The sequence below is a fragment of the Umezawaea endophytica genome, assembly GCF_025061645.1.
Taxonomy (GTDB): Bacteria; Actinomycetota; Actinomycetes; order Mycobacteriales; family Pseudonocardiaceae; genus Umezawaea; species Umezawaea endophytica.
Window position 1 is genome coordinate 54,643 of sequence record NZ_JANYMP010000014.1, and the last position, 57,671, is coordinate 112,313.

General features: G+C 70.8%; 47 protein-coding genes (2 of these 47 only partly in view). 17 read left to right on the plus strand and 30 right to left on the minus strand.

Annotation, left to right across the window (positions count from 1 at the left end; all coding sequences use genetic code 11):
* On the plus strand, positions 1–871 hold the 3' portion of the coding sequence (locus NZH93_RS27045) for a S66 peptidase family protein (protein WP_259626026.1). Its footprint begins 32 nt before the window's first position; the window shows 871 of its 903 coding nt (coding positions 33–903); its start codon lies off the left edge, out of view; its stop codon occupies positions 869–871.
* Entirely contained in the window at positions 868–1,341 is a 474-nt protein-coding gene (locus NZH93_RS27050; protein WP_259626027.1) for a YdeI/OmpD-associated family protein, read from the plus strand. Before NZH93_RS27045 ends, NZH93_RS27050 begins: the two co-directional genes overlap by 4 nt.
* A 115-nt stretch (positions 1,342–1,456) precedes the next feature.
* Here NZH93_RS27050 and proA read toward each other — a convergent pair whose 3' ends face one another.
* The gene (gene proA, locus NZH93_RS27060) at positions 1,457–7,159 is read right to left on the minus strand and encodes an anti-phage protein ProA (protein ID WP_276024221.1); all 5,703 of its coding nucleotides are present in this window, start codon (positions 7,157–7,159) and stop codon (positions 1,457–1,459) included.
* An 848-nt stretch (positions 7,160–8,007) separates the two neighbouring features.
* Between proA and NZH93_RS27065 the strand changes: the two genes are divergently transcribed.
* The 3 genes from NZH93_RS27065 (at position 8,008) to NZH93_RS27075 (ending at position 10,821) form a co-directional block, all read left to right on the plus strand.
* Positions 8,008–9,477 (plus strand): serine/threonine-protein kinase, encoded by a 1,470-nt coding sequence (locus NZH93_RS27065; protein WP_259626028.1) that lies wholly within the window; start codon positions 8,008–8,010, stop codon positions 9,475–9,477.
* A 6-nt stretch (positions 9,478–9,483) separates the two neighbouring features.
* The gene (locus NZH93_RS27070) at positions 9,484–10,236 is read left to right on the plus strand and encodes a thymidine kinase (protein WP_259626029.1); all 753 of its coding nucleotides are present in this window, start codon (positions 9,484–9,486) and stop codon (positions 10,234–10,236) included.
* A gap of 240 nt (positions 10,237–10,476) precedes the next feature.
* The gene (locus tag NZH93_RS27075) at positions 10,477–10,821 is read left to right on the plus strand and encodes an RNA polymerase-binding protein RbpA (protein ID WP_106194336.1); all 345 of its coding nucleotides are present in this window, start codon (positions 10,477–10,479) and stop codon (positions 10,819–10,821) included.
* A 136-nt stretch (positions 10,822–10,957) separates the two neighbouring features.
* On the opposite strand, the gene NZH93_RS27080 is transcribed toward NZH93_RS27075, so the two are convergent.
* Together NZH93_RS27080 and lnt are read right to left on the minus strand one after the other, a co-directional pair.
* Positions 10,958–11,749 (minus strand): polyprenol monophosphomannose synthase, encoded by a 792-nt coding sequence (locus NZH93_RS27080; RefSeq protein WP_259626030.1) that lies wholly within the window; start codon positions 11,747–11,749, stop codon positions 10,958–10,960.
* Positions 11,724–13,343 carry an apolipoprotein N-acyltransferase gene (lnt, locus tag NZH93_RS27085; RefSeq protein WP_259626031.1) on the minus strand — a complete coding sequence of 540 codons (1,620 nt, stop codon included), beginning with the start codon at positions 13,341–13,343 and terminating at the stop codon, positions 11,724–11,726. The genes NZH93_RS27080 and lnt overlap by 26 nt, the downstream gene beginning before the upstream one ends.
* Positions 13,344–13,476: 133 nt before the next feature.
* Here lnt and NZH93_RS27090 point away from each other — a divergent pair, with 133 nt between their 5' ends.
* Complete coding sequence (locus tag NZH93_RS27090; RefSeq protein ID WP_259626032.1) at positions 13,477–13,665, plus strand: PspC domain-containing protein; 189 nt, start codon at positions 13,477–13,479, stop codon at positions 13,663–13,665.
* A gap of 4 nt (positions 13,666–13,669) precedes the next feature.
* On the opposite strand, the gene NZH93_RS27095 is transcribed toward NZH93_RS27090, so the two are convergent.
* Genes NZH93_RS27095 through NZH93_RS27115 form a run of 5 tightly spaced genes read right to left on the minus strand, consistent with a single transcriptional unit; the run spans position 13,670 to position 20,277 of the window.
* Positions 13,670–14,953, minus strand: coding sequence for a transporter (locus NZH93_RS27095; protein ID WP_259626033.1), 1,284 nt, complete (start codon positions 14,951–14,953; stop codon positions 13,670–13,672).
* Positions 14,954–14,956: 3 nt separating this feature from the next.
* On the minus strand, positions 14,957–15,487 hold the full coding sequence (locus NZH93_RS27100) for a hypothetical protein (RefSeq protein WP_259626034.1): 531 nt from the start codon (positions 15,485–15,487) through the stop codon (positions 14,957–14,959).
* A complete protein-coding gene (locus NZH93_RS27105; protein ID WP_259626035.1) occupies positions 15,484–17,631 on the minus strand; it encodes a hydantoinase/oxoprolinase family protein in 2,148 nt (715 codons plus the stop codon). Before NZH93_RS27105 ends, NZH93_RS27100 begins: the two co-directional genes overlap by 4 nt.
* 31 nt (positions 17,632–17,662) lie before the next feature.
* Complete coding sequence (locus NZH93_RS27110) at positions 17,663–19,285, minus strand: FAD-dependent oxidoreductase (RefSeq protein ID WP_259626036.1); 1,623 nt, start codon at positions 19,283–19,285, stop codon at positions 17,663–17,665.
* The gene (locus NZH93_RS27115) at positions 19,282–20,277 is read right to left on the minus strand and encodes a LacI family DNA-binding transcriptional regulator (protein ID WP_259626037.1); all 996 of its coding nucleotides are present in this window, start codon (positions 20,275–20,277) and stop codon (positions 19,282–19,284) included. The genes NZH93_RS27110 and NZH93_RS27115 overlap by 4 nt, the downstream gene beginning before the upstream one ends.
* 174 nt (positions 20,278–20,451) lie before the next feature.
* Between NZH93_RS27115 and NZH93_RS27120 the strand changes: the two genes are divergently transcribed.
* The gene (locus NZH93_RS27120; RefSeq protein WP_259626038.1) at positions 20,452–21,441 is read left to right on the plus strand and encodes a glycoside hydrolase family protein; all 990 of its coding nucleotides are present in this window, start codon (positions 20,452–20,454) and stop codon (positions 21,439–21,441) included.
* Here the strand turns inward: NZH93_RS27120 and NZH93_RS27125 are convergent.
* From NZH93_RS27125 to NZH93_RS27180, 12 genes are all read right to left on the minus strand, one after another.
* Positions 21,438–22,259 carry a hypothetical protein gene (locus NZH93_RS27125; RefSeq protein WP_259626039.1) on the minus strand — a complete coding sequence of 274 codons (822 nt, stop codon included), beginning with the start codon at positions 22,257–22,259 and terminating at the stop codon, positions 21,438–21,440. The genes NZH93_RS27120 and NZH93_RS27125 overlap by 4 nt on opposite strands.
* Before the next feature lie 4 nt (positions 22,260–22,263).
* The gene (locus NZH93_RS27130) at positions 22,264–22,731 is read right to left on the minus strand and encodes a GNAT family N-acetyltransferase (protein WP_259626040.1); all 468 of its coding nucleotides are present in this window, start codon (positions 22,729–22,731) and stop codon (positions 22,264–22,266) included.
* Positions 22,728–23,102 (minus strand): GntR family transcriptional regulator, encoded by a 375-nt coding sequence (locus NZH93_RS27135; RefSeq protein WP_259626041.1) that lies wholly within the window; start codon positions 23,100–23,102, stop codon positions 22,728–22,730. Before NZH93_RS27135 ends, NZH93_RS27130 begins: the two co-directional genes overlap by 4 nt.
* 16 nt (positions 23,103–23,118) lie before the next feature.
* Positions 23,119–23,442: a hypothetical protein gene (locus NZH93_RS27140; RefSeq protein ID WP_259626042.1), complete on the minus strand. Its 324-nt coding sequence runs from the start codon at positions 23,440–23,442 to the stop codon at positions 23,119–23,121.
* 13 nt (positions 23,443–23,455) lie between these two features.
* Positions 23,456–24,856, minus strand: a complete 1,401-nt coding sequence (locus NZH93_RS27145) for a nickel/cobalt transporter (RefSeq protein ID WP_259626043.1) — start codon at positions 24,854–24,856, stop codon at positions 23,456–23,458.
* Positions 24,853–26,145 (minus strand): tetratricopeptide repeat protein, encoded by a 1,293-nt coding sequence (locus tag NZH93_RS27150; RefSeq protein WP_259626044.1) that lies wholly within the window; start codon positions 26,143–26,145, stop codon positions 24,853–24,855. Before NZH93_RS27150 ends, NZH93_RS27145 begins: the two co-directional genes overlap by 4 nt.
* A 57-nt stretch (positions 26,146–26,202) precedes the next feature.
* The gene (locus NZH93_RS27155; protein WP_259626045.1) at positions 26,203–27,642 is read right to left on the minus strand and encodes a DUF4331 domain-containing protein; all 1,440 of its coding nucleotides are present in this window, start codon (positions 27,640–27,642) and stop codon (positions 26,203–26,205) included.
* Between the two features lie 140 nt (positions 27,643–27,782).
* Positions 27,783–29,297, minus strand: a complete 1,515-nt coding sequence (locus tag NZH93_RS27160) for an amidohydrolase (RefSeq protein WP_259626197.1) — start codon at positions 29,295–29,297, stop codon at positions 27,783–27,785.
* A 102-nt stretch (positions 29,298–29,399) separates the two neighbouring features.
* Positions 29,400–31,160 (minus strand): NACHT domain-containing protein, encoded by a 1,761-nt coding sequence (locus NZH93_RS27165; protein ID WP_259626046.1) that lies wholly within the window; start codon positions 31,158–31,160, stop codon positions 29,400–29,402.
* A 7-nt stretch (positions 31,161–31,167) separates the two neighbouring features.
* Positions 31,168–32,664, minus strand: coding sequence for a tripartite tricarboxylate transporter permease (locus NZH93_RS27170; RefSeq protein ID WP_259626047.1), 1,497 nt, complete (start codon positions 32,662–32,664; stop codon positions 31,168–31,170).
* A complete protein-coding gene (locus tag NZH93_RS27175) occupies positions 32,657–33,193 on the minus strand; it encodes a tripartite tricarboxylate transporter TctB family protein (RefSeq protein ID WP_259626048.1) in 537 nt (178 codons plus the stop codon). The genes NZH93_RS27170 and NZH93_RS27175 overlap by 8 nt, the downstream gene beginning before the upstream one ends.
* Entirely contained in the window at positions 33,190–34,140 is a 951-nt protein-coding gene (locus NZH93_RS27180) for a Bug family tripartite tricarboxylate transporter substrate binding protein (protein ID WP_259626049.1), read from the minus strand. The genes NZH93_RS27175 and NZH93_RS27180 overlap by 4 nt, the downstream gene beginning before the upstream one ends.
* Positions 34,141–34,330: 190 nt before the next feature.
* Between NZH93_RS27180 and NZH93_RS27185 the strand changes: the two genes are divergently transcribed.
* On the plus strand, positions 34,331–35,908 hold the full coding sequence (locus NZH93_RS27185; RefSeq protein ID WP_259626050.1) for an ATP-binding protein: 1,578 nt from the start codon (positions 34,331–34,333) through the stop codon (positions 35,906–35,908).
* Positions 35,905–36,594 (plus strand): response regulator, encoded by a 690-nt coding sequence (locus tag NZH93_RS27190; protein WP_372506856.1) that lies wholly within the window; start codon positions 35,905–35,907, stop codon positions 36,592–36,594. Before NZH93_RS27185 ends, NZH93_RS27190 begins: the two co-directional genes overlap by 4 nt.
* On the opposite strand, the gene NZH93_RS27195 is transcribed toward NZH93_RS27190, so the two are convergent.
* The 5 genes from NZH93_RS27195 to NZH93_RS27215 form a co-directional block, all read right to left on the minus strand.
* Positions 36,521–40,420, minus strand: coding sequence for a wHTH domain-containing protein (locus NZH93_RS27195; RefSeq protein WP_259626051.1), 3,900 nt, complete (start codon positions 40,418–40,420; stop codon positions 36,521–36,523). The genes NZH93_RS27190 and NZH93_RS27195 overlap by 74 nt on opposite strands.
* A gap of 103 nt (positions 40,421–40,523) precedes the next feature.
* Complete coding sequence (locus tag NZH93_RS27200) at positions 40,524–42,167, minus strand: alpha-amylase family protein (RefSeq protein ID WP_259626052.1); 1,644 nt, start codon at positions 42,165–42,167, stop codon at positions 40,524–40,526.
* Entirely contained in the window at positions 42,164–43,123 is a 960-nt protein-coding gene (locus NZH93_RS27205; protein ID WP_259626053.1) for a TIGR03885 family FMN-dependent LLM class oxidoreductase, read from the minus strand. Before NZH93_RS27205 ends, NZH93_RS27200 begins: the two co-directional genes overlap by 4 nt.
* Before the next feature lie 91 nt (positions 43,124–43,214).
* Positions 43,215–44,429: a family 8 glycosyl hydrolase gene (locus tag NZH93_RS27210; RefSeq protein WP_259626054.1), complete on the minus strand. Its 1,215-nt coding sequence runs from the start codon at positions 44,427–44,429 to the stop codon at positions 43,215–43,217.
* Between the two features lie 93 nt (positions 44,430–44,522).
* Positions 44,523–45,458 (minus strand): NADP-dependent oxidoreductase, encoded by a 936-nt coding sequence (locus tag NZH93_RS27215; protein WP_259626199.1) that lies wholly within the window; start codon positions 45,456–45,458, stop codon positions 44,523–44,525.
* 117 nt (positions 45,459–45,575) lie between these two features.
* On the opposite strand from NZH93_RS27215, the gene NZH93_RS27220 reads away from it, so the two are divergent.
* Complete coding sequence (locus tag NZH93_RS27220; RefSeq protein ID WP_259626055.1) at positions 45,576–46,547, plus strand: GlxA family transcriptional regulator; 972 nt, start codon at positions 45,576–45,578, stop codon at positions 46,545–46,547.
* On the opposite strand, the gene NZH93_RS27225 is transcribed toward NZH93_RS27220, so the two are convergent.
* Positions 46,544–47,041, minus strand: coding sequence for an FxsA family protein (locus NZH93_RS27225; protein ID WP_259626056.1), 498 nt, complete (start codon positions 47,039–47,041; stop codon positions 46,544–46,546). The two genes, NZH93_RS27220 and NZH93_RS27225, sit on opposite strands and share 4 nt — an antisense overlap.
* 185 nt (positions 47,042–47,226) lie before the next feature.
* Here NZH93_RS27225 and NZH93_RS27230 point away from each other — a divergent pair, with 185 nt between their 5' ends.
* The 7 genes from NZH93_RS27230 (at position 47,227) to NZH93_RS27260 (ending at position 53,448) form a co-directional block, all read left to right on the plus strand.
* Positions 47,227–48,609 carry a KamA family radical SAM protein gene (locus tag NZH93_RS27230; protein ID WP_259626057.1) on the plus strand — a complete coding sequence of 461 codons (1,383 nt, stop codon included), beginning with the start codon at positions 47,227–47,229 and terminating at the stop codon, positions 48,607–48,609.
* A gap of 188 nt (positions 48,610–48,797) precedes the next feature.
* A complete protein-coding gene (locus tag NZH93_RS27235; RefSeq protein WP_259626058.1) occupies positions 48,798–49,358 on the plus strand; it encodes a hypothetical protein in 561 nt (186 codons plus the stop codon).
* A gap of 170 nt (positions 49,359–49,528) precedes the next feature.
* The gene (locus NZH93_RS27240; protein WP_259626059.1) at positions 49,529–50,578 is read left to right on the plus strand and encodes a Rieske 2Fe-2S domain-containing protein; all 1,050 of its coding nucleotides are present in this window, start codon (positions 49,529–49,531) and stop codon (positions 50,576–50,578) included.
* Positions 50,575–50,784: a hypothetical protein gene (locus NZH93_RS27245; RefSeq protein WP_259626060.1), complete on the plus strand. Its 210-nt coding sequence runs from the start codon at positions 50,575–50,577 to the stop codon at positions 50,782–50,784. Before NZH93_RS27240 ends, NZH93_RS27245 begins: the two co-directional genes overlap by 4 nt.
* Complete coding sequence (locus NZH93_RS27250; protein ID WP_259626061.1) at positions 50,781–51,737, plus strand: PDR/VanB family oxidoreductase; 957 nt, start codon at positions 50,781–50,783, stop codon at positions 51,735–51,737. The genes NZH93_RS27245 and NZH93_RS27250 overlap by 4 nt, the downstream gene beginning before the upstream one ends.
* A gap of 14 nt (positions 51,738–51,751) precedes the next feature.
* Entirely contained in the window at positions 51,752–52,510 is a 759-nt protein-coding gene (locus NZH93_RS27255) for an IclR family transcriptional regulator (RefSeq protein ID WP_259626062.1), read from the plus strand.
* Between the two features lie 20 nt (positions 52,511–52,530).
* On the plus strand, positions 52,531–53,448 hold the full coding sequence (locus NZH93_RS27260; protein ID WP_259626063.1) for an alpha/beta hydrolase: 918 nt from the start codon (positions 52,531–52,533) through the stop codon (positions 53,446–53,448).
* A gap of 2 nt (positions 53,449–53,450) precedes the next feature.
* On the opposite strand, the gene NZH93_RS27265 is transcribed toward NZH93_RS27260, so the two are convergent.
* The 4 genes in view from NZH93_RS27265 to NZH93_RS27280 are tightly spaced (at most 22 nt apart) and all read right to left on the minus strand, a layout consistent with a single transcriptional unit that may run on beyond the window.
* Positions 53,451–54,209, minus strand: coding sequence for a glucose 1-dehydrogenase (locus NZH93_RS27265; RefSeq protein ID WP_259626200.1), 759 nt, complete (start codon positions 54,207–54,209; stop codon positions 53,451–53,453).
* A gap of 2 nt (positions 54,210–54,211) precedes the next feature.
* Complete coding sequence (locus NZH93_RS27270; protein ID WP_259626064.1) at positions 54,212–55,723, minus strand: aldehyde dehydrogenase family protein; 1,512 nt, start codon at positions 55,721–55,723, stop codon at positions 54,212–54,214.
* A gap of 22 nt (positions 55,724–55,745) precedes the next feature.
* Complete coding sequence (locus tag NZH93_RS27275) at positions 55,746–56,600, minus strand: 3-oxoacyl-ACP reductase (RefSeq protein WP_259626065.1); 855 nt, start codon at positions 56,598–56,600, stop codon at positions 55,746–55,748.
* Positions 56,601–56,613: 13 nt separating this feature from the next.
* Positions 56,614–57,671 carry the 3' portion of a Zn-dependent alcohol dehydrogenase gene (locus NZH93_RS27280; protein WP_259626066.1) on the minus strand. It continues 28 nt past the right edge of the window, so only the last 1,058 of its 1,086 coding nucleotides appear in the window; the start codon falls outside the window, past its right edge; its stop codon occupies positions 56,614–56,616.

A 57,671-nucleotide genomic window follows, 5' to 3' on the forward strand; every position in this document is an offset into this window, starting at 1 on the left:
CCAACCAGGCGACCGGGTCACCGTCATCGCCCCAGCAGCCCCCGTCCACCCAGGACTCCTCACCGCCGGAACCGCGATCCTCCGCACCTGGGGACTCGACGTCCACACCGCACCCCACGTCCACGACGTCCACCCCACCCTCCCCTACCTCGCCGGACACGACACCCACCGCGCCCAAGACCTCACCGACGCCTGGCACGACCCCGACGTCAAAGCCGTCATCACCGCCCGCGGCGGCTACGGCAGCCAACGCCTCCTCGACCACGTCGACTGGACCTCACTCCACCAGACCAAGCACTTCACCGGATCCAGCGACACCACCGCACTCCACTCCGCCCTCACCACCCAAGGCATCCCCACCCACTTCGCCCCCATGATCGCCACCACCGCCTTCGTCCACGACACCCAAACCCAGGAAAACCTCCGCCGCAGCCTCTTCGACCCACCCACCGTCCTCACCGGACCCCACACCACCACCCTCACCCCCGGCACCGCACGCGGCACCACCACCGGCGGCACCCTCACCCTCATCGACCCCACCACACCACGCGGCGGCATCGTCCTGCTCGAAGACATCGACGAGGACACCTACCGCCTCGACCGCATGCTCACCGCACTCCTCCGCACCGGCTGGTTCGACACCACCACCGGCATCGCACTCGGCTCCTGGCACCACTGCGGCCCCACCGAACACGTCCTCCACGACCGCCTCACCCCACTCGGCATCCCCGTCCTCGCCGACCTCGGCTTCGGCCACTGCCCCGGCCAACTCACCATCCCACTCGGCGTCGAAGTCGAACTCGACGCCGACCGGGGCACCCTCACCGTCCTGGAAACCCCCGCACCAGCCGTGCCACAGTCGTCCCCATGACACCGCAGCGGTTCCGCGCCACCATCACCACCGACCCCCGGAACCGCGCGACCATCACCGCGCCGTTCGACCCCGACCAGGTGTGGGGCCCCAAGGCCAACCACCCCGTCGGCGGCACCATCGACGGCAAGCACGTCCGCGGACGCCTGACACCCACCGACGACGGATGGGTCCTGACCGTGACACCGCTGTGGCTCCGCGACACCGGCGTCACGACCGGCGACACCGTCACCGTCGAACTCGCCCCGGAAGGCCCGCAACGCGCCGATCTCGCCGACGACCTGGCCGAGGCGCTCGCCGCCAACCCCGCCGCGGCCGCGTTCTACGACACGCTGGCCCAGTTCTACCGCAAGGCCTACCTCCGCTGGATCGACGCGACCACCCGCAGGCCCGACCTCCGCGCTACCCGCATCGCCGAGGTCACCGCACTGCTCGCGGCAGGCGTCAAGCAGCGCCCGGCGCCCGACTAGCCCGAGACCCTGAACCGCTCGCGCTAGGGCAGTCCGCAGGCCGGTTTTCCCTTGTCCGCTGGTGCGTAACGATGATTGGTGGGATTAGTTTCAGTCAACACTGAAGCTATTGAGATTACTGCACAACCACGCGACCGTCCGGATCCACTCGCAGACGTCCCGCGCGCACCCCCACCGCCAGTGCGGCGTCCAACCGCTCCGCGGCACTCGCCGTGACCCGCTTACCACCGAAAACGGCCAGCACCTCGCGCCGCAGCTCCCCCACCGGCATCCCCGCCGCTCCCCTGGCGACCGCGACCAGCGCGTTGACCACTTCCCGCACCGGCACGTGCTCGAACGACCGCTCCACCCCCTCCGGGGTGCGCCGGTAGCCGCTCCACTCCCCCGGCCTCACCCCCACCGGCCACACGACGTCGTCCTCCACCAGCAGCCGCACCTGGGCCAGGATGGCCGTCCTGCGGGCCTCCACGACCCGGCTCAGCCCGAACGCCCCCGCGACCAGCCTGACCAGCCGGTCCACGTGCACCGGCCCCTCCGCGGCGACCACCTCCGCCACCACGGACGCCACCCGCTCCCCCGTGCCGGGCAGCCCGTCCAGCACCTCGACCGCCCCCACCGACCGGACGGGCCACGGCGCGTACGCGGGCACCACGACCGGGCCCGTGACACCGACACCGACGGACACCGGGACGGTCGCCGGGACGGTCGCCGGGACCGGCGGTTCGCGCACCGGCTCCGGCCGCACCGCGCCACCCGCCCGCACGACGGCCGCCAGCCGCTCGACCACGCCCGCCGGGTCGGCCAGCCAGTCCGGCAGCCACACCCGGCACACCGCGGGCCAGCCGAGCAACCCCTCCAACACCTCCACGGGCAGCCCGTCGCGGTCGCGCACGGTGAGCCGAGACGCCCACCCCGGCCCGTCCAGCAGCACCGCCGCGACCGGCACGTCGGGCCGCGCCGGATCGGCCAGCACCACGTCCACCTTGAACTCCGACATCCCCACGTCCATGGTCACGGCCAGCCCGGCCGCCCGCAGCGCGTCGGCGACCGAGTCGCGGTGCCGGTCCACCACGGCCCGCCACCGCGACCCCGACGGCAACGCCCCGCCCCCGGCCATGTCCAGGTAGGTCCGCAGGTGCCGGACCCCGACCGACGACGTCTCCTCCGCCCTCAACTGCTCCGGGTCGAAGCTGGAGAACACGACCACCTGACGTCGAGCGCGCGTCACGGCCACGTTGAGCCTGCGCTCACCGCCGGTGCGGTTGAGCGGCCCGAAGTTCAGCGGCAGCACACCGCGCTCGGTGACGCTGAACGCCGTCGAGAACAGGATCACGTCGCGCTCGTCGCCCTGGACGTTCTCCAGGTTCTTCACGAACAGGCCCTCGGCGTCGTCGTCCAGCGCCTCCACGATCCGCGGGTCGTCGGCGTCGCGCAGCAGCCCTTCCACACAGGCGCGCTGCTGCTGGTTGAACGTGACGATCCCCAACGACGGCACGACGTCGGGGGAGGCGGCGAACCGGCGGCGGACCTCGTCCACCACGGCCCGCGCCTCGACCGGGTTGGTGCGCAGCAGACCAGCGGCACCGGACCGGTGGAACGTCCCGTCCACCCGCACCAGCGACACACCGCGGTCCGGACCCGACGCGGCGGGCGCGGGGAACGACGCCAGCGCGCCGTCGTAGTAGTGGTGGTTGCTGAACGCGATCAGCGACTCGTCCTGGCTGCGGTAGTGCCACGTCAGCCGCTGCCGCTCCACCCGCGCCTGCACGCACTCGCCCAGGATCGACTCCTCGTCCTCGACCACGTCCCCGAGCTCGTCGGGCTCGGCCGTGCCGAACGCGCTCTCCGCGAACGACGTGGGCGGCATCTGCTTGCTGTCCCCAACCACCACGACCGACCGCGCCCGCCCCATCGCCCCGACCGCGTCGGCCACCCGGACCTGCGACGCCTCGTCGAACACCACGATGTCGAACAACCCGGCCGTGGCCGGGAAGAACCGCGCCACCGAGTCCGGGCTGACCAGCACGCACGGCAGGGCACCCGTGACCAGGTCACCGAACTCCGTCATCAGCTCCCGCACCCGCAGCCCGCCGCGCTGCCTGCCGAGCTGCCGCCGCAGCAGGCCGACCCGACCACCGGTCGCGTCCGGGTCGAACGACCGCGACCGCACCACCTGGGCCGGAACCGCCGTCCTCAGGTGCTCCCGCACCATCCCCGACACCCCGACGAACCGGCTGATCGCCCGGTCCTGCGCGGCCTGGTCGAACGACGCCAGCCCCGTCGCGCGCCTCCGCTCCCCCACCGACGCCTCCGCCAGCCCCAGCTCGAACGCGCGCGACGCGTCGTCCGGGCTCAGCCCGCCCCGCAGCAGCAACGCCCTGGCGTCGTCCAGGTGCTCGTCGCGCAGCGGCTCCACGTGGGCGAGCAGCGCCACCCACCGCCGCAGCGACCCGTCGTCACCGATCTGCCGCTCCCCCGCGCTCGCCGCCCACGTGGCGACCAGACCCGCCTCCCCGGCCCAGGCCGCGATCGGCTCGGCCCCCACGCCGCAGGCCTTGGCGAACTCCGCGACCCTCGCCGCCGCCGCGGCGACCGGCACCGGGTCCAGCACGGCGGACGACTCCAGGAAGGCCCTCAGCGGCCCCGCGAACCGCGCCCGCGCCCGCTCGGCCGGGTCGACCACGGAACCGGCCCACCGCAGCCACTCCACCCGGCGCACCACCACCTCCCGGCCGGCGGGCGCGAACGGGCTCCACCCCGGCGGCAGCACCAGACCGGGCACCTGCCGGACGGCCGCCGCCAGCCGGTCGACGCCGTCGCGCAGCGCCACCAGCTCACCGGTCAGCTCGACCACCTGCTTCGGCTTCACCCGCGCACCGGGCCGCAGCACCCCCGCCAGCCGCTCGCCCACGGCCGCCAACCGCCCGCGCCGCCCCCAGAACCCCGACCCCGCCGCCGCACGGGCCGCCGCGTGCAGCTCACCCACCGGCAGGTCCAGCGCCGCGGGCGTGACCACGTCCAGACCGGGGTGGTCCAGCACCGCGAACTCCGCCACCCGCCGCCGCACCCCGTCCACCGCCGCGGCCCACCGCTCGGTCCGCGTCTCGTCCAGCACCGCGAGCGGCACCCGCTCCCCGACCAGCGCCGCCAGCACCCGCAGGTCCTCCGACTCCCGCACCGCCGCCAACACCGCCAGGCGCGGCAACGCCCGCAGCGCCATGTCCAGCCGACTGGCCGCCACCAGCACGTCCGGCACGACCACCGACCGGTCGTCCACGAACGCCCACGGGTGGTCCGGACCGGGCCGCGCCGGGTACGCCACGTCCGGCAGCTCGCCGAACAGCTTCCGCAGCCGCCGCACGGCGTCCGGCGACGCCGTGCTCAGGAACGCGGTCGACACGGGCATCGCGGGCACGTCCGCACCGACCGCCAGGGCCGCGTCCCGCGCCGAGTACAGCGACAACCCGACCGGGTTCCGGTCGTGCAACTGGTAGGCGTACCTGGTCAGCGCCCGCCGCGCGGACCTCAGCTCGTCCAACCGCGCCGACAGCCCCTGCTGGTCCGGCACGACCACGTGCTCCAGCGCCCGCGCCACCTGCGCCCGCACCGCCACCGGCGAACTGGCCCTGTCGTGCAGGTCCAACGTCAACGGCCCCATGCCGACCTCGTCCAACCGCCGCCGCACCACGTCCAGCGCCGCCCGCTTCTCGGCGACGAACAGCACCCGTTTCCCCTCGGCCACCGCCCGCACCAGCAGGTTCGTGATCGTCTGCGACTTCCCCGTGCCCGGCGGCCCCTCCAGCACGAACGTCCGCCCCGCCACGGCCTCCGCGACCGCCCTGAGCTGCGAGGCGTCCGCGGGCACCGGGCACCGCTCGGCCAACTCCTCCAGGTCGTGCACCGCCGACGTCGTCACCGGGTCCTCGAACACCTCTGCCGGCCGGTGCACCAGGTGCGCCACCAGCGGGTTCTCCGCGAACGTCGCCCAGTTCTCGTCCAGGTCCTTCCACAGCCGGAACTTCGCGAACTGCAACACCGCCAGGTCCGCCGTTGGCTCCACCCGGTACGGCAGGCCGCGCTCCGCGATGGCCGACCGGGTCGCCTCGAACGCCGCGTCCAGGTCGATCCCCGCGTCGTCCGCCGCGGGCTCCGCCAGGCCGGGCACCTCCAGCCCGTGCACCTGCCGCAGCTTCTCCACCAGGCAGTAGTTCGGCGTCGACGCCCCAGCCTCGTCCAGCGACAGCCGGTACCGACCGCCACGACCGGACGGCGTGAGCACCACGGGCACCAGCACCAGCGGCGACCGCAGCGGCCTGCCGTCCAGCTCCCACACCAGCGACCCCAGCGCCAGGTACAGGTTGTTCGCCCCGGTCTCCTCCACGATCGTCCGCGCCTTGTGCGCCAGGCCCCGCAACCGCGACCAGTAGGCCGCCTCCGTCACCTCCGCGTACACCGACCGCCGCGACACCAGCAGCTCCGCGAGCTGCTCCGGCGGCAGCTCCCGACCCGTCCGCACACCCCGTTCCCGGTCCACCGCCGCCAGGTCGTCCGCCGCGCGCAGCACCACCGCCGCACCCTGGTGCAGCAGGTCCTCCAGCGTCCCGAGCCGCTCCCCCGGCACCGCCAGCGACAGCCCCGACCGCGCGGTGAAGTTCACCAGCCGGTTGCGCAGGCTCAGGTCCAGCAGCGCGTTCTTCCACCGCGTCACCCTCGGCGGCGCCGCCACCGCGTGCCGCGGGCCCGTGCTCGGCCGGGCGACGCTCGCCACCTCCGGCCAGAACCGCGCGGCGGGCGTGTACACGCTGACCACGACGTTCCCGCCGATGTCCCTGGTGCGCGCGGGCAGCGGCACGATCCGGTCGCGCCGCGCCTGGCGCACGTCGACCACCCCGAGCACCCGCTCCAGACCGCCGGTCAGGTACTCGTCGTACGGCGGCCGGTGGGTCTCCTCGAACGGCCGGGCCACCACCGCGAACGTCGTCTCCACCAGCCTGATCCGGTCGAGGTCGATCCGGTTGACCACGTCCGCCACGTCGGTCTGCGCGGTGCCGTCGAGCGACGACTCCTCCCGCCAGTAGCCGAGGAACGCGTGCCCCTCCACCAGCCAGAGCAGCGAGTTGACGCCCGCCTGCTCCAGCACCGCCGCCATCACCACCACCAGGTCGAGCGGGGTGGCGACCCGGTCCAGCAGCACCTCCCCCGGCGTCCGCACCTCCTGCCCGACGTCGGCCCAGCTCGCGGGCGGCTCGGCGGACCGGATCCCGCGGGCCCTCAGCACGTCGTAGACCGCCCGCACGATCTCGTCGACCCGTTCCGGCCCCGCCTGGTAGCCCTGGAGCGCCGGGCTGCCCGTGCTCGCGAGCAGCCGGTCCGCGACGTGCCCCATCAGGTCCACCACCGCCGGGTGGTTCGGCATCACGTGCGCCGCCAGCATCTCCAGGCCCAGCGAGAGCGGGCGCGCCAGCCACTGGTGCGCCGCCAGCACCCGCACCCGCGCGGACGCCTCCGCCCGCCGCACCCCACCGACCTCGACCCAGACCCGGATCGTGCCCGGCCGCTGCTCCCCGACCAGCAGCATCGCCGCCGGGTCCAGCACCAACCGCAGGTCGGTCACCACCGTCGGCCGCCCACCGGCCAGGTCCACCGTCCGGCTGTGCACCTCCGACAACGGCCCGGTCGCGTCCCCGATGTCGAACCGCAGCACCGCACCCTGGACGTCCCGCGGCACGCCGTCGACGGTGACGGCGCCGATCACCGAGATCCCGTTGTGCGCCATCGCGTAGCTGACCACCGACGCCGCTCCGAGGGTCACGGACATGGGCGGATCGTCCTCGGACTGCACGCGCGGCTCCCTGCTCGACTCGGTGCGCCGACCGACCACGCGGCCTGACGAGCCGATCGACTCGGATTCGACCGGAACGGCGTCAGCGTTACACCGTCGTCGTGGGTGTTCGGTGAGGACGGAGCGCCGGTTCGTCTCCAGCGGGTTTGTGGTCTTTGGTCGCGACCACTCCTGGATGGTTTAATTTAGGCAACACTGAAGCTATAGAGATTGCTGGAACCATGACGAAACCGGACTCCGACTTGGCGAAGGCACCAACGCCACTTCCTCCGGGGATACCGCTCCAGCGGCGGATATCGCACCGGTGGCAGCGAAAGGGATCGCGGCGCAGGACATCTCGACCGCTGACGACCCCTCCCCCCGCAAGGCTCGACCAACCGCGCGCTCGAACACTTCCCAGCGAGTCGAACCCACCGCACGCCGCTCCCCCTGCCCCTCCCACCGACACCTCCCGCCAACACCTCCCCTCACTCCCCTCACTCCCCTCGATCCCTCCCGCCGACGTCTCCCCTCGCCCCCTCGCCCCCTCCCGCCGAGGCCTTCCCGCCGACCGCCCCCTCGACCCCTCCCCTCGACGACCTCCCGACGACCCCTCCCCTCGATCCCTCCCACCAACACCCCCGCCGACCCCTCCCGCCGAACCCTCCCCTCGACCCGTCCCACCGACGACCGCTCCCCGCCCTTCTCCCCGACCCCTCCCTCCTCATTGCCCTCAAAAGCGTGGTTTGACCGCGCCCGACGCCACCACCCAGGCGACCCCACTTCAGTCAACACTGAAGCTATAGAGCGCAACAGGTTTACCTCTACCCCATCCGGGGGACCTGATGATCGTGATCCTTGATCAGGCGGATCTGCTCGCAGGCAGGTACAGGCTGCTCGACCGAATCGGGTCGGGCGGTATGGGTGTCGTGTGGGCGGCCGAGGACCGCCTCCTGCGCAGACAGGTGGCCATCAAGGAGGTCCACCCGGACCACGAGGACCGGATGCGGCGCGAGGCGCAGGTCGGGGCGAAGGTGTGTCACCCGAACGTGGTGACCGTGTACGACCTGGTCTACGAGGGCGACAAGCCGTGGCTCGTGATGCGGCTCGTGCGGTCGCGGTCGCTGGCGGCGGTGCTGGTCGACGACGGTCCGATGCGTCCCAGCCAGGCCGCGGCGATGGGGCGGCAACTCCTCGCGGGCCTGGACGCGGTGCACGCCCAGGGCGTGGTCCACTGCGACGTGAAGCCCGGCAACGTCCTCCTCGACGACCGCGACGACGCGTACCTGACCGACTTCGGGATCGCCGCCGACACCGGCTCGCGGATGATCGGCACCCTGTTCGGGGCGCCCTCCTACATCGCGCCGGAACGGGCTCGCGGTCTGCCGATGGGCCCCGCCTCCGACCTGTGGTCGCTCGGCGCCACGCTCTACGCCGCCGTCGAGGGCAGGCCGCCGCTCGATCGCGGCGACCCGCTGTCGACCGTCACCGCGATCGTCTCCGAACAGCCGGAGCCCCCGGCCCACGCGGGCGGGTTGCGCTCGGTGATCGACGGGCTCCTCGAACGTGATCCCGCCGACCGCCCCGAGGCCGCCGAGGTGGCGCGGCTGCTGCGCCAGGTGTCGGACACCGCGGGCGAGTCCACCCTGGTCAGGCCACCGGTGGTGGCGCTGGGTGACCGGTCGGCCTCGATCCCGATCCCCCGACGGGTGCCAGAGCTGTCGCTCCCCCGCCACCGGGCGGTGGGCATGGGCAAGGCTTCGACGTCGACGCCCCGGCACAGCGCGGCCACCACCCCGGAGCCGGACACCGAGAGCTCCGCGCAGGGCGTGCTGCCGGTCCCCGCCCCGCGCGACAACCCGACCACCGCCATCCCGGTGGGCCGTCCGCCGCTGCTGCACCGGACGCCGCTCGTGCTGCTCGGCCTGACCGCGGGGATCGCGGCGGGGCTGGTGTGGTTCGGCGGCCAGGCCGTCCAGCAGCAGCACCCGGCGGGCTCCCCCACCACACCCACCTCCCAGGCGCCTGCGGTGGCCCCGGAGGCGGCCGTGCAGCCGTCCGGAGGGCCCACCGCCAAGCCGGTGGCACAAGCACCTGCACAGGCACCTGCACGAGCACCTGAGGCCCTGAGCAGCCCGGCGGACGTGCCCGACACCACTGCACCGGTCGTGACCAGCACGGAAGCCCAGCCGGAGACCACCACTCCCCCGGCGCCCACGACGACCGAGGCGCCGTCGAGCGCACCGGAAACGACCGAGGCCGAGTCCTCCACTCCCCCGCCGAACGGACCGTCGGAGGTCGAACCACTAGGGTGACCCGCCGTGGAAGCGCCCCCGTCATCCCAAGACCCCACCGATGCCCTGTCCGCGGTCCCGGTAGCCGGTTCGCGCCGGTCCGCGCCCGTGGTCGGTCACCTGAAGTTCTACTTCGGGCCGATGGACTGCGGGAAGTCGACGCTGGCGTTGCAGATCGACCACAACAACTCCCGGCAGGGTCGTCGGGGGTTGTTGCTCGTGCGCCACGACCGCTCGGGCAAGCCGCAGATCTCCAGCCGCATCGGGATCGCCCACGAGGCCGTCGAGGTCTCGGACGGCGACCTCAGGCTGCTGGTGCGCGCGCAGTGGGCGCTCGGGCAGCGGGTCGATTACCTGATCGTCGATGAAGCACAGTTCCTATCACCCGTTCAGGTGGAACAATTAGCGGAACTGGCGGACGACGTCCAGGTCGACATCTACTGCTTCGGGCTGGCCACGGACTTCCGCGGCGAGATGTTCCCCGGCTCGCGGCGGCTCTTCGAACTGGCCGACGACCTGCACGCGATCCAGGTGGAAGTGCTCTGCTGGTGCGGCCTACCAGGGCGGTTCAACGCTCGGGTGCGAGCCGGACGGGTGATTCGCGCCGGGGACACCGTGATGGTGGCGGACACGGAGCAGAAGCGACCTGACACGGAGCGTGGCAGTGTCCCAGAACACACTGAAACTACGGTGCGCTACCAAGTGCTCTGTAGGCGTCACTTCCGACTGGGCGACCTAGGGCCGAACGTAGCCCAAAGTGGTCAGCTTAGGCTGGCGTAAGCGCACACTTACGAGGGGTACTGCTCCATTCGTGTGACGAACTCGCACGGTAGCTTGATAACGCGTCACGATCCTGGCGCGATTGCATCCCTTAGTAGGAAGCCTTCGTTGACGGGTGAAAGACGTCACTGTGGGCGACCATGACCGTATACCGGGGAACGAACGGACCAATCCGTACGTTGCACTCGGTGAGCAAGAAGCCTGGGCCCCGGCCCTGAGGCCGAGCGAAAGGACAGCGCCATGGCCGACCGCGTTCTACGTGGCAGCCGGCTCGGAGCAGTCAGCTACGAGACCGACCGCAACCACGACCTAGCCCCGCGCCGTGTCGCGCGGTTCGCCTGCCCCAAGGGGCATGACTTCGAGGTTCCGTTCTCCGACGACGCCGAGCTGCCTCCGACCTGGGAATGCCGCCTCCACGGCACCGAGTCGAAGATCATCGACGGCGTCGAGCCGGAAGCCAAGAAGATCAAGCCCCCGCGCACGCACTGGGACATGCTCCTGGAGCGTCGGACGATCCCCGAGCTCGAGGAGCTGCTCGACGAGCGCCTCGAAGAGCTGCGCGGACGGCGTACCCGCACCGCCTGACCCAGGCGTGCCGAGACCACAAGGGGCCGCCCACCGGAATTCCGGTGGGCGGCCCCTTGTCGGCGTTCTAGAACGTCCGTGACGCCCGCTGAGCCCCGCCAGGCCTGGAAGGGACCCGGCGGGGTTCTCGGGCGCTCTAGCTGCCGCTGGGCGTCTTGGCCTTCGGGGCGAAGACGTTCTTGAGCTGCGTGCCGCGGCGGCGCAGGCCCCACTTCGTTACCCGGATGAGCGCCTCGCGGACGACGTTGCCGCTCATCTTCGACTCGCCGATGATCCGGTCGGTGAAGGTGATCGGGACCTCGACGATCCGGAAGCCCAACTCGTGGGTGCGCCACGACAGGTCGATCTGGAAGCAGTAGCCCGAGGACGCCACGTTGTGCAGCTTCAGCTTCCGCAGCACCTCGGCCCGGTACACCCGGAACCCGGCCGTGATGTCCTTGATCGGCGCACCGAGCGCGATCCGCGAGTACAGGTTGGCGCCGCGCGAGAACACCTCCCGCGACTTCGGCCAGTTCACGACGCTGCCGCCGGTCACGTAGCGCGAGCCGATCACCAGGTCCGCGCCCGCGGCGGCGTCGAGCATCCTGGGCAGGTCCTCCGGCGCGTGGGAGCCGTCCGCGTCCATCTCGACGAGGAACTCGTACCCGCGCTCCAGCCCCCAGCCGAAGCCCGCGACGTACGCCGCGCCGAGGCCCGCCTTCTCCGTGCGGTGCAGCACGTGGACGCGCTCGTCCGCGGCCGCCATCTCGTCGGCGACCTGTCCTGTCCCGTCGGGGCTGCCGTCGTCGACCACGAGGGCGTGCACCTCGGGCAGCGCGGCGTGCAGCCGCTTGACGATCGTCCCGATGTTGTCCCGCTCGTTGTAGGTCGGGATCACCACCAGCACCGGCCCGAGCTCGCGGTCAGGCTGCGCCTGCTGGTCCGCCATCCGTGTCCTCCTCGCCGGGGCCCACCTCGGGCTCCGGACGCGCTTCTCGTCGTTTCTGGGTAAGGCTGAACGCAACGGCCAGGAGGCCGAGAGCGGACATCACCCACTCGGGCCAAGCACCAAGCCGAGTCGCCAGCGTAGTCTGCCCGCGCAGCGGCACCCGCTCGACCAGTGCCGCGGGGGTGAACATCCCGGTCTTCTGGGTGACGTGCCCGTCGGGCGCGACCATGGCGCTGACGCCGCTGGTGGCGGCCACGACGACCGCCCGGCCGTGCTCCACGGCCCGCACCCGGGACATGGAAAGCTGCTGGTAGGTCATCTCGGTGTACCCGAACGTGGCGTTGTTCGTCGGGATGGCGATCAGGTTCGCGCCGGTCTTCACGTTCTCCCGGACGATCTCGTCGAACGCGACCTCGTAGCACGTGTCCAGGGACACCTTCGCCGGTCCCATGACGAACCCGTCGGGGTCGGTCCCCGGCTGGAAGTTGTTCGCCCGGTCGACCAGCTTGCTGAAGATCCGGAAGAACGACCGGTAGGGCATCGTCTCGCCGAACGGCTGGAGCTTGCGCTTGGTGTAGGTGTCGATCGGGCCGCGCTCCGGGTCCCAGAGGACGACGGTGTTGCGCGGCAGGCCGTCGTCGCCGAGCACGACCGCGCCGACCGCGATCGGGGCTTTGATGCCCTCGGCGGCCTGCTGGATGCGCAGGGCGGCGTCGGCGTTGCGGAACGGGTCGATGTCGGAGGAGTTCTCCGGCCAGATGACCAGGTCCGGCTGGGGCTGCTTGCCGTCCCGGACGTCCTGGGCCAGTTCCAGGGTGCGCTTGACGTGGTTGTCGAGCACGGCGCGGCGCTGGGAGTTGAAGTCGAGGCCCGCCCTGGGCACGTTGCCCTGGATGGCGGCCACGACGGCCGTGCCCTCGCTCGCGTCGGTGCCGACGAGGCCGTTGGCGGCCAGGCCCGCGGCGAGCGGGACGACGACCAGCAGCGCCGGGACCAGCGGCCGGGCGCGGAGGTTCCGCACGACCGCGGCCAGCCCGAAGCCGGTCAGCGCGACGGCGAACCCGATCAGCGGGGCGCCGCCGAGCGCGGCGAGCGGCAGGTACCAGCCCTCCGGCTGGCCGAACGCGATCTTGCCCCACGGGAAGCCGCCGAACGGGAACACGCCGCGCAGCAGCTCGTCGGCCACCCACAGCAGCGCGGCCCAGAGCGGCGCGAGCGGGAGTTTCGACACCACCGCCATGGCCGCGGTGCCCAGGCCGATCAGGGCGGCGCAGGCGAGGCTCAGTGGCAGCCACGCGACCGGTCCGACGAACTCGCCGGTCCAGGCCAGCAGGGGGACGAGGAACCCGAGGCCGAACAGCACGCCGTACCCGAAGCCCGCCCGTGCGCGACGGCCGTGCAGGGTCCAGGCGAGCAGGGCGAAGCCGACGGGGGCCAGCCACCAGACCGTGCGGGGCGGGAAGCTCAGGTAGACCAGCACACCCCCGCTCGCGGACAGGAGTGCCCTCAGCAGGAGTCCACGGACGTCTCGCGGAGGGCGGCTGGGCGGGGTTTCGGCGACGGGCGTGTCCGACGCCACGGGAGTTGCGACCACCGGGTGAGCGTACGAGCCCGAGGTCACGGCCCGGTGAGGCCGGGCCGTGACCCCCTGCGGGGTGATACCCCGAAGTGGGAATTCAGGGTTGTCACCGATGCACGGCGCCCCGGAGCGCGGGCACTGTGGAGGCATGACATCAACGTTGACGAGGCCCCAGCACAAGAAGGTCATCGCCGGTGTGTGCGCCGGTCTCGCCGATCGGTTCGGCATGAAGCCGAACACCGTGCGGCTGATCTTCGTCCTCTCCTGCCTGCTCCCCGGTCCGCAGTTCGTGGTCTACCTCGTCCTGTGGTTCATGATGCCGAAGGCCGGTTACTGATCCGCTAGGTCAGGTGGAGCGCCGCGGTCAGCACCAGTCCGCCGATCGCGATGAGCCACGTGTAGGGCAGGGTCGAGGCCATCACCTTCTCCGGCCGCACACCCGCGTACTGCGCGCTCCACACGGTCTGGGTGCTCGTCGGGTCCGAGACGCCGAGCACCTGGCCGTAGGAGGCCATCAGGCCGAGCACGGCCGTGGACGGGTAGACCCCGCCCGACACGAGGACGCCCGCGACGCCCGCGCCGAGGCCGTAGACGTTGAACGGCCCCCGGTAGAGGCACAGGGGGACCAGCGCGGCGAACACCAGCACGAACAGCACGGTCCCGGACGGGCTCAGCGCCGAGACGATCGGGGTCAGCGCGCTGACCGCTCCTGGCAGTCGAACGGCCGAGAGCAGCATGCCGATGGCCACGAACAGCACGATCGGCGGCGCGGCGACGTCGAACGCCCGGTAGAGCGAGCGCAGGGCGCGTTCGCCCAGCTTGCCGGGGCGGGTGGTGGTCAGCAGCGCGTAGACCACGCCCGCGAGCAGGGACGGCACGATCGGCACGTGGAAGCCGAGCGCCAGCACGATGGGCACGGCCGGTGAGACCAGCGCGTACCAGGGGGCGTCGCCGCGCCGGACCCTGGTGGACGCGGGCTTGGCGTCGAGCCGGACCGCCCAGGCGTGCCGGGCGCCGCGGCGGCGGGTCTCGACCAGGATGTAGAGCAGGCTGCCCGCCAGCACGATCGGGAACAGCGTGAGCTGGAACGAGCGGACCTGGTCGATGGGGATCTTGATCGCGTCGGACAGGAACTGCCAGCCGATCAGGTCCAGCGGGAGGCCGGTGGCGATGCCCATGAGCACCGTGCCGCCCGCCACCACGGGCCGGACGCCGACGGCGATCATGGCCGGGATGCCGACGACGCCCGCGAGCATGGCGGCGGGCGCGGAGCCGGTGATGCTGCCGCACAGCACCGCCACGGCGTAGACGCCGAGCGCGACCACGACCTGCCGCTCCCCGCCGAACTCGACGATCTTGCGCACGAGCGTGGACGCGATGCCGGTGTCCTCCATCAGCGTGCCCAGCCACGAGCCGAGCAGGACGGCGATCATCGTCGCGGCCAGCAGGGTCGAGCCGGTCTGGAGGACGGTCGTGCCCACGCTGTTCTTGTCGCCGAGCACGGTGGCGCCCGCGAGCAGGGCGATCACGACCGCCATCAGGCCGAGCGCGAACGCGGTGGGCAGCACGCGGGTGAGCATCAGGACGACCCCGACGGCCATCACGGCCAGGATTGCGTATCCCACGGGTCAACCTCCGAGTTCGGCTAGTGCGGCGGACAGGTGCAGGGGGCTGCGCCGCAGGCCGCTGGCGCGGTGGGCGTAGCGGTGGGCGACGACCTCGTCGGCACCCACGACGTGGCCGCGGACCCGGAGCGGGCCGACGCGGCAGACCACGTGGTCCAGGCGGTGGCGCAGGTCGCGCGCCAGTCCCCCGTGCAGCCGGTGGTGCACGACCTCGTGCGCGACGGCGGCCCGGCGCAGGGCGTCCGGCGTGACGTCGGTCCACCCCTTGCGGGCGGCCACGTCCGCGAGCAGCGCGAGGCTGTCGGTGTGGACGGTCACCGTGTGCGTGCGGGCGTCGTACTCGGCGAGGGTCACCACGTCCCGCGCGACGCCGTTCGCCTCCTCCACCACGCGCACGTCCGGGTCTTCCAGGGGTAGCTCGTCGCCGAACGCCAGCGCGGTGGCGGCCCAGGAGCGGAGCTGCTCCTCGGTGCGGTTCTCGTGGGTGGCCGTGGCCCTCAGCAGCGCCACGGCCAGGTCCTCGTCGGTCCTCATCCACGGTCCTCCAGGATCGCGACGAGCGGCTCGTCCGGCGTGCGGGACTTCAGCTCCGCGCCGATCAGGGCCACGAGCTGGTCGCGGTCGAGCACCCCGGACAGGTCGGCGATCTTCGGGCCGACCAGCAGCCACACGGCGGGCGCGCGGCTGCCGCCGTCGCCGACGCGGGTGTGCTCGTCGACCAGCCTGGTGAGCGTCCCGGACGCCTCGCCGACGCTGGTGCGCTCGACGTGCGCGTTCGCGCTGTGCAGCCGGACCACGCCGTCGACGTCGACCACCCGCACGTGCTGGGCGACCGGCCGGAACCTGCCGAGGAACCCCTTCGGCCTGCTCCGCGCGCCCAGCGCCCGGTGGTGGCCGGTGCGGGCGAGTTCGCTGACCTCGCTGCCGGGCACGCCCAGGGTGCGGGCCACGTCCGCCAGCACCTCGTCGTCGTCGGCCACGGCGGCGCGGTCCTTGGTGCGCAGCTCGGTCGCGCCGGTGGCGACGGCCAGGATCAGGTTGCGCTGCGGGTCGACCGTCACGTCGACCTCCACCCCCGCCGGGTCGGCGCCCTGGGCGATGACCGCCTGCTCGGCCTGGGCGCGCACGGCCAGCACGTCGGTGTGCGACGGGTTGGGCACGATCTTCTCGACCGATTCGCGGACCAGCGCCAGCGCGGCGCCCAGCGGGCTGATGACCTCGCTGTGCGCGGCGATCCGCCAGTCCAGCCCGGACTCGGCGCCCAGGAACGGCGTGACCGCCGCGGCCCCTCCTCCCCCGCCGACGAGGCTCAGCGCGTCCCGGTCGAGCCCGTAGCCGTCGACCAGGTCGTCCACGACGGCCTTCACCGGCTTGACCGCCTGGCGCACAACGGCTTTCGCGGCGTCCTCAGTGGACAGTCCGAGCACCTTCGCCAGCGGCTCCAGGGCTCGGCGCGCCGCTTCGGGGTCGCAGTGCGCGTAGCTGTCCTCGGGGACGACGCCCAGCGCGTTGGCCGCGCAGGTGAGGGTGAGCGCGTACCGGGTGCCGTCGGGGGTCTCCAGCGCCACGTAGTCCGCCGGGTCTCCCTGCTTCGGCGCGACGGTCACGAGCTTCGCGTCGACCAGTGCTTTGGCGGGGGCGAAGCAGGCGTAGGCGAGTCCGGCGATGTGGGCGCTGCGCGGTCCGACCGCCCTGATCGTCGTGCCGTCGAGCCGCACCAGCGACCCGCCGCCGACGCCGACCGTGCGGACGTCGAGCGCGGGCAGGTACGTCTCCCGACCACCGAGGCGGGCGTGCCGCACCTGCACCCGACCCCGCCGCACGACGCTGATGTCGGTGGACGTGCCCCCGGTCTCCAGGAACACGCCCTCGCTGAGCCGCTCCCCCATCAGCGCCCCGGCCACCCCCGCCGCCGGGCCGCTCAGCGCCGTGAGCAGCGGTCGCTTCCGCATCTCCGGCAGCGACATCACGCCGCCGTCGCCGCGCATCACCATCAGCGGCGCGGTGATGCCCGCCGCCTCGACGCTGCGCTCGACCAGGTCGGCGGTCTCCACCATGCGCGGCATGATCCCGGCGTTGAGCACCGCCGTCCGGGCCCGCTTCGCCAGCCCGTACAGCCCGGTGATCTCGTGCGTCGCCGTCGCGAGGAGCCCCTGCGACCGGGCCTGCGCGACGACCGCCCGCTCCCCCAGCGGGTCGTCGACGCTGAACGGCTGCACCGCCACGACGACCTCGGCGCCGTCCTCCACGACCTTCGCCACGGCCGCCTTGACCTCGACCACGTCCTCGGCGTCGCGCACCCCGGCGTACCGGATCGGCAGCCCCCTGCCGGGCGTGAGCTGGAGCTTCGCCAGGGACCTCAGCCTGCCGGTGGCCCACGACTCGAAGCCGCGGCCGACACCGACGACGCCGACGGTCGCGACGTCGCCCTCCAGCAGGGCGTTGGTGGCCTGGGTCGTGCCGTGCGCCAGGAAGGACACCGACGAGGCGTCGATCCCGGTCTGGTCCTGGAGCTCGCGCAGCGCGGCCAGGATGCCGTGCGCGACCCCGTCGGGGTGGTCGTGGCTGGTGGGGACCTTGACCTGGCCGAGCAGGGCGAACGTCGTCGCGTCGACGGCCACGGCGTCGGTGAACGTGCCACCGACGTCGATGCCGATCCGGACGGGGTGTGGCGTCACTGCAAACACCTCCGGGGGAAAGTACTGGGGATCAGTAGCCGCGCACGTCGGGCCAGTGGCGTTCGACGCCCGCCTGGTCGAGGAGCTGGGCGAACTCGTCGTGCAGCTTGGGGTCGGAGCGGATCTGGCGGGGGGTCCTGCCGCGGCGCAGGGCGAAGCCCGCGAGGTGGCCCGCGACCTCGCCGACGTTCCACTCGACCGGGTGGAGGCGGTAGCAGCCGTTGGTGATGTGGGTGGTGCCGATGTTCTTGCCCGCGGGGAGCAGGTTGTCGACCCGCTGCGGCAGGAGCGCGCCGAGCGGGATCTCGAAGGGGACGCTGGCGATGTCGACGTAGCCGTCGCCCGCGGTGGAGGGGTGCAGGTCGATCCGATAGCTGCCGACGCCGACGGAGTCCGCGTACCTGGTGCGCTTGCCGGGTCCGAGCAGGTCGAGGGACACGTCGTGCTCGGTGATCGTGGTGACCGCCCTGATGCGGCGGGACTCGCGGACGTACGCCGACTTGGCCAGGCCGTCGGTCGTGCCCATCACGTCGTGCCGCAGGCGCAGGCCGGGGAAGCCGGTGCCGCCGTCGACGCGCGGGGCCTCGGTCTGGAGCCAGTGCAGGACCGACAGCGAGAGCTGCTTGGCCTCGTCGTGGGCCTTGGCGACCGCGGCGGCGTCGACGCGGCCCTCGACCTCCAGCGCCGGGGACAGCCAGTAGTCGTTCAGCGGCCAGTTGACGAGCGTGATGTCGGAGTCGAACGCGCCGGGCTGGTGCACGCCGCGCGCCAGGATGCGGCGGAACGCCCACAGCTCCTTGTCGCCCGCGTCGGCGCTCTGGTCGGCGGTGACGGCCAGCGGGTCGGCGTCCGGGTTCGGCTCGAACGTCCTGGCGACCGGTTCCAGCGTGCGCGGGTCGGGAGCGGTGAAGCCGAGCAGCGGACCGGGCCAGAACTCGGGCCGGTAGGAGCGCCAGAAGTCGTACATCCGGGGCTTGTCGATCGTGTGGTCCTCGCCCGCGTGGTGCGAGAGGGCGAAGCAGTAGGTGATGCCCTGGAGGTTCAGCGGGTCGGCGGTGTCCGGGGCGTGCGGCTCGTCGTGCTCGGCGCGCGACTCCGCGCCCACGACGTGCTCGACCCCGGCCATCGGCAGCAGGTCGCCGTTCTCCGTCGCGTCGAGCACGTAGTCCGCGCGCACGGTGGTCGTGTTGCCGTCGTCGTCCACCAGGTCGACGGCGTCGACCGCGTCACCGGTGGTGTGCGCGCCGGTCGGGCGGTGTCGCAGGAGCACGGTGATCCGGCCCGCGCTGCGGTGCGGCGCCAACGCGGCCTCCAGCACGGCGAGCGCCACGCGCGGCTCGTGGCAGAGCTTCGACACGCGGCCCGCGCCGGGGTTCAGCTCGGCCAGCCGCATCGCCTCGGCGCGCAGCGGGTAGTGCCTGCGGTAGTAGTCGCGGATGCCCTCGCGGACCCGCCGGTAGGACGCCGTGGCGCCGAACCGCTCGATCCACGGGTTCTCGTCCGGCGGCACGCCCTGCGCCGTGAGCTGCCCACCGACCCAGTCCGTCTCCTCGGTGAGCACGACGCGGTGCCCCGCGCTCGCGGCGGCGAGAGCGGCGGCGACACCGCCGAGCCCTCCTCCGACGACGAGGATCTCGGTGTCCAGTTCGGTCATCGCACGTCCTTCACGGTGGTGCCGGGCACGGGTTCGCAGGCCAGGAGCTGGTGCTGGTTCTCGGGGTCGCCGGTGATCAGTTCCACCAGCAGTTCGACGGCGCGGCGGCCCATCTCGCGGCGCGGCACCTCGAAGCCGGTGACCTCGGTGCCGCCCTCCGGCGGCCTGCCGAGCACGGCGTAGGACAGGTCGGTGCCGTCGACGGCGGCCCGCACGGCGAGGTACGCGGCGTCGGTGTCGGTCTCCTCGACCACGACCGCCGTGACGCCGTCCCGCGACCACCGCTCGACGACACCGCGGTCGACGGCGGTGCGGACGACCTCGCAGTCGACCCCCGCCGCGGCCGCCGCCTCGACCACACCGCGTTCGCGGTCCGTGGACGAGGGGGCGTCGTCGTCCTCCCGGACGTACCTGATCACCCGGTGGCCGCGGTCGACGAGCAGCTCGACCACGGCGGCGGAGGCGGCAACGTAGTCCGCGCCCACGAACGGGATCCGGCCGTCCAGCTCGTCGCGGCGGCCTATGTAGACCAGCGGGAACTCGCTCTCGACGAGCTTCTCGATCGAGTCGACCGGGACGTGGCGGCCGAAGAACAGGCAGCCGTCGGCGATGCGGGTGCGCCGGATCGCGGCCTCGTCGTGGGTGCGCTCGCCGCGACCGTCGGCGCCGGTGAACAGGATCAGGTCCTGCCCCAGCGCGGCGGCCTGCTCCTCGACGCCGACCAGGATCGGGTAGTACGAGTCGGCGACGTCGGTCGGGAAGGTCGCCTTGAACGTGTAGAGGCCGAGCATGTGGTTCCGCTTGGACGCGAGCCGCGTGGCGACCGGGTCGGGGACGTAGCCGAGCCGCTCGGCGGCGGCGAGGACCCGCAGCCGGGTGTCCTCGGACATCCGGACGCCGCTCTGGTTGCCGCCGAGCACGACCGAGACGGTCGCCTGCGAGACACCCGCCAACGCGGCGATGTCCGCCTGCCGTGGTGCGCGGCGTTTCATGGGCCCTCCCGGTGCTAATGCGGATTAGCGAGGAGAGTGGTGCGGTTCCGGGTCCGTGTCAAGGGTTTGGCCGATTTTGCATTTCCCCAGCACTAATACGTATTAGCACCTTGACGGTCCGCCCGGCGGGACTCAACACTCGGCCAACCCCCAACGGCGAGAGGGAGAACCACGATGACCGGAGAGCTCAACCGCAGGACCCTGTTCCGGGCCGGAGCGGGCCTCGGCCTCGGACTGGCGGTGACGTCGCTGGCGCCGGGGATCGCGTCGGCCGGACCCGCCGGGTTCCCGACCTACCGGTACGTGCGCACCGCGTTCGACAAGAGCAAGTTGAAGTACAACCCCACCAACGAGCTGATCTTCCCCACCATCCGCGGCACGGTCGGCCGCGTGGCGAACGCGCTGGGCCGCTTCTACCTGTACTACGCGCCCCACGACGCGCCCGGCGGCATCTGCCTCGCCTACGGCGACTCGCTGGAAGGGCCGTTCACCGAGTACCCGAACAACCCGATCGTGAAGCGGGACTGGGCTCCGCACTACTCGGTGTCGCACGTGTCGTCGGCGCACGTCCTGTGGAACACGGCCGCCAAGGAGATGTGGCTGTACTTCCACGGCGAGAACACCACGACCCGGCTGGCGCGGTCCAAGGACGGCGTCAACTTCACCTACGACAAGGTCGTGCTGTCGGCCTCGATGCTGCCGTCCGGGACGACCGAGACGTCCTACGCCAGGGTGTTCGAGCACAAGATCGCCTCACGCGGCGCGAACTACGTGATGGTGTTCATGATCAACACCACCGCGAACAAGCGGAACATCGGCTGGGGCTGGTCCGCGGACGGCCGCACCTGGACGTTCTCCCAAACGCCGCTGATCAGGGCGTCCGAGGTGGGCGCGACCGACGCCGCCGCCCCCACGCTCGCGTACCGCAACGGGACGACCTACGTCGTGTTCCACACCAACCTCGGCACCATGCACCTGACCGAGGTCGGGAACGACTTCACCCGCAAGGTGCACCACGGGGTCTTCCACCAGCCGCTCACCGGCGCGCCGGACCGCGGCAGGTCGGCCGCGCCGTCGTTCGGGACGGAGAACGGCGTGGAGTACATGTTCTACGAGGCGGGCGCCCGCCTGGAGGGCTCGATCGCCATCGCGCGCGCCGTCTAGCCGCCGGGTGTGGTCGGTTCCGCCGGACCGGCCACACCGCTCACGCGGACCACCGTGGCGTCGTCGGAGGCCTTGTTGCGCCGGAACGCCTCCCCCAGCGGATCGGCCGCCTCGACCTCCCGGACCAGCCTGATCAGGTCGTCCGGCGCGGTGTCCAGCACGTCCTCCCAGCCGAGGACGCCGAACGGGTCCACTGCTCGGGCCGCGCCGTCCGACAGCAGGGCAGACCGCGAGAAGGGCGCCCAGCCGACGACCGCGTGCCGCGCCGCGTCCGCGTCCGCCGCCGCGATCCAGTACCCGCCGGGCCGGTTGCGCGCCGCGAGTTCCGCGTGCTTCATCCGCACCAACGCCTCGTCCTTGCCGTCGGCCCCGATCAGGTGAGCGTCGGCCAGCAACCGCTCCTCGGGGGCGGTCCTGCCGACCCGGTCGTCGGAGACGACGGTGGTCACGCCGCCTATCTCCAGCACCAGCGACACGTCACCGAGCACCGCGTACGCGAGCCGGTCGCCCTCCACCCGGACGACCCCGACGGCGGCGGACGGCGTTCCGGGGTGGTCGAGGTCGCACTCCGGGTGCAGGGCCGCCACTCCCCTGATCGCCTCGGCCAGGACCTCCGGCAGCGGGCTCGCCACGTCGACGGCTCCCGCCACCAGCCTCGCCCCCAGGTTCCGGACGTACCAGACGACGCCGTGCCGACACCCCGTGCCCGTGCGGACGGTGGCGCCGTCCAGCACCACGACCAGGTCCGAGCCCGCGCTCAGCCAGTCCTCGTTCGGCCGGGACGGCGTGCCGGGGGACGTGGCGGCGCTGACGTGCACCCGCTCACCCGACCGGCAGGCGGAGCTGCAACGACCCCGGCACGTAGCCGTGCGACTCGTAGAACCGGATCGCCGCCGTGTTCGACGCGAACGCGTGCACGGTCACCTCCGTGACGCCGCGCTCGCCCGCCCACGCCACGAACGCAGCGTTCAGCTCGCCCCCGACGCCGGACCCGCGATGGTCGTCCGCGACCCGCACGCTCTCGAGCTCCGCGCCGACCACCGAGGGGCGGACGGGGTTCGGGCCCTTCAGCCTGCCCAGCAGGTGGCCGACGACCTCGTCGCCGTCCACGGCCACCAGGCACAGCACGTCCGGGTCGGCGATGGCCGCGCCGTAGTACTCGTGGCCGTGCCGCGCGGGCCACGACTGGTCCATGTGCGGGTCCCTGGTTCCGCCGTCCTCGGCGAACAGGGCGGCGGCCGAGGCGACGAAGGCGTTCAGGTCTGCCGGTCCTGCGGTGCGAACGGTCACGTGGTCCCCCCGTGGTACTGGTCGGCCAGTGCCGCGCGGACGATCTCGCCCGCTTCCTCGGCCGAGAGTCCCACCTCGTGCGCCGTCGCGGCGTAGGAACGGGCGGACCGGAGCACGCGTTCACGGCTCCGCTCACCCGCCGCGCTGACCACCGTGCCCGCGCGGCCCCGCGTCTCGATCAGGCCCGCCTCCTCCAGTTCGCGGTAGGCGCGGGCGACCGTGTTGACCGCGAGCCCCAGGTCGGCCGCGAGCGCGCGGACCGTGGGGAGCCGGGCCCCCACGGCCAGCTCGCGGTTCGCGATGCGCAGGGCGAACCCCGCCCTCACCTGCTCGTACGGGGGGACCTGGGACTCCGGGTCGATGCTGATCACGGGGTGATCCTGGCAGCTAGCCCAACAGCTTCGCCACGTTGGCCTTGTCGGCGCCGAGGTCGACGTACACCGCGGCCCACGCCTTGTCGGCCTCGTTGGGGCCCGTGCCGTCGCAGAAGGCCTTCTTGCCGTGGGCCGTGTAGTAGCGCAGCACCGGCAGGACCTCGTCGGTCGGGCCACCGTCCTCGTCCGTGTAGTCCGCGGCCGGAGGGGCGGGCTGGTGCTTCATGCACGCGACGTCCGCCAAGCCCTCGTCGTCGAACTTGACGCCGGCGGCGGTCGCGCCCGAGGTGCATCCGGCGAGCACGAAGAGGGCCGTGGCGACCAAGAACAGTTTCACGGTGGTAGTTCTCCTAACCGATCAGTGCGCGGGTGGTGAGACCGAGTCCTACGACGAGCACCAGGGCTGCGGTGCTGAACGGCGTGAACTCGGACAATCTGCGGAGTCGTGCGGTGACCGCGAGGTTCTCCAGGCGGTCGCGGACCTTGATCAACAGGAGTCCGGCGAGGGTGAGCATGGCGGCCATCCCGGCGCCGTAGGCGAAGACCAGGACGACGCCGAACCAGGTGCGGCCGAGCGCGACCGCGCCGAGCAGGACGATGAGCGCCGACGGGCTGGGCACGAGCCCGCCCGCGACCCCCATGCCGATCAGGCTGGCCCGGCCGTAGCGGGGGCCGTGCGAATGCCCGTGACCGTGCCCATGGCCGTGACCGTGGCCATGCCCATGGCCGTGTCCATGACCGTGCCCGGTGTCGGAGGTGGCGCCCGCTCGGCGGCGGCGCAGCGCCGAGGTCAGCAGGACCCCGCCGATGACGGCCACGAGCAGGCCGCTGGCCATGCCCAGCCAGCGCAGCACCACGTCGCCCGCCAGCGCGCTGGACACGCTGAGCAGCAGGCCCAGCACCAGCACGCCCGCGGTGTGGGTGAACGTCACGGTGGCGCCCACCAGCACGGCGTCGCGGCTGGTGCCCCGCCGTCCGGCCAGGTAGGCGGCCATCAGGGTCTTGCCGTGGCCGGGCAGGGCCGCGTGCGAGGCGCCCAGCACCAGCGCGAGCAGCACCGCGAGGATCCCGACCACCGGGGTCAGGTCGCGGGAGCCGATCAGGCCGTTGAACGCCGCCGTGGTGGCGTCGATGAACCCGATGCCGGTCCGCACGGGCGTGGTGCCCGCGGTGGCGGCGGTCCCCTCCCCCGGCTGGGCCTCGACGGTGACCGCGCGGACGTCCATCGGCGTCGACAGGAGGTCCTCGGGGTACGCGCGCAGCTCGTCGGTGGCGCTGCTGGTCGGCACGCCGCCGGACAGCGCGACCCCGGTGCCGGTGGCGGTGATCTCCCGCCACCCCATCCGGTCGGCGAGGTAGGTGTCGCCGAAGGTCACCGACACCTTGCCGTCGACCCGCAACGGCGCGGTGAACTCGCACACCAGCCGCGTGGTCGCCAGGTCCGCCTGGCCCGGCGGGTGGGTGACGGTGGCGGACTTCGTGCTGAACGCCAGTCGGTCGCCGTCGGCGCGGGCGTCGAGCGCGGCCTGGACGTCGGCGCACTTGCGCGCGGCGTCGACCGGCTTGGCCTCCTGGAGCGTCGGGATCTCCGCGCTGTCCACGACGGACCGCACGTCGAGCCGGTCCGGGTGGAACTGGAGCACGTCGGAGTGGTTGACGCTGAAGTTGCCCAGCGGGTGCGCCGCGGACACGCCGGACCCCAGGAACAGCGCCAGTCCGCACAGGACGACGATCACCGCGGCGCGCTTCATCGGGCGCTCTCCAGTTCGGCGAGCTTGGTGCGCGCGATCGGCGCGTGCAGCGGGGAGAAGTACGGGTTCATCGTCAGGGCCTCGGTCAGCGAGGCGTGGGCCTCGGGACCGCGGCCGAGCGCGGCGAGGATCATGCCGCGGTGGAACGAGAAGGTGGCGTTGCGCCAGCCCAGCACTGCGGCCTTGTCGGAGAACTCCAGCGCCTCGGCGTCGCGGCCGTTCACGTGCAGCGCCCACGCCATCGCGTCGGCGGCGAGCACGCTCTGCCTGCGACCCCACTCGGCTTCGGCCAGCGCCAGTGCCTCGACGGGGTCGCCGTGGTCGGCGGCGACGGTCGTGAGGGTCAGGTCGTCGTTCGCGCCCTGCGCGGCGAGGAGCTTCTTCTGCTCGGCCAGCACGGTGTACTGGGCGGCGGCCTCCGGCTTGCGCCCGGCCTGGTCCAGCAGTTCGGCGTACTCCAGCAGGTAGTGCGGCACCGGGACCCGGTTGACGACCTGCTGGTAACCGCTGAGGGCCTCGTCGAACTTCCCGCGGGCCCCGGCGACCTTCGCCTTGCCCTGCAAGGAGGTCACGTCCTGCGGGTTGAGCGCGAGCCCCTGGTCGTACTGGCGGGCGGCCTCGTCCAGGTCGCCGCGGTTGAACGCCAGCTCGCCGAGGTAGTAGTGGCAGAACACGCGTTCGTCCGAAGTGGACGCCGCGGCGAGCGCGCGGTCGAGGGCGTCCTTGGCCTCGTCGATGCGGCCGTGGGTCTCGAAGTGGTAGGAGGCGCGGGTGAAGGAGGCGACACCCGGCCGCAGGTCCAGCATCCGCTGGAGGGAGGCGGTGGCGGCCGCGTCGTCGCCGAGTTCGGTGTAGGCGTCGACCAGGACGCCCTGCACCTCGGCGGAGTCCGGGCGGACCGCCTGCGCCTTGAGGCCCCAGTCCCGAGCGGCGGCGAAGTCGTGGCGGGCGTTGGCGAGCGCGCCCTGCCCGAGCATGGCCTCGCCGTTGTCCGACGGCTTGATCTTCAGCGATTCCTCCAGCGCGCCTTGGGCTTTCACGTAGTAGGAGGGGTCGGCGCCCGCACGGGCCAGTTCGGTGTAGGTGGCGCCGAGCTCGGCCCACGTGCCCGCGTCCCCCGGTCGGGCGTGGAGCTTCTCCTGCAACGCGACCGTCCGGGTCTGGAGGGCGTTCGCGCGGCTCACCGCCGGGGCGGGGTCGGCGGTGCCGTCCGTGCGGGCCGCGTACGACACGGCCACCACCGCGACGGCGACGGCCGCGGCGGACCACATCAGGTACTGGCGCTTCATGGCTCTTCCTCGGTCACTCCGAGCCGGACGCGGGCGGCCGCGTCCGGCTCACGGTGGTCAGGGCGTGTTGACGGCCTTGTTGCGCGGTAGTCCGACGTACGGGAAGTTCGGGGCGAACTCGACGTCGTTGTGGTGCACCTTGTCCCCGGCGGCGAGCGCCTTGACCAGCTTGCCGCTGGCCGCCGCGCCCTCGAGCGCCTGGATCTCGATGTCCACCACGTCGTCGAACAGCCGACGCCCGTTGGGGAAGCCCTGCGTGTCACCGGCCAGCACTCCGAGCCGGTTGGGCTGCGGGTTCGGCGCGATGGACATGTTGAGCCGCAACTGCTCCGACGGCGCGAACCTCTTCGGGTCCACGTCGGCGTTGTTGAGCTGCGAGTTGAGGTCGACCTTGATCGGCCCGCCCGCCTTGGTGGTGATGCCGGTCAGGAAGATCTCCGCCAGGTCGGCGCGCGGCTCGGCGGGCGCCTTGATGCCGTAGATCTGCTCGATCAGCTTGGGCAGCTCGGGTTGGTTTACCCGGTCCAGCAGGGCCTGCACCTTGGCGTCGTTGACCGGCTCCAGGCCGTTGAACGCGTCCTTAATGCCCGCCGAGGAGACGACCTCGTTGACGAGCGGGTTGCCCAGCCTGGACACCTGCACGAACGGGCCCTCGGCCTTGGCCGCGCCCGGCGACAGGCGCAGGGTCTGGCGTTCGGTGTCGGCCCAGATGCCGATGACCGGGTTGCGCTTCGCGTCACCCTTCAGCGCCAGCATGTGCTTCGGGATCTGCAACGCGATGGTGTTGACGTTGTAGCCCTTGAGCGTGTCCTGGCCGACCTCGGACAGGTTCGCGCCGTAGAGCAGGTCGAACACCCGCAGGTCCGCGAAGAACGGGTCGTCCGCGGGTCCCGCGTAGACCTGGCCGCCGCCCTGGAGCTTGGTGATCGCCTGGTCGCGCAGCGGCTGGAAGTACGGCATGGACGCCGGTCCGACGATCGACGGCGCGACGGCGCCGTTGCTGATCAGGACCTTCCTGCCGCCACCGTCGTCGATCTGCTCCAGCGTGTACGTCTGGCGGAACAACAGGTTCTCGTCGTCCAAAGAGGACACGACGCCGTTGTTGTAGAGGAACGTGTCCGCACCGCGCTTGTCCTCGGTCTTGAAGGTCAGGCGGTAGGTCAGGTCCGGTACGGCGTCACCGTCGTTGTCGATGTTGACGTCGTAGTGCGCGTCGGTCGCCCAGGGGTAGAAGTTGGGGCCGCCGTTGGGTTCCTGGAAGCCGTAGTAGTTCGCGATGATCGTCACGAAGTCCGGCTGGTCGCCTGCCACGAACGCGTACAGGTCGGTGTTGTCGACCGTCGGGTCGGCGGAGATCAACGGCGCCTCGCGGTGGCTGGACGCCACCGAGGAACCCGGCACCAGGACGTCGACAGCGGCGATCATCAACGTCGCCCCGGCGGCCGCCAGCACGCCCCTCGTGCGTCGCCGCCGTGTCAGTGGTGGTGCTTCTGCCATGCCCGCTCCTTTCCCGCTAGCCCACGCACGCGGGCTTCAGGGAGGGATTCGCAGGAATCAGCAGCGGCGTTCAACGCTGGACCATTACACAGGTGATATTGGTCCGAACGGCCCAGGGTTTAGGACCGTTCGGACGTGTTTCACGCCTGGGCGCGGTCCGCGGCGTCGTAGATGACCCGTCCGTCGAGGACGGTGCGGAGGCACGTCGGCAGCGGCACCCCCGGTTCCAACGGCGGCAGGCCGGGCACCCCGGAACGCGGGTCGAGGGACCACCGCTGGACCCGCGAGTCCGATCCGGCGACGACCAGTTCGGCCGCGTCCCACACCGCGTAGGTCGCGGGCGCGCCCGGCTGGAGGGTGCCGGTGACGCCGTCGTCCACGCCCGCCGCCCGCCAGCCGCCCCTGGTGTGCGCGGTGAACGCCGCGCGCGGCGACAGCCCGGCGCCAGGCGTGCGGTGGTGCACGGCCGCGCACACGGCCGCCCACGGGTCGACCGGGGTCACGGGGGTGTCCGAGCCGAGCGCCAGCAGCATCCCCGCGGACGCGAGCTGGGCGAACGGGTTGAGCGCCGTGCCGCGCTCCACGCCGAGGCGCTGCGCGTACATGCCGTCCGGCCCGCCCCACTCGGCGTCGAACAGCGGTTGGACGGACGCCACGACCCCGAACGCGCCGAGCACCTTCGCCTGGTCGGGGGTGATCATCTCCACGTGTTCGAGCCGGTGCCGACGGGCCGCCAGCGCGGGCGCGCCGACCTGCTCGGCCGCCAGTTCGAAGCCGCGCACGATCGCGGTCATCGCCGCGTCGCCGATGACGTGGAACCCAGCCTGGACCTTCGCCTCGGTGCACCGCACGAGGTGCGCGGCGATGGCTTCCACGTCCTGGTACAGCGCGCCGGAGGTGTCCGGCGCGTCGGCGTAGGGCTGGTGCAGCGCGGCGGTCCGCGAGCCGATGGCGCCGTCGACGAACAGGTCGCCCGCGTACCCGGCGACGGGCAGGTCGATCGGGTCGGTGTCGCCCCAGTACCCGACGACCTGCGGTCCGTCGACCATCATCAGCAGCTCGGTCAGGTCGTCGACGCTGGAGATGTCCGGTCCCGCGCACTCGTGCACGGCCGCCACGCCCTTGCTCGCGGCGTGCGCGAGGAACGCCCGCTGCGCCGCCCGGCGCTGCTCGACCGGGATCGAGTCCTTCGCGACGGCCCGGATGCGGTGGTGCGCGGCCCGCGACAGCGGTCCGTCCTCGGACCACCCGTCGGCCTCACGGGCGCCGGGCGCGGCGTCGACCAGCGCCGTCGACGCCAGCGCCGAGTGCACGTCGATCCGCGACAGGTAGACCTGCGCTCCCCCGGCGGCGTCGTCCAGCTCGGCGCGGGTCGGCGGACGGCCCTCCGGCCACTTCGTCTCGTCCCAGCCGTGGCCCCAGATCAGCGGCCCGTCGGCTTTCCGAACCGCGTCCAGGCACTCGGCCAGCGACGCGCAGGCGGTCAGGTCCAGGCCGATCAGCAGTAGGCCTGCCGAGGTGGCGTGCACGTGGGCGTCGACGAACGCGGGGGCGACGAACGCCCCGTCGAGCTGGACGACCTCGGCGTCGGGGTGCAGCGCGAGCCCGACGGAGTCCTGGCCGACGAACACGATCGTGCCGTCGGTGATGGCCATCGCGGTCGCCGCCTGGGACGAGTAGATGCGCCCGCCCACGAGAAGGGTCGTGGTGCTGGTTTTCCCCGCTGAGGCGCCGGAAGAATTTGTCGTCACGACCGCTCAGTCTGCCTCCCGCGCAAGTCGGTCGCGGAGGCGGGCGTGGCGGAACTGGTAGACCGGACCGGCCTGCCTGAGCACTCCCCTGCGGTGGGCTTCGCGCAGGAACGCCATCAGCCGCCACGGCAGCTTTCCCGTCGCGGCGAAGTAGGCGCGGGCCAGGCCGAACCGCCCCCAGGCCTGGTAGGCGATGGTCTGGGCGAAGCCGATGGCCACCGACACGGCGACGGCGCGCGGTCCGCCGCCGCCGAACAGGGCCACCACGATGCCGATCGGGACCGCCATCTTGACCACGTTGACCACGGAGGTGGTCCGGTCGATCCGCAGCAGCCGGTCGGGGTCGCTGACCAGCCGCTCGACCGGGTTCGCGCCGATGGCGGTGGCGACCGCCAGCACGGCGCACGCGAGGGCGAGGAGTGCCGTCTGCGGCGGGGAGAGGTCCAGCAGCAGGCCCGTGCCCGCGCCGCCGAGCAGTCCGACCGCCGCGGCCACCGGGAACCCGGTCCAGCTCACGGGCCGCAGCCGCAGCGGCGGCTGGTCGGTGGCCACGCCGGTGGTCCACGGGATGAGCAGCACGACCAGCAGCGCCCCCACCATCACCGATCCGCTGATCAACGCGCCGACCAGCACCGGCACGCAGGCCGCGACGACGTACAGCGGCTCGTAGGCCTTGACCGCGCTGGGCAGCCGCCACCAGGCCAGGTCGTGGGTGTCGCGCCGGACGAGGACCTCGGCCAGGACCCTGAAGTACCGGCGTTCGCGCTCGCCGTAGAGCGCGGGGACGTACCGGCCCAGCAGGTGGTCCTCGGGGTCCGGCACCTCCAGCAGTTCGGCCGGGTCGGCGGTGTCGTAGACGGTGCGGGCCAGGGTGAGCATGAGCGGTGTGCCCAGCACCGGGTGCAGGCGGTCGAGCACCGGCGCCCACTTGTCGCCGCGGGTGGAAAGCCTCAGGTACTTCTCCACGTCGGCGGCGTCCAGGTCGGCCAGCACGACGGCCGCCGCGCCGGTGACCACGTCGGCCGCGGCGGCGTACTCGTCCACGCGGCTGGTCAGCACCAGCGGGTCGCCGTCGCCGAGTGAGGCGTTGATCTCGCGGATCGCCAGGTCGCGCAGGTCGGGGGCGATCTCGTCGAACCCGTCGAGCACCGGCAGGATCCGCCCGCCCTCGACCAGTCCCCCGGCCTCCGGGCCGTGCTCGCGCACCAACCGGTCGGTCATCCACGTCAGCAGGTCCGTGGTCGGGTGCCACGACGCCAGCGGGAAGATCACCGGGACGCGCTCGCCCTCCACTCCCAGCACGAACCGCGTGGTGAACACCGTCTTGCCGGACCCGGCCCTGCCGAGCACCACCAGCCGCCCGGACGGCACGGCCGCGTACACCTCGGCGACGTGGTCGAGGGTGCCCGCGAGGTCGATCGGCTCGTCGCGGTCCGGGTCGCGGTGGATCGTGGGCCAGTGGTCCACGAGGTCGGCGGGCGCGTTGGCCCACCGCACCGGCAGCGGGTACGGGTCGTGGACGCCGCGGATCCGTTCCTCGCGCCGCCACTGGGCGCGCACGGCCTCCGCCAGGTCGAGCGCGGGCGGCGCGGAACGCCCGCGCCACCACTGCGACAGCGCCAGCAGCAGACCCGCGCCGCCGAACGCCATGCCGAGCACGCTGGACTTCTGGTCCGCCAACTCCCACCCGTCGCGGAACAGGAACAGGAAAAGGCCGGTGGCGACCACGAGGGTCACCACCGGCCAGGTCCAGCGCGGTAATCGCATCAGCTCATCATGCCGAAACCTTCACCCGGCTACGCCGGAACCGCAGGAACGCCGCCGAGAGCAGGATGATCGCGAGGATGCTGTAGGCCACCATCGCGAACGTGCTGTCGACGAGCGCCACGGGGTCACCCTGGCTGATCGTCAGGGTCCGGCGGAGCTGCTCCTCCGCCATCGGCCCGAGGATCAGGCCGACGACGGCGGGGGCGATCGGGTAGCCGTGCCGCCGCATGAAGAACCCGATCACGCCGATGATCAGCAGCACGATCAGGTCTTCCACCACGAAGTTCACCGCGTAGGTGCCCAGCGCGGCGAACAGCAGGATGCCCGCGTACAGGTACGGCCGCGGGATCTGGAGGACCTTCACCCAGATCTTGATCAGGGGGAGGTTGAGCACCAGTAGCATCACGTTGCCGATGTAGAGGCTCGCGATCAGCGCCCACACCAGGGCCGAGTTGTTCGTGAACAGCAGCGGCCCCGGCTGGATGCCGTAGCTCTGGAACGCCGCCACGATGACCGCCGCGGTCGCCGTGGTCGGCAGACCCAGCGTCAGCAGCGGCACCAGGACACCGGCCGCGGCCGCGTTGTTGGCCGCCTCCGGTCCCGCGACACCCTCGATGGCGCCCTTGCCGAACTCCTCGGGGCGCTTCGCGAGCTTCTTCTCGGCCGCGTAGGACAGGAACGTCGAGACGTCCGCGCCACCGGCCGGGATGGTGCCGATCGGGAACCCGATGGCGGTGCCGCGCAGCCACGGCTTCCACGAGCGGGACCAGAACTCCTTGGTCATCCACTTGCCGCCGAGGGGAACGACCTCGACCGGCCCGTGCCGCAGGCGCGACGCCACGTACAGCGCCTCGCCGACGGCGAACACGCCGACCGCGACGATCACCACGTCGATGCCGTCGGACAGCGTGCCGAGGCCGAGGGTCAGCCTCGGCTGGCCGGTGAGCGTGTCCGTGCCGACCAGTCCGAGGAACAGGCCCAGCGCCAGCGACGCGAGGCCGCGGCTGACCGACGTGCCCAGCAGCGCGGCGACCGTGATGAACGCGACGACCATGAGCGCGAAGTAGTCGGGTGGCCCGAGGGTCACCGCGAGGTCCGCGATGGTCGGCGCGAGCACGGTCAGCAGCACCGTGGCGATCGTGCCCGCGACGAAGGAACCGATGGCGGCCGTGGCCAGCGCGGCCGCGCCGCGCCCGGCTTTCGCCATCTTGTTGCCTTCGAGCGCCGTCACGATCGAGGACGACTCGCCCGGTGTGTTCAGCAGGATCGACGTGGTCGACCCGCCGTACATGCCGCCGTAGTAGATGCCCGCGAAGATGATGATCGCCGCGGTGGGTTCGAGCGTGTACGTCAACGGCAGCAGCAGCGCGACCGTCATCGCCGGGCCGATGCCCGGCAGCACGCCGACGGCGGTGCCCAGCGTGACGCCGAGCAGCGCGTACAGCAGGTACTCCGGCTGCATCGCGGTCGCGAAACCTTCGAGCAGCAGCGTGATGTTATCCATCGAGGAGTGGCACTCCCTCAAAGATCCCGGCGGGCAGGGAGAGCCCCAGTCCGGACGCGAAGACGATCTGGATGACCACGGCGAGCACCACCGCGATCAGCAGCACCTTCCACCACGGTCGGGCGCCCAGCGTCCAGGCGGCGCCCGCGAACAGCAGCGCCGCCGCGACCGGCCAGCCGACCAGGTCGATGAGCACGAGGTGCGCGACCAGGAAGGCCAGGAGCTTCACCACGGTCATCCAGTCGGTCCGCGCGTTCGCGTCCACGTCCTCCGCGTCCTCCAGCTCGCCGAGCTTGCCGCGCACGGTGGCCACGATGGCGGCCAGTCCGGTCACGACGAGCAGGAAGCCGACGGCGTAGGGGAACGCGCGGGGCCCGACCGAGCTGGCCGAGGAGGGCACCCGGATGGTGCCCGCCTCGACCAGCGTGAAGATCCCCAGGGCGACGATCAGCCCACCGAAGACGTACTCCTCGATCTGCCGACCGCGCACCGGGTCCGCGCCCGGTGTCGGAGAGTCGACAGCGGTCACTTCACCAGCCCGATTTCCTTGAGCGTCGTCTGGATGGTGTTGATCTCGGTGGTGAGGAACTTCGAGAAGTCGTGGCCGGTCAGGAAGGTGTCGGTCCAGCCCTTCTTGGTCAGCTCCGCCTTCCACTGCTCGCTGGCGTGCATCTCGGTGACCAGCTTGACGAGGTTGTCCTTCGCGGCGACGGAGATGCCGCCGGGGGCCACCACGCCACGCCAGTTGATCAGCTCGACGGGCATGCCCAGACCCTTGAGGGTCTTGGCCTTGAGGTCGGGGTGCTCGTTCGGGCCGGAGGTCGCCAGCGCGCGGAGCTTGCCGGCCTTGATCTGCTCGGCGTACTCGCCGACGCCGGAGATGCCCGCGTTGACCTTGTTGCCCAGCAGCGCGGCGAGCGACTCGCCACCGCCGGAGAACGGGACGTAGTTGAGCTTCGCGGGCTCGATGCCCTTGGCCTTGAGCATCATGGCCGCGAGGATGTGGTCGGTGCCGCCCGCGGAACCACCCGCGATCGAGACGCCCTGACCGTTCGCGGCGATGTCCGCCAGCAGGTCGTCGATCGTCTGGTACTTGGACTCGGCGGGCACGACGACGACCTCGTCCTCGGCGGTGAGCCGGGCGATCGGGGTCGCGTCCTCCAGGCGCTTGTCCACACCGTTGGTCTCGACGGCGCCGACCATCACCAGACCGGTGATCATCAGGTAGCCCTCGGACTTCTCGTTGGCCAGCTTCTGGAGGCCCACCGTGCCGCCCGCGCCGCCAACGTTGCTGACCTGGACCGACTTGACCAGGTCAGCGCCGGTGATGCTGGCCTGCATGGCCCGCGCGGTCTGGTCCCAGCCGCCGCCGGGGTCGGCGGGGGCCATGATCTCCAGCTTCGCGACCGAACTCGACGAGCTCGCGCCGCCACAGCCCGCGAGCGCGAGACTCACCGCGATCGTCGCGGCCGCCACCGTGCGCGCTCCACGGGTGTGAATTCTCGACATTGTTGTACGCCTTCCGGGTATCCGGGGCTTCAGTTGCCCCGGTGGCGGCTGAGGGTAGGCATTCGAGCGGTGACGAATACACCACTGGAAGTAACGGTCGTAATGGTCGTTCCGGTCGTGAAGCAGCTCACAAGCGGATTAGGCCAGAATGCGCAGCATGCGACGGTCGTTCTCACTCGGTGTCTACCTGCTGGCCTTGCAGGTCGTCATCGTTCTGGTCACGACGTGCACAGCGGGGCTGCTCGCCGCGAAGCTCCAGAGCGATCGGATCCGCGAGGCCTACAAGGATCGGATGCTGTCCACCGCGGAGAGCGTCGCACGGCTGCCCTCCGTGATCGAGGCTTTCGACACGCCGAACCCGGCCGACATCATCCAGCCGCTCGCTGAGGTGCTCCGCAAGGCGTCCGGCGTGACCTACGTCGTGGTGACCGACCGCGACGGCAACCGGTACGCCCACCCGGACCCCACGCGCATCGGCCAGAAGGTGTCGACGGACCCGTCGACACCGCTGTCCGGGCAGGTGTTCGTGGGCACCGAGACGGGCACGCTCGGCACGTCACTGCGGGCGAAGGTGCCGATCAGGGCGGCCGACGGGACGATCATCGGCATCGCGTCGGTCGGCATCCTGGAGACCCAGTTGGCGTCCGACTTCGCCGACGACCTGCCGGAGCTGATCGGCTGGCTCGCGGCGGCGGCACTGATCGGGTCGCTGGGCGCCGCGATGGTGACGAAGACGATCCGCAGGCGGACGTTCCGGCTGGAGCCCGCCGAGATCGGCCAGTTGCTGGAGACCCGCGACGCCATGCTGCACGGCATCCGCGAGGGCGTGGTCGCCGTCGACGACAGCGACCACCTCGTGCTGGTCAACGACGAGGCGATGCGGCTGCTGGACCTGCGCGAGGACCCGACCGGCCTGCCCGCCGCGCAGGTGCTGGAACGCGGTGGCCTGCTGGACCTGGCGCGCGGGGCCGAGGACGTGGCGGACCGGTTGGTCCTCGCCGGTGAACGCGTGCTCGTCGCCAACCGGATGACCGCCAAGTCGCAGGGCCGCCCGGTCGGCGTCGTGCTGACCCTGCGCGACCGCACCGAGCTGTACGACGCGTTGCGCGAGCTGGACGGGCAGCGGACCGTCACGGAGGTGCTGCGCACCCAGGCCCACGAGTTCTCCAACCACCTGCACGTCATCGGCGGCCTGCTGGAACTGGACCGGCCCGCCGACGCCGTGCGCTACATCGAGCGCGTCGGCGGCGCGGGCTCGCTCACGTCCGCGACCGTCGACCGCGCCATGGCCGACCCGGCGCTGGCGGCGCTGCTGCTGGCCAAGGCGGGGACGGCCCACGAGCACGGCGTGTCGTTCCGGTTCTCCCCCGATTCGTCGGTCACGAGGGAGGCGGGTGACGACACCCTGACGGTGTTGGGCAATCTGATCGACAACGCCGTGGACGCGGCGGGGTCGGGCGGCACGGTCCACGTGCTCGTCCGGTCCGACGACGAAGGCGTGCGGATCCTGGTCGAGGACGACGGGCCGGGGATCGACGAAGCAGAACGCGGAAGGATCTTCACGTTGGGCGTCACAACCAAGCAACCCCGTCGGACCCACGGCCGTGGGATCGGCTTGGCCCTCGTGTCACGGGTGGTGTCGCGGCGCTCCGGGAGCGTGGACGTGGGGCGGTCCGCGCTGGGCGGCGCGTCGTTCGACGTGTGGCTGCCCGCGTTGGTGGGGGTGGGCGCGTGAGCACGATCCGGACCCTGGTGGTCGACGACGATTTCGCTGTCGCGGCTGTGCATCGGGCGTTTTTGGATACTTTGCCGGAGTTCACGGTGGTGGGTGAGGCGCATCGGGGGATGGATGCGTTGCGGGCCGTGGAGGAGTTGCATCCGGATTTGGTGTTGTTGGATATTCATCTGCCGGATATTTCTGGGTTGGAGGTTTTGGCTCGGTTGAGGGCTCGGTCCGGGTCTCCGGTGGATGTGATTGCCATTACTGCCGCTCGGGAAGTGGAGACTGTGCGGCAGGCCATGTCTCGAGGGGTGGATCATTATTTGGTGAAGCCGTTTACTCGGGTGGCTTTTTTGGAGCGGATGAACGCTTATCTGGCGCAGCGGGCTGAGGTGTTGCGGGTTGGGCGGGAGTCCGTTCTGGATCAGGAGGCTGTGGATCAGTTGTTGGCTGCTGGGCAGAGGAAGCCTCGGTCTGCGGCTTTGCCGAAGGGGTTGTCGGCTGTGACGCTGCGGTTGGTTACGGAGACGTTGAGGAGTGCTGAGGGGGATATGTCTGCGCAGGAGGTTGGGGATCTGGCGGGGGTATCTCGGGTTAGTGCGCGGCGGTATTTGGAGCATTTGGTGGCTATCGGGAAGGCCGAGGTTCAGCCCCGGTATGGGGTGTCCAATCGGCCCGCGCATGGGTATCGGTTGATGTAGACCTACGGGGGATCTTTTGCACCGCTGACCGGATTGACTCGACTACGTCGGGAACATCCAGACCGACGTCCCGGAGCAGCTGAGCGGCCTCGACAAGGGGAAGGTCGGTGTCCGCGCTCACAACCATGAGATCCCTGAGACAGATCGGCTGGGTGAGATTAATGGAATCCAAAAATGACCGGTCCAGTCGATTCAGCGAACTGGACACCGGCACGCCCGCGACGGAGTACCCGTAGGCGACGAGTCGCGCGGCGGCTTCCTCGGGTCGAATGCGGTGTTTGGCGAACAAACCGGTCAGGTGGCGAACCGGCACCACCTGACCAGAGACCAACCAAGGACTCTCGCCGTCGAGGTCCTGACTCAGCACGATCAAGTCATCTGGACCACCTTCCGGCACGAAGGGCAGATCTGCCGTTTGAAGCCCGTAGTCGCGAATCCGGTCAATCGCCTCCCCCAATGAGATGTCGAGTGACTTGGCACTGGCCAGCAGGTGTCCTATGGGCACCTGCCTACCATGATCACCCCAGTCCTCCACATCAGACCAAGTCCCCTCAACCAGGCTGACGTCACCCGCCACTATGGCGTCGGGCAAACAGTCCGGAACCATCAGACCGAATTCTCGGAACCTTGCGGCAACGTCCCGAAGTGATATCCGTAACGATTCAGCAAGTCGAATCATTCGGCCGGGGTACACCCTGTCCGGGCGAAGCCATAGACCGGCACGACGGTCACCCCACATCAGCAGATCAACATCCGCCGAGCGCAACACAGATGGAAAACACATCGCACTGGTGTCGATCTCCAATTCATCCAACCGACGACACAAGACCTCAAGCGAAATTTCCAGTTGCCGAGAAACGTCCAGCAGGTGCCCGACACGAGGGGCAGCCATCCCTGCCGACCAGTCCAACACACTTCTGTCGCGAACGAGTTCCAGATCCACTGGGTCCGGACAACTGCTGAAAAGCAATGCTGACGAGGTGTCGAAACCCAATCCAGCCATCCACTCGGCGATGTCTAAAATCGGAATTCCAGTCCGTACGTGGGCGTCAAAGAGACGCAGTGCCGCTATCTTGACTCCCCGATCCAGCCACGGCTCTTCTCCGTCCAGATCTACACTGAGAAGGATTCGACCTACCTCATTATCTACCACAATTGACTGCGAAGGAATCGAGTTCATCAATACTAACTCAACACCGCGAGAAAACGCGTCCTCAATACCAATCGAAGCAAGTTGGGCCAACTCGAAATAAGCCCCAGGGCTAATTCCGCCGCCGTCTTCAGATACGAAAATTATATCCGAAGGAATGGCCGGCAAGACAACCGAAGGCAACACGAGGCCAGGAACGGCGTCCACAATCAAATCAAGGCGAGAATTTGGCGCATGAGCCACGAGGCGCCACAGCAAAATATGATCGGAAGACTTCTCCGCCGGCGACATTCCTTGCACATCGCCAAAGAAGTCATCCCTACTGTTGAACCGAATTAATTCCGGATCCGAAGTCAACCAGCCGGTAGCACCGACGTCGACCGGCCTACTACCACCATCGAGCGTCACGCCGCCGTCGATCAGCGCTACCGTGATGAGGTCGGCAAGCCTCAGACTGCTGCGTGCGATTCGGTTGAGCCAATTCAATCCAACCAGGTGCATACCCTCGGCCAGGAGTTGAGCGAGCGCTCCGACCAATAACTCCTCCGCGTCATTGGCGACGTCATCCAGAATGCTCGTTCGATCAACAGACAGCTTGGGAGCCCTATGCCCCACAAGGTTCACTACCGCGCCGATGATGGCCGAAGACGAAGACCCCGGTGTTCTGCCGATCACTCCCCGAATCTTCGATGGCTTCACCACCAGCCCGTCGACCAGCAGTCCTCCACCGAACTCACACCAGAAGACCTGTCCATCCAACGCCGAACACGTACGTCCCCGGTCTGGCACGTTGCTTGTCCGCTCCCGCGTCCCGTCCCTTCCAAGCACACCCGGAAGCCATCGCCAACTCTGTCCCTCGTGCTCCGCCGTAGTTGAGAAGTCGGCGATGACGAGCACGTCGTCCAACCACCGAATGGCCTTTCCCTCAGGGTCAGGCTCCCGCAGGTACAGCCGCACGGTAGTGCCAGGCTCCGGTCGTACATCGGAGGTCTTGATGCGGAACAAGTGCCCTGGACCGGAAATCGTAACCCGGTGCGCGGGCCTGTCCGGCAGTCCGTCACGCCCCATTCGACGAGTGGTCACCTCGATCTCGTCGGCGAGCATGAAGTAGCTCAGCACGCCGATCCCGAAACGACTGTTGAGAAACAGTTTGACCGGTCGGTCGGCGCTCTCCCAGTCGAGCTGTTCCTCCCTGTACTCCGGCAGGTTGGCGAACCTCACCCCGGCCTGGGCGAAGACTCCGGTCAGTTCAGGGGTGTCCATGCCGATTCCGTTGTCCTCGCACTCGATGAAGTGCCGACCCCGTTCCACCCCCTGACGGAACTGGATCTTCCCCACCCAGGTTGACGGCTTCCTGGTGCGCTGCTCGTTGTAGGTCTCTCTCGCTTGCCGGTAGCGACATGCGTCGAGCGCGTTCTGGTACAGCTCCCGGACCGCCATGTGCCGGTCCTGGTAGAGCTGCTCGCCCATCAGCAGGTCGCGCACGCGCTCCTCGTCGAGCTGGAACTTGCTCCACCCGCTGAACAGGGGCTTCCCATCCTCATCCACTTCCGGCTCGACGCCATCGCCGCTCGCCCGCAACGGCATGGCACGCAGCGGTTCCAGGTCAAGGACGTTCGACTTGAGCCGCACGTCGCGCAACAGTGCGTCGAAGCGGGACGCGTGTTCTCGCAGAACCTCGACAACGGCCTCGTGATCGCATCGGGTCGTCAACACCGGGCCGTCATCGCGCCGGGTCCACTCAGCGGTGCGCACACTCGCGAAAGTTCCCTCCACTGTCGCGGGCCTCGGAATGCCCATGTGCCACACCAGAACATCGGACAGATCGGTGACCTCGATGGCGGCGACGTGGGCAAGACCGAGCAGCAGAGCAACCATCGGTCCGCGGAAGGGCAGGTCGACCGGCGGCGGGCGAAAGTCTTGGCGCTCCGAGGTGAGCCTCCGGGGATCAACGCGCAGACCGTAGAGCAGCATTCGAACGCGGTCGGCATGCAAGACCCGGCTCAACTCGGGGTCGTCCACACCTGTGAGCAGTTCGGCGACCGCCTTCACCTTGAGCACTTCCGGCCGCTGGACCAGCCAGCGGTGGAACAGCCACCAACTGATCTCCGTCCGCGCGCTGTCTCGATCCTCCAATTCGAGGTTCGCGCGGACGACCAGCTTGTCCTGGTCGCGGAGGAAGTCCTCGTATTCGGAGCGGCGGTTGTTGGACGAACCGGTAGGGCGCAGATTGGTCGGGTCTACCTCTTTGCTGTACATGTACGCCGCCCGTGACCAGAGGCACTGGTGCAGCAGCGGTGCCAAGGACAGCAGGACCGCCTCCGCCGGGTACAGCCTGTTCTTCTCGCTCGGGTCCCGCGACACCAGCCAGTCGACCTGCTTGCCGAACCGCTCTACCAAGGTGCGGTCCAACCAAGGATCGGACGCGAGACCGCGCTCGACCTCCTCGCAGAAAACCGCCAATCCCTGCGCCACGCCCATCGCGAGTTCGCGCATCCGCTGATGCGAGTACCCCGCCTTGATCTGCTCCCAGACCTTCGAAGCACCCACCTGGCGTGACCAGGGGTGGACATCGGCACGGTCAGCCGTCTCGGACACGGGGAGACCAACGGTGAGGTAGAGGTCCCGGATCTGGACAACGGGCCCCTGAACCTCCCCCTGCACCGAGTTGTACACGTTCCCGCCGCCGTGGTGCGTCAACAGCCCTGCCCTTCGGCCCGGAAGTGATCCTCACCACCGGGCCTCGGCAGGGGAACTCGGCACTAGGCCGAACGGGTACTCAGGACAAGCGGAACCAGCGGGCGCCGTAGGGGGCTAGGGTGAACTTGGTGTTGCCGCTTTTGGGGATTTTTGTTTTGGTGGTTGTTAGTTGGTCTGCTGCTGTGGTGAAGTCCTTTAGTGGCAGGGTGATGGTTAGTTCGGTGTCGCCGAAGTTGTGTACTGCTACTACTGTGCCGTCTGCGTCGCAGCGGTGGGCTAGTACTGCTGGTTCGTCTGTTTTTATTACCTGGAACTTGCCCCAGGCTAGTTCTGGGCAGTCTCGGTAGCGTTCGATCAAGAGTTTGATCCAGGACAGTAGTGAGTCTGGGTCGCGTTGTTGTGCCTCTGCGTTGATGTTTTTGGGGCCGAATTCTCCTGTGACTACCGGGCCGGGTAGGTCTTTGGGTTTTGCGGTGGAGAAGCCGGCGTTTTCGCCTGCTGTCCATTGCATGGGGGTGCGGACTGCTAGGCGTCCTTCTGCTTTGAGGTTTTCGGCCATGCCGATTTCTTCGCCGTAGAAGAGGACTGGCGTTCCCGGTAGGGAGAAGAGGAGGCTGTAGACCATGCGGATTCGGCGTTGGTCGCCCTCTAGCATTGACGGCAGTCTTCTGCGTAGGCCGCGGTCGTAGAGTTGCATGTCCGGGTCTGGGCCGAAGGCTGCGAAGACTTCCTTGCGTTCGTATTCGGTGAGTTTGTCCAGGGTTAGTTCGTCGTGGTTTCGGACGAATGTTGCCCAGTGGGCGTCTCGTGGAGGGTTGGGTCGTTCGGCCAGGACCTTTGCCAGGGCGCCGGAGTCCTTGCGGGCCAGGGAGAGGTACATCTGTTGCATGCCGATGAAGTCGAAGCACATGGTTAGTTCGTCGCCTACGCCCTCGGCGTTGCCGAAGAACTTCATGGTGTCCGTGTAGGGGAGGTTGACTTCTCCCAGCAGTACGCCTTCGCCGTTGCGGCGGTTGAGGAAGGCGCGTAGGTCGCACAGGTAGTCGTGGGGGTCCGGTAGGTTGACGGCGTCGGGCTGGCCGTCTGTTTCCAGGAGGAATGGGACGGCGTCCACGCGGAAGCCGGAGAGGCCCAGTTCCATCCAGAAGCCCATTACCCTGGCGATTTCGTCGCGGACCTCGGGGTTGGCCACGTTGAGGTCCGGTTGGTGGCGGTAGAAGCGGTGCAGGTAGTACTGGCCGGTTGGTTCGTCCAGCTCCCAGAGGCTGGTTTCCTGGTCCGGGAACACGACGCCCTGCGGACCGTCGGCCGGTGGTTCGTCGGCCCAGACGTACCAGTCGCGTTTGGGGTTGTCCTTGCTGGAGCGGGACTCGGTGAACCACGGGTGTTGGTCGGAGGTGTGGTTGACGACCAGGTCGGCGATGACGCGCATGCCGCGGTCTCGGGCTGTGCGGAGGAACTCGACGAAGTCGCCGTGGGTGCCGAGTCGTGGGTCCACGCCGTAGAAGTCGGTGATGTCGTAGCCGTCGTCGCGGTCCGGTGACGGGTAGAACGGCATGAGCCACAGGCAGGTGACACCCAGTTTGTGGAGGTGGTCGATTCGCTGCGTCAGGCCGCGGAAGTCGCCGTGGCCGTCGCCGTTCGAGTCGGCGTAGGTCTCGACATCAAGGCAGTAGACGACGGCGTTCTTCCACCAGACGTCGGAGGTGTTGGTGAGCTTCACGACCGCACCTCCGGGAGGACCTTGGTGCCGAAGGCGTCGATGAACGGGTGCAGGTCCTGGCCGACGTGGTGGAGGTACAGCTCGTCGAAGCCCAGGTTCGCGTAGTCGTGGAGTTGGGCCGCGTGCTTGCCGAGGTCGGAGGAGATGTGGACGACCTCGGCGACCTTCTCCGGGGTGACGTCGGCGGACGCCGTGTCGAAGGCTTCGGCGGTGTCGAGGTCCCAGCAGACGGGTGGGGGGAAGACGTTGCTGCGCCACTGCTCGTGGGCGATCTGCGTCGCCTTGGCCTCGTCCGGGTCCCAGCTCAGGTGGACCTGGAGGTGGAGCTTGCCCCTGCCGCCCGCGTCGCGGTAGGCGTCGACCATCTGCCTGAGGTGTTCCGCGGGGGCGTTGACGGTGATGAGGCCGTCCGCCCACTCCGCGCACCAGCGGGCCGTCTCGACGCTGACGGCGGCGCCGATGAGCTGGGGTGGCTCGTCCGGGCGGGTCCAGACGCGGGCGCGGTCGACCTTGACCAGGCCGTCGTGGCTGACCTCCTCGCCGTCGAGCAGCGCGCGGATGATGTCGACGCACTCGCGCAGGCGCGCGGTGCGGAGGCCCTTGCGGGGCCAGACCTCGCCGGTGATGTGCTCGTTGCTGGCCTCGCCGGTGCCCAGCGCGGCCCAGAAGCGGCCGGGGTACATGGTGGCCAAGGTGCCGATGGACTGGGCGATGATCGCCGGGTGGTAGCGCTGACCTGGGGCGTTGACCACGCCGAACGGGAGGTTCGTCGCTTCCAGTGCGGAGCCGAGCCAGGACCAGGCGAACGTGGACTGGCCCTGGCGTTCGCTCCAGGGCGAGAAGTGGTCGGAGCACATCGCGGCGTCGAAACCGACCTGTTCGGCGTGCTTCACGGCCGACAGGGACTCGGACGGGTGGACCTGTTCGTGGGAGGCGTGCACTCCGTACAACGTCATGCGCCGACGGGTACCCCGGTCGTGTCCGGTTTAGGCCTGAACGCGCTGATGGCGCGCACCGCCGTCGCGGGGTGCGCGCCACCAGGTGTCGTCATGGTGCGACGAAGTTGCCGCTCAGGATGATCAGGACCTGCACCTGGATGCCGGTGCCGTAGTAGTCGGTGCTGTCCAAAGTGGTGGTGGAGATGCGGGCGAAGAGCTTGTCCAGCCACACCTGGCTGCCGGGGTCGCTCATCGCGGCCACGGCGAACGGGGCGGTGAAGCAGGGGTGCTCGCCGGTCTCGGTGGCGGCGCCCGCGAGGGAGTAGCCGCTGCCGATCGCGGCCGGGTCGCCGCCGGTCTTCGACTTGATCCAGGTGGTCATCCTCGCCACCTGGGCCTTGGCCGCGCTGCCGGGCACGGTGACCGCGTCCACGCCGAGCCGCCACGGGTCGCGGCAGGCGTTCCAACTGTACTTGCCGTCGTTCGAGCCCTCCAGGAAGTTCGCCGGGGCGGGCTTCGGGGTGCTGTTGGTGTTGACGACGAAGTCCGGCAGCAGGCCGGTGTTCGGGGCGTACTGCGACTGGAGCTGCGAGACCGCGGTCTCCTGCCGGGTGCGCACCTGGTCCCAGAACACGTCGCCGGTGGCGGCCTTGAACGCGCGGAGGTGGCCGGGCATCCAGTCCGACGAGCGCGAGCTGTTCTTGTACTGCGAGTCGTTACCCCAGTCGCCGAGGAGGGGGAACTTGGTGCTGTTGTTGACTTCCGAGCGCTTGATGGCGTTGATGACGCGGACGGCCTCGGCCTTGTAGTCGTACGTGCCGGTGGTGCTCCCCCACTGCTTGTCGGCGATCAGGAGGCCGTAGGCGATCTCCAGGTCGCCGTCGGTCGCCGAGTCGCTGCCGTTGACGCTCTTGCAGCCGGCGTCCTGCTCGGCCGCGTGGAGGTCCTTGTCGTTGACCGACGGGTGGGCCTTGACGAACTTGAGGATGCCGTCGAAGACCTTCCGCGCGTCCGGGTCCTTCTTGGCCATGAGCGCGGCGATGGTCATGCCGTAGCCCTCGCCCTCGGCGACGAAGGAGTGGTCGGCGTCCTTGGACAGCACGGCGTAGGTCCCGCTGCCGCACTTGGTGGTGAGGAAGTTCGTCTTCCAGAACGTGTAGTACTTGCTCAGCGCCGCGTCCTGGACGGACTGCGCGGCCGACGGCCGGATGGTTCCCGACACGTAGTCCGCGGTGCCCACGGCGGCGCTCGCGCCACCGGTGGTGCCGACGAGGCTTCCGACCAGCGCGACCGACAGGGCCAGCGCACGTACGGCTTCGTTCATTCGTTCCTCCGCAAGGGGAAGCGGCGGCGGCCTGACGGAGCGTGGCAGACGGGAGGAGCGCCGGTCAATAAGTTAGGAAACTTTCCTTCCGATTTAGTCGACGACCAGGACCAGCTTCCCCGCGGTGCGGCCGGTCTCGCCGCGGACGTGAGCACTGGCGGCCTCGGCGAGCGGGAAGGTCGCCTCGACGCGCGGTCGGAGCCTGCCCTGCTCGACGAGTTCGGCGATGGCGCGCATGCCCGCGTGGTCGGCCTCGACGACCAGCCCTTCCAGCCGAACGCCCAGGTCGGCGGCCTTCGCCACGGCCGAGGCGAGGTCGTTGCCCGCCACGAGCGTGATCAGCACGCCACCTTGGCGCAAGACGCCGAGCGACCGGGTGCGCACGTCGTCGGCGAGGGGGTCCAGGACCACGTCGACGTCGTCGACCACGTCCGCGAAGTCCGTGGTCCGGTGGTCGATCAGCTCGTCAGCGCCGAGTTCGCGCAACCACTCGTGCCTGCCCGCGGACGCCGTGCCGATGACGTGCGCGCCGCGCGCCTTGGCGATCTGCACGGCCAGGTGGCCGACCCCGCCCGCGGCGGCGTGGATCAGCACCCGCTGCCCCGGCAGGACGTTCGCGGTGTCGACCAGCGCCTGGTGGGCGGTGAGCGCGGCGAGGGGCAGAGCGCCCGCCTGGAGGTGGTCGACGGTCGCGGGTTTGCGGGTGAAGGACCGGGCGGTGGCCTTGGCGTACTCGGCGTAGGCGCCCGCGCCGTGCGAGTAGGGCAGCATGCCGAACACCTCGTCGCCCGGCTTGAACAGGGTGACCCCGAAGCCGACCTCGACGACGACACCGGAGACGTCCCAGCCGAGGACCGGGACCGGCCCTGCCATCCACGGCAGGCCCGCGCGGTGCTTCCAGTCGGTCGGGTTCACCCCCGCCGCGTGGACGCGGACGACGATCTCGCTCACGCCCGCCACCGGTCGCGGCCGTTCGACGAGCCGGAGGACTTCGGGGCCACCCAGGACGTCCTGGCTGACGGCGTTCATGGTGGGGCTCTGGTCGGTCATGGTCCCAGCCTGTCGAGGGCCGTTGATCACGACAATGGCACGATGGTCACCTTACGATGAGATCGTGCCACCAGTCCGCGATCCCCGGAGCCCCTCATGACCCGCCCGCACCGCGTCGCCGTCCTCGCCCTGGACGGGGTGTACCCGTTCGAGCTCGGCATCCCGAGCCGCGTCCTGGGCGCGACCGAAGGGCTGTACGAGGTGCTGACCTGCACCGTCGACGGTCTGCCGGTGACCACGGCCGCGGACTTCACCATCGCCGTCGAGCACGGCCCCGAGGTGCTGCGGACCGCGGACACCGTGGTGATCGCGCCCTTCAGCCCTCCCCCGTGCGCGGCCGAGATCATCACCCCCGCGCTGCCGGGCCCGATCGCGGCGGCGCTCGGGCTGATCCGGCCCGGCACCCGGCTCGTGTCCATCTGCACCGGCGCTTTCGTGCTCGCCGCCGCAGGCCTGCTGGACGGCCGCTCCGCCACCACGCACTGGCAGGCGTCCGACCTGTTCCGGAGCCACTTCCCCGAGGTCCACCTGGACCCGGACGTGCTGTTCGTCGATGACGGCGACATCCTCACCTCGGCGGGCGCCGCCTCCGGCATCGACGTCTTCCTGCACATCCTGCGCAAGGACCACGGCAGCGCGGTCGCCAACCGGGCGGCGCGCCGGTGCGTCGTGCCGCCGTCGAGGGAGGGTGGCCAGGCGCAGTACATCGAGGCGCCGGTCCCGAGGACGCCGGACGACGGCACGTCGGCGACCCGTCAGTGGGCACTCGCGCACCTGCACGAGCCACTCGTCCTGGCCGATCTGGCCGAGCACGCGCGGATGAGCCCGCGCACGTTCGCCCGCCGCTTCGCCGACGAGGTCGGGCTGAGCCCTGGCCGGTGGATCATCCAGCAGCGCCTCGCCCGCGCCCGCGAACTGCTGGAGTCGAGCGATCTTCCGGTCGACGAGGTCGCGGGCCAGGTCGGCTTCGCCACCGGCACGTCGCTGCGGCAGCACCTCCACGCGGCGATCGGGGTGTCGCCGCTGGCCTATCGGAGGACCTTCCGGGCGACGGCGGCCTCCGACTAGGCCAGTTCCGGCCTGCCGGACGGGCGCGGTTCCGGGTCGACCTGGACGTCGACCACGACACCCTCGACGACGGCACCGTCCACGACGACGCTGCCCGCGGTCTGCGGTCGGCCGTACTGGTGGTTGAGCACGGCCGTGGCGGCGCGTTCCTCGGAGCGGCGGGCGATGCGGCGGCTCACGAGGCGGCGGGTCGGCGGGAACAGCAGGAAGAGCGCGGCGACGTCGCTGACGAAGCCCGGCAGGATGACCAGCGCGCCCGCGGCGGCGATCAGCACGCCGTCGGCGACCTCCTGGTGCGGCGCACGCCGGGTGCGCAGCGCCTCGGAGAACGACGCCATCGTCCGGGCGCCCTCACGGCGCAGCAGCATCGAGCCGATGACGCCGCCCAGGATCAGCAGCCCGACCGTGGCGAGCAGCCCCACGGCATTGCCGACCGCGATGAGCGTGCCGATCTCGACGGCCATGCCGACCAACAGCAACAGGAAGACGCGCATGCCCCCTCAACGCACAAGTCGGTCAAAACGCTCCCGCGAGCGCCGATCAGGACGGCACGAGACGGACGTCACCACGGACTTTTCACGCGTGTTACCCGGTCAACACGCCCTCGTTCGGGAATATTTACGTCGAACTAGCGGTGTGCCAGGATATCTTTACGCGAACCAACCCGTAGGGAGCACGTATGACTGCGCTTCACGAGGTCGCGCCCGCGTCCGAGGGCATCGACCACCAGCCGTACACCTACGTGCGCAAGGAGCTGGTCGAGCCGGACTGGCGGCGCTTCCCCGGCTGGAGCCACGTCACCGACGCGCAGTGGCGGGACGCGCAGTGGCAGCGGGTCAACTGCGTGAAGAACGCGAAGCAGCTCCGCAAGGTCATGGGCGACCTGCTCAGCGAGCACTTCTACGACGAGCTGGCGGCCGACCAGGCCGAGCTGGCCACGATGTCGATGCTGCTGCCGCCCCAGATGCTCAACACCATGGCGCCGGACGCGGCCCCGGCGGACTTCACCGAGGCGTTCTTCGCCGACCCGGTCCGCCGCTACATGATGCCGGTCCGCTCCGACCGCGACCCCGAGTGGCCGAGCCACCCGCACTCCGAGCGCGACTCGCTGCACGAGGCCGAGATGTGGGTGGTCGAGGGCCTGACCCACCGCTACCCCACGAAGGTGCTCGCGGAGCTCGTCTCCACCTGCCCCCAGTACTGCGGCCACTGCACCCGGATGGACCTGGTCGGCAACAGCACGCCCACGGTCCAGAAGCACAAGCTGCTGCTCAAGCCGGTCGACCGCCAGGACCAGATGGTCGACTACCTCAAGCGCACGCCCGGCGTCCGCGACGTGGTCGTCTCCGGCGGCGACGTCGCCAACGTCCCGTGGGCCCAGCTCGAGTCGTTCCTCATGCGCGTGCTGGACATCGACACCGTCCGCGACATCCGGCTCGCCACCAAGGCACTCGCGGGCCTCCCCCAGCACTGGCTCCAGCCCAGGGTCGTCGAGGGCCTGGAGCGCGTCGCCCGCACCGCGTCCCGCCGGGGCGTCAACCTGGCGATCCACACCCACGTCAACCACGCCCAGTCCGTCACGCCGCTGGTCGCCGAGGCCGCCAGGACCGCGCTGGAGGTCGGCGTCCGCGACGTCCGCAACCAGGGCGTGCTGATGAAGGGCGTCAACGCCACCCCGAACGACCTGCTGGACCTGTGCTTCGCGCTCCAGGGCGAGGCGAACATCCTGCCGTACTACTTCTACATGTGCGACATGATCCCGAACGCCGAGCACTGGCGCGTGGCCGTCTGGGAAGCGCAGGCGTTGCAGCACGCGATCATGGGCTACCTGCCGGGCTACGCGACGCCGCGCATCGTGTGCGACGTGCCGTACGTGGGCAAGCGCTGGGTGCACCAGCTCGCGGAGTACGACCGCGAACTCGGCGTCTCGTACTGGACGAAGAACTACCGGACCGGCATCGAACTCGCCGACCCCGAGGCACTGGACCGCAGGTACCCGTACTACGACCCGATCTCGACGCTGGGCGAGACCGGCCAGGCCTGGTGGTCCGCGAAGGCCTGACGCCGGGTGGGCCACCACCACGACCCTTTACCGCCCCCGCCGCGTAGCGGCACACTGAGTCGCGTCCATCCGGAGAGGGCTGCGGGGGAACAATGGCGACGCGATCACGTTCCACCGGTGGGGTTCGTGGCCGTCGGGCGCGATTACCGGCGCTCGTCGTGGTCGCCCTCGCCTCGCTCACGGGTTGTGTGAGCGTCGAGTTCGGCGTGGGGGTGGAGACCAGTGGGCCGAGGGCGGTGAAGCCGTCGTCTGCTGGGCGGACGGCGGCGCTCGCGATTCCGGTGGACACGGCGGCGCCCGACAGCGCGGGTGGGTTGGGTCGGAACCGGGCCACCGAAGGCATGATCCCGGATCTGCTGGAGCAGGTGCGCGGGCAACTGCCCGGCACCATCGTCGTGCCGGGCAGCACGACCTTCGCCGTCTACCACCTGCCCGACGTCTCCGCGCCCAACGGTGACGTCCTGCTCGTGCGCGGGTCGACGACCGACGCGACCCAGATGCTGGAGGTGGCGCGGGCCAGGCCGCGCCAGCAGGGCGCGCCCACGGAGGTCGACCTCGGCAACGGCGTCCGCGGGGTGTGCACGCAGTCGCCGAACTCGGGCGGCTTCCTGGTGCCCGCGTGCGCCTGGGTCACCGTGGACGCGTTCGGCCAGATCGCGCCGCTCGTGCCGCTCGCCTCGCCCGAACCGCCGCTGAGCACCGCGGAACTGGCGGACGTCATGCGCGGGATGCTGGCCGACCTGCCGTAGCGGGCCGTCCGACCAGGAATCCTTTCACCCATTGAAAACGTGCCTTCCCCGCGGCGGGCGAACTGCTCCAAGGTCCTGGGCACCCACCGGTTCCGGTGGGCGCAGCCCGGCGGGTCGCCACCACGACGGCCGGGCGCGCAGCCATTGGCAGGACAGGAGACCGCGCTGTGATGACCGCCTTCGTGCGCGACCAGTGGTACGTGGCCGCCTACGGGCAGGAGATCGGACGTGAGCTGTTCGCGAGGACCGTCCTCGGCGAACCCCTGGTGTTCTACCGCGCCGAGACCGGCGAGGTCGTCGCGCTGGCCGACCGGTGCGTGCACCGGCGCTACCCGCTCTCGGAGAGCAGGCTCGACGGCGACACGATCGTCTGCGGCTACCACGGTTTCACCTACGACAAGGTCGGCACGTGCGTGTCCGTGCCCGGCCAGGCCCGGATCCCGCGCACCGCACGGGTTCCGGCGTACCCGGTGGTGGAGCGGGACTCGTTCGTCTGGGTGTGGATCGGCGCCGCCGACCTGGCCGACGAGTCGCTGATCCCGCGGGCGCCCTGGCTCGACGACCCCGCGTACACGACGGTGTGCGGGATGGAGCCGCTGGCCGCCCGCTACCTGCTGCTGGTGGACAACCTGCTCGACCTGTCGCACGAGACCTACCTGCACGGCGGCTACATCGGCACCCCCGAGGTCGCGGCCACGCCGATCACCACCGAGGTGGACGAGGACAACGGGATCGTCTACGTCAGCAGGCACATGGACGACGCCGCGTGCCCGCCGTTCTACGCGAAGTCCACCGGCATCGAGGGCCGGATCACCCGCTGGCAGGACATCGAGTACCGGCCGCCGTGCCTTTACCTGCTGCACAGCAGGATCGCGCCGGTGGGGGTGCTGCCCGAGGAGGACGGGTCCGACCCGAACGCCTTCCACGTCGAGGTCGTCTACGCCATCACGCCGGAGACCGAGCACAGCACGCACGACTTCTGGGCCGTGGCAAGGGATTTCGCGCTCGACGACCAGGGCGTGTCGGACTTCCTGGCGGAGAGCAACCGGACGGTGGTGCTCCAGGACGTCACCGCGCTGGACATCCTGGAGAAGGTGATCGAGTCGGAGCCCGACGGCTACCAGGAGCTGTCGGTCAACATCGACACCGGCGGTCTGGCGGCCCGGCGGATCCTCCAGCGGATGGCCGCCGCCGAGCCCGCGCGGGCGGCGCGGGTATGACCGGCAGGGTCGCGATGCTGCGCGGTGGGGCCGTCCACCGCGTCCACTGGCGGCTGGGCACCGACCTGCTGGTCGCCGTGTGCCACTGCGGCGCCGAACGCGACTTCGACGACCCGGTCGCGCTCTGGGACTGGCTGCTCGCCCATCCGACGGGACACGGGTCCACGCCGGCCGCGCCGCGGCCGATGGCGGTGAGCGCTCGATGACGGCTCGGCGCGTCGAGCCGGAACTCGACCTGCTGTTGGCGCACAAGGAGGAGGTGGCCGCCGGGGTCGTCGTGATGAGCCTGCGCCACCGCGACGGCGACGACGTGCCCGCGTGGGAACCGGGCGCGCACGTCGACCTGGTGCTGCGCCCGGACCTGGTGCGGCAGTACTCGCTGTGCGGCGACCCGGCGGACCGGTCGGAACTGCGGTTGGCCGTGCTGCACGAGCCGAACGGCCGCGGCGGCTCCGGCCACGTGCACGACCGGCTCCGGGCGGGCGACGAGGTGCGCGTGCGCGGGCCGCGCAACCACTTCGCCCTGGTGGAGGCGAAGCGCTACCTGTTCGTCGCGGGCGGCATCGGCATCACGCCGATCCTGCCGATGGTGGCGGCCGCCGACGCGCTCGGCGCGGACTGGCGGCTGCTGTACGGCGGGCGGACGCGGGCCTCGATGGCGTTCCTGGACCACCTGACCCGCGAGTACGGGGAGCGGGTGGACGTCCGGCCGCAGGACGAGACCGGGCTGCTGGACCTCGATCCCCTGCTGGCCGAACCGGATCCGGACACCGCCGTGTACTGCTGCGGCCCGGAGTCGCTGCTCGCCGCCGTCGAGCAGCGCTGCGCTCACTGGCCGTCCGGTGCGCTGCACGTCGAGAGGTTCGCCCCCAAACCGGAGTCCGGCGACGTCGGTCCCTTCGAGGTCGAGCTGGCGCGGTCGGGCAGGACCCTGCTCGTCCCGCCGGACCGGCCGATCCTCGACGTCGTCGAGGACGCCGGGGTGGGGGTGCTCTGGTCGTGCCGCGAGGGGACCTGCGGCACCTGTGAGACGGTCGTCCTGGACGGTGTCCCGGACCACCGCGATTCGCTGCTCACCGAAGCCGAGAGGGAGGCGGGCGACACGATGATGATCTGCGTTTCACGCGCGCGCGGCACGCGGCTCGTCCTCGACCTGTGACCGGCGGAGCGGTCGTGGGCAGGCCCGCAGCGGGTCGGTCCGTGACGGCGAAGGTGCTGGCCCTGCTGGAGGCGTTCACGCCGGAGGCACAGGCGCTGACCCTCACGGAGTTGGCGCGGCGGGCGGACGTGTCGCTGCCGACGGCGCACCGCCGCGCCATGGAGCTCGTGGCGTGGGGCGCGCTGGAACGCGGTCCCGACAGCAGGTTCCGCATCGGCCTGCGGCTCTGGGAGGTCGCCTCCCTCGCACCGCGCGGCCTCGGCCTGCGCGAGGCGGCCATGCCGTTCATGGAGGACCTGTACGAGGTCACCCACGAGAACGTCCAGCTCGCCGTGCGGGCGGGGCTGGAACTGGTGTTCGTGGAGCGGATCTCGGGCCGCGACGCCGTGCCGGTGCGGACCCGCGTCGGGGGCCGGTTCGCGTTGCACGCCACCGGGGTCGGCCTGGTGCTGCTCGCGCACGCGCCCGTCGAGGTGCAGGAGGAGATGCTGGCCTCGCCGCTGCGCGGGTACAGCGCCAAGACCACCACGGACCCGGTGCGGCTGCGAGAGGTCCTCGCGGACGTGCGCCGCAGGGGCTACGCCGTCAGCGACGGCCAGGTCACGACGGACGCGCTGTCCGTAGCGGCGCCGATCCGCGACGCGAACGACGAGGTCGTCGCCGCGGTGTCGCTCGTCGTCCGGGCCGACGGCGCAGAACCCGCCGCGCTCGCACCCCTCGTCCGCACTGCCGCGCGCGGGATCACCCGTAGATTGGCGTCGCCCGTCGGATGAGACCGCACGTTGGAGGAAGCATGTCGATCCTCGGCACCCGTCTGGTGGCCGACGTCGTGGCACGGCTGATGCAGGGCGCGACCGTGCTGGCGGCGGGCGCCATCTCCCGCCGGGCCGGTCGCATCCTGCCGGAGTTCACCGGGCACACGCTGGAGGTGACGGTCCCGACGGCGATCGGCCCGACCCGCGCCGTCGTCTACCGCCCGGCGGGCCGACACCCGAGCCCTCCGGTGCACGTCAACTTCCACGGCGGCGGGTACATCATGCGCGGGGTGCGGCTCGACGACCCGCTGTGCCGGTACCTGGCCGCCGAGGCGGGCGTGGTCGTCGTCAACGTCGACTACGCCGTCGCACCCCAGCACCGCTTCCCCGCTCCGCCACACCAGGCCTTCGAGGTCGTGCGGTGGGTCGCGGAGAACGGCGCCGAGCACGGCTGGGACGGCGCCCGGCTGACGGTCGGCGGGCAGAGCGCGGGCGGTGGGCTCGCGGCGGCGGTGGCGCGCCAGGCGTTGGAGGGCGGTGGGCCGCCGATCGCCCTCCAGGTGCTGCACTACCCGCCGCTCGACCTCGCCGCCGACCCCGGCGACAAGCCGTCGCCGCTCGCCAAGCCGGTGCTCAAGCCGTGGATGGGCGAGGTGTTCGACGCCGCCTACCTGCCCGACCGGTCCGCGCGGACCGATCCCCTGGTGTCGCCCGCCAACCCGGCGGACACCGCCGACCTGACCGGGATCGCGCCCGCGCTGGTCATCACGGCCGAACTGGACCGGCTCCGCGCCGAGGGCGTGCGCTACGCGCGGCGCCTGCTGAAGGCGGGCGCCCTGGTGGAGCACCACGACGTCGCGGGCGTCGATCACGGGTACGACGTGAACGACGCCGAGAAGGCCCGCGAGACCTACGCCCTGATCGCGCGCCGCGTCGGGGAGGCCACGCGGGCCTGACGTCAGCTCAGCCCGTGCGTCGCCGTGGCGCCGCCGTCCACGGCGATCTCCGCTCCCGTGCAGTAGCCGCTCTCGTCGGAGGCCAGGAACAGCACGACGTTCGCCACGTCCTCCGGCTGCCCGATCCGGCGCAGCGCCAGCTTCCGGCCGACGCGCGCCACGTCGACCTTGAACCCGCCGAGCGCGTCGCTCACCATCGCGGTGTCGACCGCTCCGGGGTGCACGGAGTTGACCCGGATGCCGTGCTCCCCCAGTTCCATCGCGGCGACCTTCGTCATGCCGCGGATGGCGAACTTGGTGGCCGTGTAGGCGACCAGGTACGGCATCCCGCCCAGGCCCTCCACCGAGGACACGTTGACGATCGATCCGCCGCCCGCCCGTTTCATCGACGGGATCACCGCGCGCATGCCGAGGAACGTGCCGGTCTGGTTGATCCCGACCACCCGCTGGTAGTCGTCGAGGGTGGTCTCGGCGATGGCGGAGAAGTGCAGGACGCCCGCGTTGTTCACCAGCACGGTGATCTCGCCGAACGCGTCCACGGTCTCGGCGACCGCCAGCGCCCAGTCCTCTTCGGACGCCACGTCCAGCCTGCGGTACAGGGCCGCGTCACCCAGGTCGTCCGCGAGCTGCTTGCCGAGGTCGTCGCGGACGTCGGTGATCACCACCCGCGCGCCCTCGGCGACGAACCGGCGGGCCGCGGCGGCTCCCTGGCCGCGCGCGGCGCCGGTGACGACCGCGACCTTGCCGTCCAGTCGCCCCACGGTCACATCAGCTCGTCGGTCAGCGGCATCATCACGGTCTTCAGCTCGGTGTACGCCTCGTACGCGCTGCGACCGCCCTCGCGGCCGAGCCCGGACTGCTTGAAGCCGCCGAACGGCACGTGGGGTTCGAGCTGGAACCCGTTGATCCCGATCATCCCGGCGCGCACCCGCTTGGCGACCCGGAACGCGCGGCGGGTGTCGGTGGTGTAGATGCCCGCGCCCAGACCGTACTCGGTGTCGTTCGCGATCCGGACCGCCTCGTCCTCGTCGTCGAACGGTACGACCGCCAACACCGGGCCGAAGATCTCCTCGCGGGCCACGGTCATGTCGTTGCGCACGTCGGCGAAGATCGTCGGGGCCACGAAGTTGCCCTCCGCGAAGTCGCCGTCCAGGCGCTTGCCGCCGGTCACCAGGCGCGCGCCCTCCTCCTGCCCCTTGTCGATGTAGCCGAGCACGCGGTCGAGCTGCCGCTGGTTGATCAGCGGGCTGGCCATCACGGCGGGGTCGAACGGGTTGCCGAAGGTGACCACGCCCGCGAGCATCTCGGCGGACGCCAGGAACTCGTCGAGCACGTCCCGGTGCACCAGCGCCCTGGTGTGTGCCACGCACGCCTGACCGGACAGGCCCATGGTCACCATGCCCATGCACGTCATCGCGGCCAGGCCGACGTTCGGGGCGTCGGCGAACACCAGCGCCGGGCTCTTGCCGCCCAGTTCGAGCGACACCCGCTTGGACGTGCCCGCCGACGCCTCGACGACGAGCTTGCCGACACCCCGGCTGCCGGTGAAGCTGATCTTGTCCACCAGCGGGTGGTTGATCAGCGCCGAACCCGTCGACGCCCCCGGCCCGGTGACGAGGTTGACCACGCCGTCCGGCAGTCCGGCCTCGATCAGCAGCTCGACCATGCGGATCACGCAGAACGACGCGTACTCCGAGGGTTTGACGACGACCGTGCAGCCCGCGGCGAGCGCCGGGGCGAGTTTTTGCGCGAAGAGCACGAACGGCGCGTTCCACGGCAGCACGGCCGCGACGACGCCGACCGGCTCGCGGAACGTCATCGCCAGGTGGTCGCCGCCCTGGTACGGCGGCAGGGTCTCGCCGCCGACCTTGTCGATCCACCCGGCGTGGTGGTCGAAGATGTCCGCGGCGATGGCGACCGACGTGCCGTAGATCTGGCCGAACGACAGCGGGACGCCGTTGTCCAGCGCTTGCAGGCCGCGCAGTTCGTCGGCGTGCTCCCGCAGCAGGTCGCCGTACTTGCGCAGCACCTGGACGCGCTTGCCCGCGCCGTACCGCGGCCACGGGCCCTCGTCGAACGCCCGGCGGGCGGACCGCACGGCGTCGTCCACGTCCTCGTCGGTGGCGATGGCGAACTGCCCGACCACCTCGGCGGTGGCGGGGTGGTGGTGGGTCCACGTCGCCCCGTCGCCGGAGCCGCGGAACTTCCCGTCGACGAGGAGTTGGCCGTCCTTCAACCCCAGCGCCTCGCGATGCGGCTGTACGGTGAACACCACTGCTCCTCCTCGAACGCGCAACTCAGGACAGGGAAAGGGTTTCGGTGCAGGCGAACGTCCGCCGGGGGTCCCTGGCGGCGAAGTGCTCGCCGAGGTCGTCGGTCGAGTCGAACCGCCGCTCCACGGTGGGCGGGGCCATCAGCGCGACCACTCCCCCGTGCACGACGAAGACCTGGCCGCTGATCCGGTCGGCGGCCGGGGAGGCGAGGTAGGCGACGAACGCGCCGACGTGGTCCGGCGCCAGCGGGTCGACGCCGTCCTCCGGGCCCTCGCCGAAGACGTGCTCGGTCATGGCGGTGCGGGCGCGCGGGCAGATCGCGTTGGCGCGCACGCCGTAGCGGGCCAGGCCCTGCGCGGTCGAGAGGGTCAGCGCGACGATCCCGGCCTTGGCCGCCGCGTAGTTCGACTGCCCGGCCGGGCCAAGCAGGAACGCCTCGGAGGAGGTGTTGACGACCCGCCCGTACACCGGCTCGCCCGTCTCCTTCGACCGCGCGCGCCAGTAGGTCGCCGCCGCGCGGGACACGAGGAAGTGCCCGCGCAGGTGCACCCGCAGGACCAGGTCCCAGTCCTCGTCGGACGTGCTGAACAGCATTCGGTCCCGCAGGACGCCCGCGTTGTTCACCACGACGTGCAGTCCGCCGAAGTGCTCGACGGCGGCAGTGAGCAGGCCGTCGGCCGTGGCCCGGTCGCCGATGTCGCCCTCGACCACGACGGCCTTGGCGCCGAGCTGCTCGACCTCCTCCGCGACGGAGGCCGCCGCGCCCGGCAGGTCGTTGAGGACGACGTCCGCGCCCGCCCGCGCCAGTGCCAGCGCTTCCGCCCGGCCGAGCCCGGCTCCCGCGCCGGTCACCACCGCCACCTTGCCCGCGAGGTCCACTGTGGACGCCCTCCTAGTCGAAGATGATGACCTGGCGGACGGAGGCGCCACCACCGCGCAGCACCTGGAGCCCCTCGTTCACGTCGTCCAGGCGGATCCGCTTGCTGATCATGGACTCCATGTCGAGCCGTCCCGCGCGCCACAGCGCCACCAGGCGCGGCACGTCCCGGCGGACGTTCGCCGTGCCGTAGAACGACCCGTGCAGGGTCTTGTCGTGCAGGAACAGCTCCTGCGCGCTGAACTCGACCATCGCGTCGGCCCGGCCCGCGCCGACGATCACGACGTGGCCGCCGCGCCGGGTGATGTCCCACGCCGAGCGGATGGTCGCGGGCAGGCCAACCACGTCGAAGCCGTAGTCGAAGCCCATCCCGCCCGCCAGCGACTGGTTCAGCTCGGCGAGGCCCTCGGGGGTGGTGGCGTGGGTGGCGCCGAAGTGCTTGGCCACCTCGTGCTTCTCCACCACCGGGTCCACCGCGATGATCCGAGCCGCGCCCGCGAGCCGCGCGCCCTGGATGACCGAGACGCCGACACCGCCGCAGCCGATCACCACGACGTCGGACCCCGGTTCGACCTTCGCGGTGTTGAGGACCGCGCCAACGCCGGTGATCACGCCGCAGGCGATCAGCGCGGCGATCTCGAACGGCACGTCGTGGTCGATCTTGATCGCGCCCGCGGCGGGCACGACCAGTTCCTCGGCGAACGTGCCGAGGCCCGCGTAGCCGAAGGCGGGTGCGCCGCCCACCAGGAAGCGCGGTGAGGTGAACGCCGCCATGGCGTGCACGATGCACAGGTGCGTCTCGCCGCTCACGCAGTTGCGGCAGGTCCCGCAGGGCGGCACGAACGTGACGACCACGTGGTCGCCGACGGCGAGCGAGGTCACCGCGCTGCCGACCTCGACGATCTCACCGGCGCCCTCGTGGCCGACGACGCCGGGAGCGAGCGCGGGCAGCGTGCCGTTCATCGCGGAGAGGTCGCTGTGGCAGATGCCGCACGCCTTGACCTTGATCCGGACCTCGTCCGGGCCCGGCGCCGTGGTCGTCACGTCGTCGCGGAGTTCGAGCTTGTCGTCGC

Excerpts from the sequence above, each read along its gene's own strand:
- NZH93_RS27210 (WP_259626054.1), bottom strand. The coding sequence starts at position 44,429 with ATGAACGAAGCCGTACGTGCGCTGGCCCTGTCGGTCGCGCTGGTCGGA.
- NZH93_RS27160 (WP_259626197.1), bottom strand. The coding sequence starts at position 29,297 with ATGGCCATCACCGACGGCACGATCGTGTTCGTCGGCCAGGACTCCGTC.
- NZH93_RS27250 (WP_259626061.1), top strand. The coding sequence starts at position 50,781 with ATGACGGCTCGGCGCGTCGAGCCGGAACTCGACCTGCTGTTGGCGCAC.
- NZH93_RS27075 (WP_106194336.1), top strand. The coding sequence starts at position 10,477 with ATGGCCGACCGCGTTCTACGTGGCAGCCGGCTCGGAGCAGTCAGCTAC.
- NZH93_RS27065 (WP_259626028.1), top strand. The coding sequence starts at position 8,008 with ATGATCGTGATCCTTGATCAGGCGGATCTGCTCGCAGGCAGGTACAGG.
- proA (WP_276024221.1), bottom strand. The coding sequence starts at position 7,159 with ATGTCCGTGACCCTCGGAGCGGCGTCGGTGGTCAGCTACGCGATGGCG.
- NZH93_RS27110 (WP_259626036.1), bottom strand. The coding sequence starts at position 19,285 with ATGACCGAACTGGACACCGAGATCCTCGTCGTCGGAGGAGGGCTCGGC.
- NZH93_RS27260 (WP_259626063.1), top strand. The coding sequence starts at position 52,531 with ATGTCGATCCTCGGCACCCGTCTGGTGGCCGACGTCGTGGCACGGCTG.
- NZH93_RS27230 (WP_259626057.1), top strand. The coding sequence starts at position 47,227 with ATGACTGCGCTTCACGAGGTCGCGCCCGCGTCCGAGGGCATCGACCAC.
- NZH93_RS27205 (WP_259626053.1), bottom strand. The coding sequence starts at position 43,123 with ATGACGTTGTACGGAGTGCACGCCTCCCACGAACAGGTCCACCCGTCC.
- NZH93_RS27170 (WP_259626047.1), bottom strand. The coding sequence starts at position 32,664 with ATGGATAACATCACGCTGCTGCTCGAAGGTTTCGCGACCGCGATGCAG.
- NZH93_RS27100 (WP_259626034.1), bottom strand. The coding sequence starts at position 15,487 with ATGAGGACCGACGAGGACCTGGCCGTGGCGCTGCTGAGGGCCACGGCC.
- NZH93_RS27185 (WP_259626050.1), top strand. The coding sequence starts at position 34,331 with ATGCGACGGTCGTTCTCACTCGGTGTCTACCTGCTGGCCTTGCAGGTC.
- NZH93_RS27150 (WP_259626044.1), bottom strand. The coding sequence starts at position 26,145 with ATGAAGCGCCAGTACCTGATGTGGTCCGCCGCGGCCGTCGCCGTCGCG.
- NZH93_RS27080 (WP_259626030.1), bottom strand. The coding sequence starts at position 11,749 with ATGGCGGACCAGCAGGCGCAGCCTGACCGCGAGCTCGGGCCGGTGCTG.
- NZH93_RS27155 (WP_259626045.1), bottom strand. The coding sequence starts at position 27,642 with ATGGCAGAAGCACCACCACTGACACGGCGGCGACGCACGAGGGGCGTG.
- NZH93_RS27050 (WP_259626027.1), top strand. The coding sequence starts at position 868 with ATGACACCGCAGCGGTTCCGCGCCACCATCACCACCGACCCCCGGAAC.
- NZH93_RS27245 (WP_259626060.1), top strand. The coding sequence starts at position 50,575 with ATGACCGGCAGGGTCGCGATGCTGCGCGGTGGGGCCGTCCACCGCGTC.
- NZH93_RS27165 (WP_259626046.1), bottom strand. The coding sequence starts at position 31,160 with ATGCGATTACCGCGCTGGACCTGGCCGGTGGTGACCCTCGTGGTCGCC.
- NZH93_RS27120 (WP_259626038.1), top strand. The coding sequence starts at position 20,452 with ATGACCGGAGAGCTCAACCGCAGGACCCTGTTCCGGGCCGGAGCGGGC.
- NZH93_RS27220 (WP_259626055.1), top strand. The coding sequence starts at position 45,576 with ATGACCCGCCCGCACCGCGTCGCCGTCCTCGCCCTGGACGGGGTGTAC.
- NZH93_RS27240 (WP_259626059.1), top strand. The coding sequence starts at position 49,529 with ATGACCGCCTTCGTGCGCGACCAGTGGTACGTGGCCGCCTACGGGCAG.
- NZH93_RS27215 (WP_259626199.1), bottom strand. The coding sequence starts at position 45,458 with ATGAACGCCGTCAGCCAGGACGTCCTGGGTGGCCCCGAAGTCCTCCGG.
- NZH93_RS27225 (WP_259626056.1), bottom strand. The coding sequence starts at position 47,041 with ATGCGCGTCTTCCTGTTGCTGTTGGTCGGCATGGCCGTCGAGATCGGC.
- NZH93_RS27115 (WP_259626037.1), bottom strand. The coding sequence starts at position 20,277 with ATGAAACGCCGCGCACCACGGCAGGCGGACATCGCCGCGTTGGCGGGT.
- NZH93_RS27145 (WP_259626043.1), bottom strand. The coding sequence starts at position 24,856 with ATGAAGCGCGCCGCGGTGATCGTCGTCCTGTGCGGACTGGCGCTGTTC.
- NZH93_RS27090 (WP_259626032.1), top strand. The coding sequence starts at position 13,477 with ATGACATCAACGTTGACGAGGCCCCAGCACAAGAAGGTCATCGCCGGT.